Genomic DNA, 57,671 nt, shown 5'->3' on the forward strand with positions numbered 1-57,671 from the left:
AATTCGCTTGTCAATTATGATTTAAAAAAAATCAGTGTTTCTTGCGCTATAGATCCCGCCCAGAAGTTAATGTTCGTTCGATTGGCTCACTGAGCGGGATTTGATGAGTAGTTATACAGACCAGCTCTTAATAACCAGCTTCATCGATAACCCATGTCCGGTTAATTGAATTTTGCTGGGCAAATCAACGTTCCCTTTCGAGGTGTAGTTAAGATACTTCACGGTGTAACCGGATTGCTTTAAAGTTTTTAAGTGATTATAGCGATCGTATTCGGTGACTTGAACAGGCCCTGGTGCTGGTAAACCTCTAACCCAATAATATAAGTTACTCACGGGTAATTTAATTCCAGTTTCCTGTGCAAGTAACTTATCGGCGCTATTGGACGTAACGGTTTTTGGTCCATCCTTATAGGTAATAACGCCTCCATTTTTCTCAATGATCACCGTACCCCCACCAAGAGGTCCAAAGAGACGAATTTGATACTGACCTGCGCCTTGCTGTTTCCAATTAACAGAAGCTGTCCAGGATTTATTTTGATTCTTAGCCGCCATAGCGCCATTGATGACCCAGGAAGAAACAGTCGCTGTTTTTTCTTCACGCTCTTTTACGGGCATAGTTTCATTTACTGGCGCCTCAGCAGCGGGCCTCGGAGGAGCACAAGCAGTTAATAGACAAAAGCTCAGAAGAACTAATTTTTTTGCAGCATTCATTGCGGTGAACTCCTTGTTTTTTTGATGTTGAAAATAAGATAGTCGTTGTCTGATAAATAGCAACCATTTGTAAAATCCTGTCGAAATGTTTTCTGGGAGCACAGACCATAAGGACAATAGTTTTTTATGGAACAATACGATAGACTGCTTAGATATGCAATTGAAACTGTGACCTATGAACCAAAAAGCGATTTATCCAGGTACTTTTGATCCAGTAACAAATGGCCACGTTGATATTATTAAGCGTGCTGCGAGATTATTCCCAGAACTTATCATCGCGGTTGCAAGCAACAGCGCTAAGCGCCCTTTTTTTAGTCTTAGTGAACGTATTAAGTTCGTCGAAAAAGCGATTGGTAATCTACCAGGGGTCAAAGTGATGGGGTTTGATTCTTTATTAATTCACTTTGCAAAAGAACAAAACGTTGGTGTGATTTTAAGAGGGTTAAGAGCGGTATCGGATTTTGAGTATGAATTTCAGTTGGCTGGTATGAATCGTAAATTATCTAAAACGATTGAAACCATGTTTTTGACCCCATCTGAAAATTATATGTTTATTTCATCAACATTGGTTCGCGAAATAGCAGCCTTAGGAGGTGATGTATCCGAATTCGTCCCAGATGTTGTAGTGAAGGCACTGCAATTGAACCAAGAGCAAAAAAAGCCATAAGCTTTTTTTTACTTGCTGTTTTTGTCTATTGCCCCATTGGGGTCTTCGCTAAAGAACAAATAATAGAACCTCCTGGCTATGCTGTAGCGAGCGCACATCCTTTAGCAACCCAAGCCGGACTTGAAATTTTAAGCCAAGGTGGCAATGCGTTTGATGCTGCCGTAGCAGTTAGTGCGGCGTTAGCCGTGGTTGAGCCTTACCATTCTGGCTTAGGAGGCGGTGGGTTTTGGCTGTTACATGATGCGAAACATAATAAGAATATTTTCATCGACGGGCGAGAAGTTGCTCCGATGGCAGCAAAAGCGGATATGTTTTTAGACGCGAAGGGCAATCCCATTAAAGGACTTTCTTTAAATGGCGGCTTGTCAGCTGCGATTCCTGGTGAGCCCGCTGCCCTGGTTCAAATTGCAACGGAATATGGTCGATTGCCGCTTGCCAAATCACTTGCACCAGCCATTCGACTTGCTGAAGATGGATTTTTAGTGGATCATCAACTGCTCCATTTCTTTCACATGGGAGACAGGCTCGAGCAGTTGAAAAAATTTCCTGGTTCGGTTTCCGTATTTTTAAAGGAAAATAAGCAACCCTATGATGTTGGTGAGCGCTTATATCAACGAGATTTAGCAAAAACGCTCAGAATGATCGCAAAGGAGGGACGAAAGGGCTTTTATCAAGGTGAGGTCGCTGAGAAATTAGTTCGCGGGGTTAATCAAGCTGGGGGTATTTGGACATTAAAGGATCTAGAGCAATACGAGGTTAAAGTTAGAAAGCCCTACGAAGGGCAATTTCATAACATGCACGTGATAACCGCTCCTTTACCTTCGGCAGGAGGCGTGGGTTTAATTACGATGCTAAATATTTTATCCGCTTATCCCTTAGAACATTTATCTAAAGCACAATGGATACATTATGTAGTGGAAGCTATGCGGCTAACGTACTGGCAACGTGCTGAGCTATTAGCGGATCCGGATTTTGTTAAGATCCCCGTTAAGCAGTTGTTATCCGAGGCGAATGCTCATTATCTTCGTTCTTTTATTAAAGCTGATAAAGCCACGGAAAATGCGAGCTTGGATGCGAAAAAGCCTAAGCATGAGCATCATGACACCACGCACTTTTCCATTTTAGATGGCGAAGGAAATCGAGTGGCAGCCACATTAACGATTAATTTTATTTTCGGTTCCAGTGTGGTTGCAGAAGGCACAGGGGTACTCTTAAATGATGAGATGGATGATTTTGTCATCAAGCCGAATGTGAAAAATGTGTTTGGTTTAATTGGCGGTGACAAAAACCGGATTGAACCAGGCAAGCGTCCACTTTCGAGTATGGCCCCAACGTTTCTTGAGCTGCCCGATAGGCTTGCTATATTGGGAACACCTGGTGGAAGTCGAATTCCAACCATGGTTTTATTGGCATCGCTTGTATTTCACGAATCTTATGGAGCCATTCGGATGGTTTCCGAAATGCGATTTCATCATCAATATCACCCGGATTGGCTGATGTTTGAGCCGGATACCATCCCGCCTGAGATTCAAAAAACATTAAAACAAATGGGGTATGAGCTTCGGCAACTAGATCAATATTATGGTGATATGCAAGCCATTACTTGGGATTATGGGCTAAACCTCATTACTCCGGCTTCCGATCCAAGGCATATTGGTCAAGCTACAGTCGTTACTAAAGAGAAAAAACAAGGGTACGGATTAATGCATTAAAGAAACGCTATGGCAGATAATCTTTGCTAGCATGATCCTAAGTGGTATGCATGGAGATCTGCATTTATTGTTCCCCCACGAGCTGCTTCATCACCTGATGGGTTCGTTCAATAAGCTCTTCTTTATTCTCTAAAGTGTATTTCGAGGCGTCGATGGGTTCGCCGATATGTACTTCAGCTGTCTGATTAATATTAAATTGATGAGTCTTTGCAGGTAGAATTTGAAATGCACCGCGTATTCCAATGGGGATAATGGTCGCTTGTGCTTGAATAGCAGTAATAAAAGCCCCTTTTTTGAATTTTGATAATGTTCCATCGCGAGAACGAGTCCCTTCAGGAGCTATCCACATCACAATTCCACTTTCCATTAACTCACGAGCGTATTCTAAATCTTTAATAGCCTGGGCACGATTTTTTCTATCCACAAAGGGAAATTCTGCTGCTTTCATACCCCCCGCCATAACAGGCACTTTGGACATTTCCTTTTTTGCAAGCATGCGGATACTAGTATAAGGAAACGCTTTGATGCTGATCGGGATATCGTATAAGCTCGAGTGATTACACATAATGATTGTGGGCTCATTTTCTTTTGGCTTAACATCATGCGGATTAACAACCTTCACATTAACGCGTACCAGCTTTAATATGCGATCGACCCATCTGCGCATGGTTTTATCAACCCAATTGCGGTTAATCGTTCCCGTCATTTTTCGAAATATGGCTTTGATACAAGCATTAGCGGTATAAATAACAGAAAGAATAATGATCCATAAGGTACGTGGTTTGCTAGCTTTCATAGGCTCCCTACAGTAAAAATCGAGAAATAAAAAATGATACTTGATGTGGACTCAATTGCCCATAGCATTTTAATTCACTTGGGTTGGCATTGAGGACAAAAGGTTGAACGGCGCCCCGATATGATAACGGACTCAATTTTTGAGTGACAGATCTTACAAGAAAGTCCTTGGCGTCCATAGACGTTTAAATTAAGTGCAAAATAACCTGGTTTCCCATCGGAAGAATAAAAGTCTTTTAAAGTGGTTCCTCCAGCCTGAAGCGCTTGGCTTAATATGGACTTAATCGCATGAATTAAACGCTCTAGTCTATCCTTTGAAATAGTTCCCGCTGGCGTTAAGGGATGAATTCCACTCATAAACAAACTCTCGGTGGCATAAATATTTCCAATGCCAACGACTATTTGATTATCCATAATAAATGATTTAATGCTTTGTTTTTTGCATATGGCTCGATGGGCTAGGTAATCGATATTAAAGGATTCAGTTAGTGGCTCTTTACCTAATTTTGTTAAAAGAGGATGCGTAAGCGGATCGCAATTCGTATAAAGCCAAAGCCCAAAGCGACGAGGATCATGATAACGCAAACGCTGTTGATTCGATAGAATAACTTCTACATGATCATGTTTTTTTAAAGCGATGTTTTTATCAAGAATTCTAAGATGACCGGACATACCTAAGTGAATCAGAATAGCGCCTTCAGTCAAGGTTAGAATGAGGTATTTAGAACGACGAGTAATATCAAGAATCGTCTTCCCTTTACAAAGCGCGTTAAAATTATCCGGGATAGGTCTTCGTAAAGAAGACTGGTGAATCAGAACCTGTTCTATCGATTGATGAATGAGATGGGGATACAATCCCCATCTTGTGGTTTCTACTTCAGGTAATTCGGGCATGGTTTGCCATAGAGCTTAAGAAAAATTATGAACGGTCTTTGTCATCATGTTCGATTATACGACCATTCTTTTTTGAAGCAGCCTTATCTGGAAAAAAATAACTTTTAACAAAGTAGACTAGCCAAATAACCCCTCCAATGACTATGCCCCAAACCAAAACATAAGAAAACATGATGAGTAAGCCAATTGCCAGAGCAATTCCAATTCCTAAAATAATGAAAGGAATGAGCTGCTCAAGGATGTTTTGAAATTTTTTATCCATAGCTTGCCTTTGCAGAAGTCTTAATAAGTTTAGCCACATCAATACAAAAATAGATAGGTGTGGTCATCGATAGGATATCGTTTCAGGAATTATGCGCTACTATTAGCATACTTGCAAATCGATTTGCATAAAAACTGTGGTATAATGAAAAGTAACTCGCTATTTTATGGGCAAAAAATGTTTTTCCTAGACAGTTCCTTAAATGCTCGAGTCTATATTTACGAATCAAACAATCGGATTATGAGTAAAGTTCGTGAATGAACAGAGTAATGAATTTCTAAATAATTCGTTTTTGGAGTAGCTTATGCTTTATGGCTTGTTAAACTTATCTTTTTGGGGTTATGTTATTGCGGCCCTGGTTCTGACTCAAATAACGATCGCCTCAGTTACGTTGTATTTGCATCGTTATCAAACGCATCGAGCCTTAACGCTCCATCCTATTGTCAGTCATTTTTTCCGCTTCTGGCTTTGGTTAACCACCGGCATGGTTACAGCAGAGTGGGTGGCTATTCATCGCAAACACCACGCAACAACGGATATCGAAGGTGACCCTCATAGTCCTAAAGTGCTTGGTTTGAAAAAAGTCTTTTGGCAAGGGGCTGAGTTGTATCGCCAAGCGTCCAAAGATAAAGAAATGATAGCGAAATATTCTCACGGCACGCCGAATGATTGGATAGAACGAAACCTTTATTCACGCTATTCGGCTTTAGGCATTGCCGTCATGTTTTTCATTGATTTCCTGTTATTTGGAGTTCCCGGTGTTACCATCTGGGCGATTCAGATGATTTGGATCCCACTGTGGGCTGCAGGTGTAGTGAACGGAGTGGGTCACTTTTGGGGCTATCGTAATTTTGAATGTCCAGATGCAGCAACTAATGTATTCCCTTGGGGGTTTTGGATTGGGGGTGAAGAGCTCCACAATAACCACCATACCTTTGCCTCTTCAGCCAAGTTTTCAGTGAAGTGGTGGGAGTTTGATATAGGCTGGTTTTATATTCGCTGCTTATCTTTATTAGGATTAGCTAAAGTGAAAAAGCTTCCACCTAAATTAGCGCGTGAGGAAGGAAAGTTACATGTTGACTTAGATACTGTTAAAGCGGTGATTTCGAACCGTTTTCAAGTGATGTCGCAATATTATAAGCACGTCATTCGGCCTATCTTACGTCATGAGAAGCGACATGGCTTAGAAAGCCCTAACGATAAACGCTTATTTGTTCGCGCAGGTCGTTTATTGCGTCGTCAGGAAAAACTTTTATCCCCACGAGCGAACTCACGATTGCAGGCTTTACTGGGACGTTATGAGAAGCTACGCATGGTCTATAATTACCGTCAATCTCTGCAAAGTATTTGGACCAAAACCGCGTCTTCTCAAAAAGAATTAATTGAAGCATTACAACATTGGTGCAAGCAGGCCGAAGAATCTGGCTTGGATGTGCTGCATCAATTTGCTCAACAGTTAAAAGGCTATGTTCCCAAAAAAGCATTGGCTTAATTCACTCATCCTGATCCGAGCCGAATTAGGCTCGGATTTCAGCGACTCCAACTCAACAATCCAATGCTACCCTATCTGAATTAGTTGCAATTTTAGCATTTGACATTCCAAACATTTCATCCATTATAATTACTTCCAATAGTCAATATTGTTTTTGAATTAATTTATCGTTTCTGTGTATGTGGAAATTTATTAAATCGAGGGTAACCGTTCTTATATATACACATAGTTTATGATTAGGAGATGATTATGGAGCGAAGGATTGCGCTGGTGACAGGAGGAACAGGTGGTATTGGTACGGCTATAAGTCAAAGACTTGCTAAAGACTTTCAGGTGGTTGCCTGTTATTTCAAAAACGGAAATCATGATGAAGCCAAAGCTTGGCAATCCAAGCAAAAAGAAGCAGGATACGAGATTGATATTTTGTATGGCGATATTGGTCAATTTGATGATTGCGTAAAGCTTGTATCCTTAGTTAAAGAGCGTTATGGACGTATTGATGTTTTAGTTAATAATGCGGGTATTACCTGTGATACCACGCTCAAAAAAATGCAACCTGAACAATGGCATAAAGTTATTGATGGCAATTTGAACAGTGTTTACAACATGACTCGAAATGTTCTTCCCCTAATGATCGATGAAGGTTATGGCCGTATTATTTCTATTTCTTCTATCAATGGCCGTAAAGGGCAATTTGGTCAATGCAATTATGCCGCTACGAAAGCGGCTTTATTTGGTTTTACTAAAAGCCTAGCGCAAGAAGTTGCAAGCAAAGGCATTACGGTTAATACCATTTCACCAGGTTATATTGAAACTCCAATGTTGGCTTCGATGAAAGAAGAGGTCCTTAATACCATCAAATCGAATATTCCTATTGGTCGCTTAGGGAAACCAGAAGAGATTGCATCGGCCGTAGCGTTTTTAGCCTCCGATGAGTCAGGATTTATTACCGGGGCTAACTTGGACGTGAATGGTGGTCAATATATGTAACTTAAAACGAATTAGGCTGAGAGCTAAGATATGCTTTTTCCCACAACTCAGTGCATTAGAGCTGTGTTATTGGGTATTGCTACCCATATGATTAATTAATTATAGGATCAATTATGAATGACAAAGTGGTATTAATAACAGGGGGTATTGGTGATATTGGTACCGCTGTGGTTAAAGAATTATGTCCTATATACAAAGCCGTTATTGCATTGGATATTCTATCGCTTGATAAGGCTAAGGGATGGTTAGAAAAAATAAGGAATGAAGGATTTACCAATGCGCACTATCGTCAAATGGACGTCACGCATTTTAACGAATGTCAGCAAGTAATCGATAAGATTGTTGAGGAATTTGGTCATATTGATGTATTAATCAATAACGCAGGGATTACTCGCGATGCTGTGTTTTATAAGATGACGAAAGAGCAATGGGATGAAGTGCTTAGAGTCAATCTGGATGGAATGTTTAATGTCACTCGCGCGGCCGTTGGCTATTTCCGTGACCAAGAGTGGGGAAGAATTTTGAACGTTTCATCCGTTAATGCTCAAAAAGGCCAGTTTTCACAAGCTAATTATGCAGCGTCCAAAGCAGGAATTTATGGATTTACCAAAAGCCTTGCACAAGAATTGATGGCTAAAAACATAACCGTCAATAGTATTTCTCCTGGCTATGTTGATACCCATCTTATGGCTGATATAAGACCGGACATTTTAAAAGAGATTATTGAGCAAATTCCTGCCAAACGATTAGCTCGGCCTGAGGAAATTGCCTGGGCAATTAAGTTTATTATCGATGAACGAAGCAGTTATCTCACGGGTGCAAACCTAAGCATTAATGGTGGTTTACACATGTATTAATTTGGTTTGAATAAAACGATGACTCGACTGATTAAAAAATACAAAAATCGCAGATTGTACGATACGGAAAAAAGCCAGTACATTACGATAGAAGATCTGCAGCGATATGTCGTTGAAGGATTGGATTTTAAAGTAATTGACTCGGCCTCTGAAAAAGACATTACGAATGCAACCTTATTGCAGATTTTAGTTGAAACAGAAACGGGTACAACTCAGTTTTTATCTTCCGATATCTTGCGGCAATTGATCCTATTGGCTCATCATCCCATGAATGAATCGTTAAAAATGATGCTTCAGGAAATGATGCAGTTTATGCATGCACAAGTGGAGTCAAATCCGTATTTTTCTCAGTATCAAAAAGCGAGCGAAACGTATCAAAAGCAAATGCAGCAGTTTTTTTCACAGTGGCAAGATATGTTTAAAAAATAGATCATGGTGCGATGCACAAAAAAATTTGACAATACTATATATATCAAACTACAATTAAATTGTGCACTGCAACATAATGGAGAGTAACATGAATCAAGAATATTTTGAACGCGTTTCAAATCTTGCTAAAAAAGTACAAGAACCTTTGAAAGAAATGGCTGAGCTAAACATCAAAACCTTACAAAGCTTTTCTTATTTAAAGCCTGAGGAAATCACTAACGTTAAAAAGCCAGAGCAACTATTTGAAAAGCAAATTGAATTAGCAGTTGAAAATGGTCATAAAGCATTAGACTATATGAAGCAATCATTTCAAATCTATGAAAAAGCCATGCTGTCTTTTTTGGAAGAAGCTAAAAAAGCAGAAAAAGCTGTTAAAAAATAAGCGATTATCCTGTTCAAAACCCGCTTTAGCGGGTTTTTTTATGCTTTTTTACACGATTTCTTCCGCAGGTATTGCCACACTTGCTTTTTTAAATACGTATTTGCCTGGGGCATCTGTAATCGGCTTGAAAGTCAGGGCTTGAATATCCTGGACATTTACTAATCGCCCAGATTCTTTTTTTAACCATTGCAGCCACTCTGGCCACCAGGAGCCTGAATGATGCGCTGCATTAGCAAGCCATTCTTCAGCATTTTTTGCAGGATTAGGATTTGTGTAATAACCATATTTTTCACTACCCGGAGGGATAATAATCCCAGCGATGTGACCAGAGCCCCCCAAAAGAAATTTTTTTCTTCCTTTAATTGCTTGATAGCCCAAAAACGTTGTTTCCCATGGGGCAATATGATCTTTTTTAGTCGAAACAAAGAAAGTTGGGATATCAATTTGTGTAACATGGAGTGCTGTATTATTTAACTTAATTTTTCCAGGTTTAATCAATTTATTGTGTAAATACATCCAACGTAGATATTGCGAGTGCATTTTGGCAGGCATATTCGTCGCATCGGCATTCCAGAATAAAATATCAAATGGAACGGGTGTCTTACCTTGTAGATAATGTTTAATAAAGAATGACCAGATTAAATCCGATGCGCGCAACGAATTAAAGGCATTTGCCATAAACTGGCCCTCAAGATACCCTGTTTCTTTCATGCGCTTTTCCAGAGCACGAACTTGGTCTTCATCAATGAACACAGAAATGTCGCCAGGTTCACTGAAATCAATTAAAGAAGCCAAAAAAGTTGCTGAGCGTATTGGGTTTAAAGACTTCGCCTTATAGTAAGCCAATAAAGTAGCCAGCAACGTTCCTCCGATGCAAAAGCCTAATGCGTTGACTTGTTTTACGTTCATTTGTTTTTGAATTACGTCAATGGCAGTCATAGGGCCTTCATTCATATAGTCAAATAATCCCTTTTCTGCATGCCGCTTATCTGGGTTAACCCAAGAAATGATAAAGACGGTGATTCCCTGGTCTACTAACCATCGTACCAAAGAGTTGTGAGGACTTAAGTCTAAAATATAATATTTATTAATCCAGGGTGGAATCATTAAGAGAGGTACCGATTTAACTTTAGGCGTTGTGGGTGTATATTGAATTAATTCGATTAATTCATTTCTATAGATAACTTTACCCGGCGTTACGGCGACATTTCCACCCACTTTAAACGCATTCATGTCCGTCATTTTCATGATAAGGCGCGCTGATCCGGCTTCAATATCACTTAAAAAATTATTCAGCCCGCGCAAAAGATTCTTCCCATTGCTGCTCAAGGTCTCAGCCATCAACTGAGGATTAGTCGGAATAAAATTATCGGGAGATAAGGCATCCATCAATTGACGTGCAAAAAAACGAACGCGTCTTGCTAAATATTTATCACCAAAATCAATTTTTTCTAAGAGGGAATTAAAATGTTCGCTAGCTAATAGATATTGTTGGCTTAATATATTAAAAAAAGGATTTTGAACCCATTCCTCTCCCTGAAACCGTTTATCCTCGATGGGAAGCGCTTCTCCTTTTAACCATCGATTGAGTTGATCGGTGAGTAGCGTGGCGGCGTCTTGCCAATAAGCGATTTGCATCATCCAGAGTTTTTCTGGATTTTTTGAAAGAGCCATCAGCAGAGCATGATAATCTTGTAACATAGCCATGAATTTATCAATAAACTCAGGAACCTGCTCGGGTTGCTCTTTTAAGCTTCCAAGAAGTTGTAATCCCTTATTGGCAATAGACTGCATTAATTCATTCAGTTCATTATCTTGAAGCACACATCCTCCTTTGCGCTATGTATCTAAATTGCTAAGCTCTCGAGATAAGCGGGAATTGGTTTTTCAATGAGAATATTATTTTATTTTGTAATGTTTTAGACTAAATTAGCAAGTAAGTCACTCAATTTGAGTTGCCAATGACCAAAAAAAGGACAGGTATAAGCAAGTCGATGCTTGCAATCACAACCGTGGTTGTCATAGGTATGGCCGTTGCCTATTATTTCTGGGAAGTCTTTTTATTTGCTCATTATTTGGGCGGGTATGATGAGTATGGTCTTCCTATTCAGCGCTCTCACCCTGGGTTTTACTTTTTTATCCAAGCCTGGCCCTTATGGGTTTTTCCTATATTTATTGTTATTTTACTCGTGCTATTTCTAACTTCGATCTTTCAGCGAGAGAAAGAACAGAAGATCAACCATTTAAAAGCTGAAATGATTGAGCACGAAAAAGCACTTGAAGCGTTGGAGCTAGAGCTTGAATTAGTCCGTAAAGAAGTTAAGAAAACAAGAATTGAACGCAATCTAAAAAAAGAGTTAGAAGAGCTTGAGGAAGAGTTTGCGGTATTAATGGAAGACTATCAACAAAGCCAGCAGTTTATTGAAAAGCTTTTGCAAAAAATCAAACAGCAAGAATCATGATATTGAAACGTGTGAAAAAACCAAAATCTTCAATTCCAATGAGGATAAGAGCTTTGATACAATCTTTTTTTTCTTTTCTCGATGACAAAATCCATGCGACTTAAACAACTTAAACTAAGTGGTTTTAAATCGTTTGTTGATCCGACGGTTATTCCTTTTCCCAGCCAGCTGGTAGCCGTAGTTGGTCCCAATGGATGTGGAAAGTCAAATATTATTGACGCCGTTCGTTGGGTAATGGGTGAGAGCTCTGCGAAAAATCTTCGTGGAGAGTCGATGGTTGATGTAATTTTTAATGGCTCCTCGAATCGTAAGCCAGTAGGTCAAGCTTCGGTGGAATTGGTATTTGATAATAGTTTGGGCAAACTCAGTGGGCAGTATGTCTCTTTTCAGGAAGTTGCCGTTAAACGATTAGTAACACGTGATGGGGATTCAACGTATTTTCTGAATGGAACACGCTGTCGACGTCGTGATATCAATGACCTTTTTTTGGGAACCGGGGCTGGTGCGAGAGGTTATGCCATCATTGGCCAGGATATGATTTCCAAGATTATTGAAGCGCGTCCTGATGATCTCAAAACCTATTTAGAAGAGGCCGCTGGGGTTTCAAAATATAAAGAGCGTAAGCGAGAGACGTTACAACGAATTAGCAATACTCGCGAAAATCTTGATAGAGTCCAGGATATTCGGGAAGAGCTAGGAAAACAGTTGGCTCGTTTAGAGCGTCAAGCAAAAGCAGCTGAACGTTATACCCAGTTAAAAAATGAAGAGCGACGGTACAAATCTGAAATACTGACTTTAAAATGGACTGAGTTAAATCAAGCGTTAGCTTCTCAACGAAACAAAATAGCCGAGTCATCTCGTGTTGTAGAGCAGCATAAGGCGAAGCTTGCCACCTGCAAGAATGAATTGGTCCAACATCAGGACTTTCTTCATACGGGAAATCAGGAACTTCAAGCGATTCAACAACAGTACTATCAAGTCAGCAATGAAATCGCTCGCTTAGAGGAATCCATTCAGCAAAGGATCACCGAGAAAAATCGTATTGCTAAGGAGATGGGAGAAATCGAGCGTGATTTAGATGAGACTTTTAAACGATTGCAATCCGATAAATCGCAGTTAACCAAAAGCAGCAATGCCTATGAGTTATTACAGCAAAGTTTGTCTACCTTACACGCAGATTATACTAATCAAGTCTCTAAGTTAAAAAGTCTGCAATTCGAAGTGAGCCAAAATCAGGAAGCTTGGCAATCGTTTCTTACTCGCAAAAATCATGCATTACGTGAGATTGAACTCGCCTCCTTGCAGCTAAAGCATCTATCGGAACGTAAACAAGATACGTTGCTTCGACTCGAAGCCTTAAATCGAGAATTGTATGAACAGGACTTAGAGCCCTTAGAAGTTGAAGTGAATGAATTAATCCAAAAAGAACAGTCTATTACAGAAGACCTGCAAGAAGCACAACGGAAGCTAGAGAATACACAACACCAAGCGACCAGTTTACGAGCCAAAGTGGTAGAGCGTGAACAGCAACTTCGCAACGCTGAAATAAATGCGCAACAAATTGCTACGGAATACGCATCCTTATTAGCAGCACAACAATCGGCGTTTCAAGCGAAAAATGAATGGTGTAGTCTACCCGAATGGCAAGACAAGACTCGAGTTATTGATGAGATTTTGGTAGAAGAACCCTGGCAGTTTGCGCTTGAGGTGGTTCTTGGAGATAGCGTTCATGGGATCATGCTCGATGCACTGGAAGAAGCATCTTTAAATACCACACCAACTCATTCGGGGGTGTTTGTTGTTCGGGAAGAGAAATCCTCAATGCCTACCTCCTATCCTCGCTTAATTGATAAAATGAAAGGCCCTATACCCTGTTGGATTTATTCACTGCAGCAAATTTTTGCGGCAGAAAATCTGACAGAGGCTCGGCAATGGTTGACTTTCCTCTCTGAAGGACAATCGGTGATCACCATGGATGGGGTTTGGATGGGACGAGGATGGATAAAAACTGCTCCTCAACAAACCAAGGATGAAGCCAGCTTTCTTACTAGACAAAAAGTTCTGACACGGCTTTCAAAAAAGAAAACTGAAGCAAACGGTGAGGTCTTGCAAATTCAGCAAGAGACAATGAAGCTACAAGAAGTGCTTAATTGTATTTTCGATGAAGTAGAGTCACTCAAAGCGTTGGTCTTTGATACCCAAAATAATCTACATCAAATAAAAGCGGTTAAAGACCAGAAACTAAACACGTTAGTCCAACGTAAAAAACGATATTCTATCTTACAAGAAGAAATTGAAACGCTGACAACAACCCTTGAATCATTGACTGAGGAAGCAGTTCATGCAGAAGATAAAGCGAAGAATAGAGAACTTGAATCCTGTCATTTTGATGAAGAAGAAGAGAAATTACTGGAAGTAAGAAAACTTGCTGAATCCTCACTGGATGCCTATCAGCATCAATTAGAAGCCATACAACAATTGTTACGACAGACTCAATTGCAATCTGATCGCGAAGCGTTATCAGTTGAACAATGTAAATCTTCCATTCAGCGTGAAGAGAAGCTCATTGACTCTTTAAAACAAAAGCAGCAGGAATTGCTTTTGCGGTATAAAGAATTAAATATTCCAGAAGAAGAAGTTCGTAAACCGCTTCTTGAAAAAACAAATGTCTTTAATGAGCTGGAGGCATCCTTATCAAATCGACAAGAAACGATAGATACCTTACGACAGCAAATAGTGATAATCAATCAGGTTGCAAAAGAAGCAGAAAGTCTAACTATAGCTGCAGAAGAAGCTCTGCAACAGCAAAAGCTTGAGGAGCAGGCATTGCGTATTCGTGCTGAAGGATATGTCGATTCCTTAATCGATTTGGGATTAAAGCCTGAAACGGTTCGAGAGACAATTCCTAAAGACGCCTCGAGAACAGAGCATGAACGGGTTCTAAAAGAAATCGAAGAAAAGATTAAACGGTTGGGAGCTATCAATCTGGTGGCCATCGAAGAATACCAAACTGAGTTGAAACGAAAACAACATCTTGACCACCAGTATCAAGATTTATCAGAAGCGCTCAATACGTTAGAAAAAGCAATTGCAAAAATGGATGATGAAACCACCACCCGGTTAAAAGCAACCTTTGATCACGTCAATGAATCGTTTCAAATGCTTTTCCCAAGACTTTTTGGTGGGGGACGTGCTAAGTTAGAACTTACATGCGATAATCTACTCGAAGCTGGTGTGATGGTTACAGCTCAACCGCCGGGTAAACGAAACAGCACGATTCATATGCTTTCCGGAGGCGAGAAAGCCATGACTGCCGTTGCGCTTGTTTTTGCTATTTTTCACCTGAATCCAGCACCGTTTTGCATGTTGGATGAGGTAGATGCGCCGCTTGATGACGCCAATGTTCGACGCTTTTGTTCTTTAGTTAAAGAGATGTCGACGTGCGTGCAGTTTTTGTTTATTACGCATAATAAGGTCACAATGGAATTAGCAGATCAATTGATTGGCGTTACGATGCGTGAGCCAGGAGTGTCACGAATTGTTGCGGTTGATGTAGAAGAGGCGTTGAGTTATACCCAGAGGCATTGACGTCTGGTAATACACGGATTATAGGAGTTAAAAATGCAAGCAAACTGGAGTTTGATTGTGAATATCTTATTATTGTTAGGCGTATTTATGGCCATCGGTCAGATGATGCGTGCCAGGCATAAACACGCCCAAGAGAAAAAGCGTCAACCCGCTATCGGACCAGAATACGTTCACGAGCAAGATGATATTATTGCCGTTCGGAAAATTTCGAGCCAAGAAATCCAAGATAAACCCCGAACACCACAGCCCAAAATTACGTCCTCTAAAAAGCCGAATAAACCCGTTATTGAGCCTAATGCGGAGTCTTTGATGTTTTTTTTATTGGCAAAAGAAAATCGACAACTGGCTGGTTATGAGTTATTGCAGACGATTTTGGCGGCTGGGTTAAGATTTGGCGAAGGCCATTTATTTCATCGCCATCAACAGCCTAATGGGCAAGGTCCAGTGCTTTGTAGCCTAGCTGCTGCAACCGCAACGGGCGTGTTTGATTTACAAAACATTGGTGCTTTCAGCGTGCGCGGGCTTTGTCTTTTTATGCAAGCCAGTGGAAACGCAACGATTGACCAAGAGCGCTTTGAAATCATGTTAGACACGGCTAAACAATTAAGTGAAGACTTAAATACTTTATTATTAGATGATGAGCAACGTCCTTTAAATGATGAACGTTTGCAGCGTTATTATGCACGTCTTAATATACAGCAAGATGAGCATGAGCCTATAAGTAATGTGTTTTGATACAGGGGATAAATATGATGATGTTAGCTGAGGTTGCATCTGTACTAAATACCGCCTGCACGGAAAATTTTGAATTAAATGCGATTTGTATTGATAGCCGGCAAGTGAACCCTGGAAGCTTATTTATTGCTATCAAAGGGGAGCGTTTTGATGGCCATGATTTCATCAAAGAAGCCATCACCCAAGGTGCTGCAGCCGTGGTCTGTCAGCGGAAAGCGGAACTCGTAAACGTTCCACAGCTTGTTGTACAAGATACTTTGATGGCCCTAGCAGATATTGCTCGATACCATCGCTCAAAATTTACTTGTGGCGTTATTGCTTTAACCGGAAGTAATGGTAAAACGAGCGTTAAGGAAATGATAGCTGCCATTTTGCCGCAGCCTGCCTTTGCAACGAAAGGCAACTTGAACAACCATATCGGTGTTCCACTCAGTGTATTGCAGTTAAATTCCGACCATCGTTATGCGGTGTTTGAACTTGGAGCAAATCACCCAGGCGAAATTGCTCACACGGTATCCATTGTGAAACCTAAAGTGACCCTAATCAACAACATTGCACCTGCACATATCGAAGGATTTGGTTCAATCGATGGAGTAGCCTTGGCAAAAGGGGAAATTCACCAAGGCTTAGCGGCTGGCGGGACAGCAATCATTAACGATGATGATGAATATGCACACTTTTGGGACTCCTCATTAGTCGATAAAAATACCGTTCATTTCTCACTCCATAAGCCAGTTGATGTTTATGCCCAAGACATCACGTTTCAAAGTAATAAATGCGCTCAGTTTATCTTGGTGACGCCAAAAGGCGAGGCTTCAATACAACTACAAGTACCCGGACTTCATAATGTAAGTAATGCGTTAGCTGCTGCAGCATGTGCTTATGCTCTGGGGATTGGGTTATCTAACATTAAAGCAGGATTAAACCAGTTTCAGGGTGTTTCAGGTCGAATGACGCATCACAACGGAAAGCAGAGTGCTTTAATCATTGATGATACTTACAATGCTAATTTACAATCCACGCTTAAAGCGTTGGATGTGTTGTCTCAATATGAAGGTAAGAGGATCTTTGTATTTGGAGATATGGGAGAATTAGGCGATTGGTCTAAAAAACATCATCAGCTGGTTGGGCAAGCCGCGAAAGAATTAAAAATTGATGCGTTGTATACCTTTGGCCACCATAGCCAACACACAACAAAAGTATTTGGCGAAAACGCGAGGCATTTTACAAGCCATGAGGAGCTCACTGAGTGTCTGTTACCAACGCTAGATAGTGCCACAGTGATTCTTGTGAAAGGTTCTCGTTCGAGCGCGATGGAGCAGGTTGTAAATCGTTTAATTGCTGTATAAAAATGCGTGATTTGTAAGTAGGCCCTGCCAACGAAAGCATAATAATTAGAGGTTATATACATGTTATATTGGATAACGCAATTACTGCAGGGACAGTATCATGCGTTTAGAGTGTTTCAATACATTACCTTTCGGTCTATTTTGGCCGCACTGACGGCACTGCTGGTTGGCTTATTTTGTGGGCCCTGGACTATACGGTGGTTAAGAGGCTTGCAGATAGGACAAATGGTACGTGATGATGGTCCTCAAAGCCATTTATCAAAAGCGGGAACACCCACTATGGGTGGCGTCCTCATTCTTTTAGCCATTACTATTAGCACCTTGCTTTGGGGAGATCTTCGCCAAACTAATTTATGGATAGTGTTGTTGGTGACTTTGAGTTTCGGTGTGATTGGCTGGGTTGATGATTATCGCAAATTAGTTTTAAAAAATAGCAAAGGATTGCCGGGACGTTGGAAATATTTCTGGCAGTCATTGATTGCAGTTGTGGCGGTATTGTTTTTATATTTCAATGCCAGTGCACCTATCCATACCCAACTCACAATCCCTTTTTTTAAAAATCTATTAATTGAACTAGGGCCATTATTTCCCATATTGGCTTATTTTGTGATTGTAGGCAGTAGCAATGCCGTGAATTTGACCGATGGTTTAGATGGATTGGCGATTGTGCCAATTGTTATGGTTTCCGGTGCATTGGGCGTATTTTCTTATGTGGCCAGTAATGCCGTGTACGCCCATTATCTGGCTGTTCCGTTTGTCCCAAACACGGGAGAGTTGACCATTTTTTGCTCTTCTATTGTAGGCGCAGGACTTGGCTTTTTATGGTACAACACCTATCCTGCTCAAGTATTTATGGGTGATGTGGGATCGCTTTCCTTAGGTGCAGCGCTTGGGATTGTTGCCGTTATCATCCGGCAAGAACTAGTCTTGTTAATTATGGGTGGTCTATTTGTAATAGAAACACTTTCGGTTATTTTGCAGGTGACTTATTTTAAATATACGGGTGGTAAACGAATATTTCGTATGGCGCCATTGCATCATCATTTTGAGCTAAAAGGGTGGTCAGAACCAAAAGTTATTGTTCGGTTTTGGATTATGACTGTTATTTTTGTGTTGTGTGGATTAGCCACATTAAAGCTTCGGTAGGTGTTTATGCACTCAGCGCTTCATTTGGTGGTTGGGTTAGGTCAAACGGGTTTATCGATTGCCCGTTATCTGCAACGACGTCATGTTCCTTTCGCAGTTTTTGATACCCGTAAAAGTCCAGCGGGTGCTGCGGAGTTTAAAGTCGGCTTTCCTGGGGTTGATTTGTACTTAGAAGAACTCCCAGAATCGATGTATGAGCGTTTAAATGGGATTATTTGTAGCCCGGGGGTACCCTTAGATGCCCCTTTCTTGCAAAAAGCAAAAGCACAAGGCATTCCAATATTGGGTGATATAGATTGCCTTGCTCGTGAAATTAAAGAACCAGTAATTGCTATCACGGGAACCAATGGTAAATCAACTGTAACGACTTTAGTGGGCGAGATGACAAAAGCATCGGGCCTCACAGTAGCTGTAGCGGGCAACATTGGTTTGCCCGTATTGGATATTTTAGATGTCGGAGTCCATTATGACTTGTGGGTGCTCGAATTATCCAGTTTTCAACTGGACTTAACCCATTCCTTAGCGCCATTAGCCTCCACCATTTTAAACATCACACCGGATCATTTAGACAGGCATCATACCTTTCAGGCATATGTGGATTCAAAACAACGCATTTACAATCAGGCAGAGGTGGTCCTATTTAATCGCGATGATAAGAACACGTACCCTAAAGTGCAGGATAATCCAAATTTAAAAATAATTAGTTTTGGTAGTGATTCGCCTGATAGTGATTATAATTGGGGTCTTATTCGTGAAGCGGATAAAGTTTATCTTGCAAAAGGGCGAAAGCGACTAATAGCTGTGGATCAAATGCGGATCAGAGGTGTCCATAACTGGATGAACGCATTGGCTGCTTCAGCATTGGCTGATATAGCAGGGGTTCATGAGCAATCGATAGTGGATGTCTTAGAACGTTTTGCTGGATTGCCGCATCGTAGTCAATGGGTGCGAACTTTAAATGAGGTTGATTGGATTAATGATTCAAAAGCAACCAATGTTGGTGCAACGATATCTGCAATTTCTGGAATAGGAGGTTCCATGCAGGGTAAAATCGTCTTAATTGCGGGAGGCCAAGGAAAAGGCGCAGATTTTAATGATTTAACACAACCCATAGCAGAATTTGTACGAACGGTGGTGTTAATTGGTCAAGATGCTGATCTGATTGAAGATATTATTCCTGACCGAGTGGAAGTGGTACGCGCTGGCACGATGGATGATGCGGTTAAAAAAGCGAAATATCATGCCAAACCTGGAGATGTCGTTTTATTATCTCCTGCCTGTGCTAGTTTTGATATGTTTCGAGATTTTAATCATCGTGGCGATGATTTTATGGCTTTGGTTAATGCGTTGTGAGCATTATGCGTCCCCGCCATTTGAATCAACGCGGCCAACCAACCCATAAGCCTTTGGCGCTTTACGATAAGTGGCTAATTCTGGCTGTGGCTGCCCTCGTTATGATTGGATTGATGATGGTGGCTTCCAGTTCTGTCATGATTTCGACTAGAACGTTTCATCAACCCTTCCATTACCTTATTCGCCAAGTATGTTATCTGGCATTCGGTTTAGTTATGGTATTTATTATTCTTCGAACGGATAGTCGCGTTTGGGAAAAACTAAGCATACCTCTATTGCTGGGATGTTTTATCCTCTTAATTTTGGTTCTCATTCCTGGAATCGGTCGCATGGTAAATGGCAGCCGGCGGTGGTTGTCGTTAGGCCCCATTGGAGTTCAAGTATCTGAGCTCGCGAAAGTGACGATGATTTTTTATTTATCAGGCTATTTAGTGCGACAAAAATCGGAAGTTGAAGAGAGTATTATGGGATTTATCAAACCTATGATAATCTTGTCCGTTTTTTCGGTTTTGCTTTTATTAGAGCCCGATTTCGGTGCCTCGGTCGTTATTACTTGTACATCTATGGCCATGTTATTTCTTACAGGAGTTCGGTTACGATATTATGTCGGCCTAGTATTTCTAGTAGGGTTAGCACTGGCATTTCTTGCCATTTCATCACCCTATCGGATGACGCGCCTAACGGCGTTCCTGAATCCATGGGCAGATCAATTTAATACTGGATATCAATTAACTCAATCCTTGATCGCGTTTGGAAGAGGGGGTTGGTTTGGAGTAGGTTTAGGAGATAGTGTTCAAAAACTATTTTACTTGCCTGAAGCGCATACGGATTTTCTTTTTGCTGTCTTGGCAGAAGAATTAGGATTGGTTGGAATTCTGCTAGTTATTGCACTATACAGTATACTTGTAATTAGAGGTTTAATAATTGGATTTAACGCATACGTACAGGAACGATTATTTGCAGCTTATACGGCTTATGGCATTACGTTTTGGCTGGGATTGCAAGCCGCAATCAATATGGGGGTGAATTCAGGACTATTGCCTACGAAAGGATTAACGCTACCACTAATGAGTTATGGTGGGGCAAGCATGATCGTTTGCTTATGTGTGACGGCGATTTTAGTGCGTATTGATCATGAAAACCGTTGGCATGCGTTAGGTTTAGCCTAAATAATGAAAAACATTCAGGGCAAATTTTTTAAAAAGAGACGAGGGAACGGCTCTAAAGTGTTATAAAAATTTGTCGATATGATTACAACAAGCCCTAATACAAGGGGAGACGGCTTTGAACAGTAAAGATAGTTTTTTAACGCCCAGGATGGGACGAGTAGAACATATTCATTTTGTGGGTATCGGTGGCGCTGGGATGTGTGGGATTGCCGAAGTGCTGCATAATGAAGGGTATTGTATTTCAGGATCGGATCTTTCAGACAGCCGCTCCGTGCAGCGGTTGAAATCGCTCGGAATAACCGTTCATGTTGGACATCGCTTGGAAAATATTCACGGTGCTGACGTAGTCGTTCGTTCAACTGCGATTGAAGATTCAAATCCCGAGGTGATTGCTGCCCGTGAGCAAATGATCCCAGTTATTCCCCGCGCTATGATGCTTGCGGAATTAATGCGCTTTCGTCATGGAATTGCTATTGCTGGTACGCATGGCAAAACTACGACCACCAGTTTAGTCAGCAGTCTTTTAGCCGAAGGGGGATTAGATCCGAGCTTTGTTATCGGTGGAAAATTAAACAGTTGTGGCAGCAATGCACAGCTCGGCAAATCACCCTATTTTGTTGCCGAAGCCGATGAAAGTGATGCGTCGTTTCTTTTTCTAAAACCTATGATGGCGGTTGTTACCAATATTGATGCTGATCATATGGGAACCTATGGCAATGATTTTAATACGTTACGTAACACCTTTGTAGAATTTTTACACCACTTACCCTTTTATGGCTTGGCGGTTTTATGTATTGAAGATGAAGAAGTACGTCGAATTATGCCTACGATACAACGTCCCACCATCACCTATGGTTTGCGTGAAGGTGCTCATTATCGAGGCGTAAATTTTCGACAGCAAGGACTTTTAAGTGAGTTTGAAGTTCATCGACCAAAGCCTTATAAGCCCTTAAGTATTCAGTTTAAGTGGCCTGGGCGACATAATTTATTGAATGCGCTAGCGGCTATTGCTATTGCGACAGAACTTGGGGTTGATGATCACTCCATTATCAGGGGCTTGTTAAACTTCCAAGGTGTTGGCAGAAGGTTTCAGATGCTTGGCGAACGTCGCTTTGAGCACGGCAAAGCTATGATTATTGATGATTATGGTCATCACCCTAAAGAGATTACTTCGACCATTGAAGCATTTCGCTCCGTTTGGCCAGATCGAAGATTGGTTCATGTATTTCAACCGCATCGGTTTTCACGCACCCAATCGCTCTTCCCTCAATTTGTACAGTCATTGAGCTTGGCAGATGAGCTTTTATTGCTGGATATTTATTCCGCAGGAGAAAAAGCCATTCCTGGTGTGAGTAGTGAAGCATTGGCTAAGGAAATACGTAGCCAATTTCCCAAAGTGACTTTAGTGACTGAACATAATTTAGAGCAAAATTTAAATTCTTTAGTCCATGAAGGCGATGTTGTATTAATGCAGGGAGCCGGCAGCATTGGTCAGCTGGCTGTTAATCTAATGCAAACATTAAGAGAATCCGCGTGAATACCCCAGTATCTGCTGCCCTTGAGGCGACTAGGACTTATAAAGGCGAGTTGTGTTTGAATGAACCCTTGGCGGACTACACGACTTGGCGAGTAGGAGGGCCTGCAAAATCTCTCTACAAACCAGCGGGTCTTGCTGATTTATCTGAGTTTTTAAAATCATTGCCACCTTCAGAACCTATCCTTTGGTTAGGTTTAGGAAGTAATAGTTTAATCCGAGATAAGGGGTTTTCCGGCACAGTTATCCTAACCCAAAACTGCTTGAATGAGTTAACATTGCTCGATGACCAAACAATTCGGGTTGAAGCAGGTGTTTCCTGCGCTAAAATGGCTCGATTTTGTGCTCGCAATCAGCTTTCTGGCGGAGAATTTTGGGCAGGCATTCCTGGCACTATGGGTGGTGCATTGAGAATGAATGCAGGATGTTTTAATGGCGAAACCTGGAATCATGTGATCGAAGTTGAAACCATCAATCGCTTTGGTGAAATTAAAAAGCGGTTGGTCAATGAATTTGAGGTTTCTTATCGTCAGGTTTTGGGATTAGCCGAAGAAGAATGGTTTGTTTCAGCGACGTGTCGTCTCCAGGCAGGGGATAAAGACACTTCATTGCAATTAATTAAAGATTTATTGGCTCGTCGGGCGGAAACACAGCCAACTAATGAATATAATTGCGGCTCTGTTTTCCGTAATCCGCCAAATCATTATGCCGCTAAACTGATTGAAGCCACTGGCCTCAAAGGATATACCATAGGTGGAGCGCGAGTTTCGGAAAAACATGCCAACTTTATTATTAATACAGACGGTAAAGCTACGGCGCAAGACATCGAGCAGTTAATTAAAACCGTGCAAAACATTGTGAAAGAAAAAACAGCTTATGAGCTGATACGTGAAGTACATATCATCGGAGAATAATAAATGCCTAAGCCTATGACCGTGGTTTTACTCTATGGCGGTAAGTCTGGCGAACATGAAATATCCTTAATTTCAGCCGCCTCCATTCTAAATCATTTAGATGCTGAGCGTTACCAAATTATTCCCGTTGGTATGGATAAAAATGGACATCTTTTTATTAATGAATATGAAGACCTATTGAATTATAAAGAATCACTTCCTGTGCAAACCAGTCATTCACGCCCTCTAGAGAGTTTAATCGTGAATGGTGCGCTTGCTCTAAAAGCAGATGTTGTTTTTCCTATAGTGCATGGTCCTTTATATGAGGATGGCTGCTTGCAAGGCGTGCTGGAGCTGGCAGATGTGGCTTATGTTGGCTGTGATGTTTTGGCGTCAGCACTAGGCATGGATAAAGACATCTCCCGGCGGTTAACTCGTGCTGAAGGTATTAAATCTGCCCGCTTTCAAACGTTCTCCTCACGTTTGTCTAATAAAGAAGCTGAAGCGTTCTGCTATGAAGTGTCATCACGTTTTGGCTGGCCGTTATTTGTAAAGCCTTGTTCAATGGGATCTAGTGTCGGAATTCACAAAGTGCATAACATGGAGGAGCTTTTAGCAGCAGTAAAAGATGCAGGGCGATTTGATACAGAAGTGGTGGTAGAAGAATTCATTAAGGGTCGGGAAATTGAACTGGCTGTGTTAGAGCACCATAATCCTTCTTCTCCTCCTAACGTTTCACTTCCAGGCGAAATTTGTGTCAAGCATCGCGATGGATTTTATTCCTATACTGCGAAATATCTAGAAAGTAATATGACGGAGCTAAGCGTACCGGCTTTGCTCAGCGAATCTGTGATCAACCGTTTACAAACAGCGGCGCGTGAAATTTTCATGATACTGAAATGCAAAGGCATGGCTCGTGTTGATTTCTTCTATGATGAAGAAAACGATGAGATTTACTTTAACGAAATCAATAGCATTCCAGGATTTACCACCATCAGCATGTATCCCAAATTATGGGAAGCTTCTGGTTTAAGTTATAAAGATTTGCTAAACGAGTTAATTGAGCTTGCGCAAATAGAACATCAAATCCGAAGACAATTGGTTACCCACTACCAATAATCCGCTCAGGTTGTTACACTTTAGGTTTCAGGGTTAGGAATCAGGAATCAGGAATCAGGAATCAGGAATCAGGAATCAGGGGTCAGGGGTCAGGGGTCAGGGGTCAGGGCCTCGCCCGTGAAGAGGGAGTGTGCGAAGTTAGAACTTAAGTGCGTGAAGCTAGACAAATCTAAAATTTCTGAAAGCTGATCCCTGAGACTTGACACCTCTTAAACATATCGTGGAACAACGGGATGGAATCGAGTAAAGGGCGACTTCGCTATACAGGGCATCTAATACTTTTGATTATATGCGCCCTGTTACTTTCTTTGCGCCTGCTGTATTTGTTTCTTGCTGACTCATCACGTTTTCCCATTAATACCATTAAAATTTCAGCTACTTATCAGCATATAAGCCGAGCACAACTTGAAACTATTTTATCGAATTATAGCGGGGCGAGTTATTTTACCTTAAGTACGGGAGCCCTTTTCCAGCAATTGCGTGCACTAGATTGGACAGATCAAGTTGAAATTGATCGCATCTGGCCAGATACGCTTAAAATCACCTTAATTGAGAAAAAACCGGTAGCTATTTGGAACAATCAATTGATAACAGCTAAGGGCGAGTTTCTTGGAAATGACATTGCTTTGTACAGTTCGTCATTACCAAGGCTAAATGGTCCCGAGAATCAGCAATTAGACGTCTTACAAAATTATCAAAAATTGAGTAAGCTATTAGCAACCAATGGTTTGAGTGCTTCTTCACTGCGATTGCGTGAAAACCAGGCTTGGGATCTAACGTTAACGAATGGCATTAAATTGCGTTTGGGCAAGCGGGATTTGGAACAGCGATTAGAGCGTTTTTGCCGTGCCTATCCTGCGGTTTTTGCAGATAAACAAGAGCAACTGTCTAGTGTTGATTTACGTTATGCGCGCGGTATGGCGGTGCAATGGAACCAACAAACGGGAAGATAATGGCTAAAAAATCTGAAAAAAATATCATCACTGGTCTCGATATCGGTACCTCTAAAGTGGTCGCCTTAGTGGGTGAGATTACACCAGATGGTTCTATCGAGATTATTGGCATCGGCCGACATCCATCTCGAGGATTGAAACGTGGCGTTGTGGTTGATATTGAGGCAACGGTCAATTCAATCCAGCGAGCAGTTCAAGAAGCAGAACTCATGGCGGGATGCGAAGTTCGGTCGGTCTACACCGGAATAGCTGGAAGTCATATTCGCAGTTTGAATTCTCATGGAATTGTGGCCATTCGCGATAAAGAGGTGACGCAGGTCGATATTGAACGCGTGATTGATGCAGCAAAAGCGGTGGTCATCCCGGCGGATCAAAAAATTCTTCATATTTTGCCACAAGAATTTATCATCGATAATCAAGGAAGTATCCGAGAGCCGGTGGGTATGGCAGGGGTTCGTCTTGAAGCTCGTGTGCACATTGTAACCGGAGCGGTGAGTGCTGCACAAAATATAGCGAAGTGTGTGAGACGATGTGGTCTTGAAGTGAATGATATTATTTTGGAACAACTAGCCTCCAGCCATGCCGTATTGACTGATGATGAGAAAGAACTAGGTGTCTGCTTAATTGATATTGGCGGTGGAACAACCGATATTGCAGTCTTTTTAGAAGGGGCTATTCAACATACCGCAGTCATTCCTATCGCTGGCGATCAAGTCACAAACGATATCGCGGTCGCACTCCGAACACCTAGCAAGGCCGCCGAAGCGATTAAACTGAGCTATGGTAGTGCTCTACCAGAATTCGCGAATGCTAATCAAATGATTGAGGTCTTAAGTGTCAATGAGAGGCCAGGGCGAAAAATTTCGGCGAAAGTTCTTTCCGATGTTGTATCAGCTCGTTATGAAGAATTGTTTACTTTGGTTAGAAATGAATTGCGTCGCAGTGGTTTTGAAGATCTTATCGCTGCTGGGATGGTCTTAACTGGAGGAGCATCCAATGTGAAAGGTGCTATTGAATTAGCTGAAATCTGCTTTGAAATGCCCGTTCGCCATGGATGTGCTCACCAAATTGCTGGATTAAATGAAGCAGCAACGAATCCTTCCCTGGCTACTGGGGTTGGTTTGCTTTTACATGGGGTTCAACAGCAGTATGAAGGGGGATACAATGTTCCTGTATTAAAAGACAGTGCTACAGGAATATGGACAAGAATGAAAAGCTGGTTCCAGGGGAATTTTTAGAATAAAAAAACCGATGGCTGGTCAATTTGCACCGCAATGAGAAATTGCTATACGATAGACTAGCTGTTTGGGATATAAGTGGTAAGAATTATTTTAATCTGAATAGGATGAGTTTATCCTATCGAATATTGTAGATGTGGGATGTCAGAAAATACCTAAAGCTGATTGCAAAGAAGCGTTCAGCCTTTATTTTCAGGCCGCATAGGATCAACTTAACCACATGGGGTAAAGTAATGTTTGAATTAATGGATAGCCAACAAGACAATGCCGTTATCAAAGTTGTAGGTGTTGGGGGCGGCGGTGGAAATGCAGTAGAACACATGGTTGCTGAAAATATCGACGGAGTAGAATTTATCTGTGCGAACACGGACGCACAAGCATTAAAAAATTCGAATGCTAAAATACATATTCAGTTAGGTGGAGAGCTTACTAAAGGATTAGGTGCTGGAGCAAATCCTCAAATCGGTCGAGAGGCGGCCGAAGAAGATCGTGAGCGAATTAAAGAAGTATTGCAAGGCGCTGATATGGTTTTCATTACCGCCGGCATGGGCGGAGGCACCGGTACAGGAGCGGCTCCTGTATTTGCTGAAGTGGCGAAAGAACTAGGTATTTTAACGGTCGCTGTAGTCACCAAGCCCTTCTCTTTTGAAGGCAAGCAACGAGCCATGGCTGCTGAAGAGGGGATTCGTCGGCTTGCAGAGCATGTTGATTCCTTAATCACCATTCCAAACAATAAATTGCTGAGTGTGCTTGGTAAAAATATTAGCTTATTGAATGCGTTTAAAGCGGCTAATAATGTTTTACTCGGAGCAGTTAAGGGAATTGCTGATTTAATTACTCGCCCAGGATTAATTAACGTAGATTTTGCTGATGTGCGCACGGTTATGTCTGAAATGGGTATGGCGATGATGGGCACGGGTAACGCAAAGGGCGAGCAAAGAGCCCGTCAAGCGGCTGAAGCAGCGATTGCCTCTCCTCTTCTGGAAGATGTTAATTTCTCCGGTGCTCGAGGCATATTAGTAAATATTACTGCGGGACTCGATATGTCCATTGGTGAGTTTGAGGAAGTTGGCGATGTGGTTAAAGGCTTTATTTCCGATGACGCAACGGTGGTGGTAGGTACGGTGATTGATCCTGAAATGACCGAAGAGATGCGGGTTACCGTCATCGTCACGGGACTAGGAGATGCACGTCGTCAAAATCAACAGCAATCCGCTGCCGGTAAAGCGCGCTTGTTAGAAACTCGCCGAGGTGATGGTTCTTTGGATTACGAACAACTGGATCGCCCCGCTGTGATGCGTAAACAAGCAGCTGCGACAGCACCTGCACCATCTGCTAAAACAAATGCCGATACCATTCCTGATGTGGATTATCTTGATATTCCTGCTTTTTTACGTCGGCAAGAAGAGGTCTAATCTTATAAAAAAGGACATGGATCTCAGGGTAAACGCATCTAATAGCATGTATAAAATCAAAATGTTTATGTTCCTCACTTTAAGGGCGAAATCCAGCTCCAAACTTCACTCAAGATTGACTGGACGCCCTGCATAAAGCAGGGCAAGTAAGTAAAAAAGCATGTAAGGTTCCAAAATTAGATGTGTGTGCCCTGCTTGGGCCGTTTTTATTTTGAATCATAAAGCTACATGCGCTATACTGTTAAAAAAATTAGACTAATCAATAAATTGTTGATAGTATTTCGGGGTTTTGCGCCAGCAAATTTAGGTCAGCTTATAAGGTGAGCACTGAATGATAAAACAACGTACTCCGAAGAAAGTGATACAAGCGACAGGTGTCGGCTTGCATTCTGGTGATAAAGTGCTCTTAACCTTACGACCAGCACCCATTAATACCGGCATTGTTTTTCGTCGCACCGATCTTTCTCCGGCTGTTGAAATTTCTGCATCTTATGAAAATGTTTGCGATACGATGTTATGTACTTCGTTGCAACAAAATGGTGTCAAGGTTGCAACCGTCGAACATCTATTATCCGCTTTCGCGGGGCTTGGTATAGATAATGCATATGTAGATATCAATGCTCCTGAGATACCTATTATGGATGGGAGTGCCGCGCCTTTTGTGTTTCTCATACAGTCTGCTGGCATTCGTGAGCAAAGTGCCGCAAAGCGCTTTATCCGAATTTTAAAACCTATTCGCATTGAAGAACAAGGAAAATACGTCCAATTCCTTCCTTATAATGGCTATAAGGTTTCGTTTAAAATCGATTTTGATCATCCAGTTTTTAATAATAGACCTCAAACTGCCGAATTTAATTTTTCTACCACGTCTTATGTTAAAGAGGTTTGTCGTGCCCGTACCTTTGGCTTTCTATCTGATTATGAGAAATTAAGAGAAAATGATTTGGCACGAGGAGGCAGTTTAGATAATGCGATCGTCGTGGATGATTACCGCGTATTAAATGAAGATGGTTTGCGGTTTGATGATGAGTTTGTAAAGCATAAAGTGCTGGATGCCATTGGTGATTTATATCTTTTAGGTTCGGGTTTGATTGGGGCATTTGAGGGGTATAAATCAGGCCACGAGTTAAACAATAAACTTCTATGTGAGCTCATGGCTAGACAGGATGCTTGGGAGTATACCTATTTCGACGCGGAAAATTATCAACCTGCAATCCCTACAGGATTAATTCCAATGGAAGTGTAGACACGGTCGCTCTTAATATTCAAACTATCTGAAGGAAGATTGATTAGGCCGTAGGAATAAATTCTAAACAGGCCCTTGAGAATTCAATGTAATTTTTTCCCATTCGGTACTTTAGGTTCCGCCGTAATTAAGCAAATATCACCATTAGCATCAGAAAAGCCGACGAGTAAAAACTGAGAAATAAATCCAGCAATATTTTTTTCACCTAGATTCACACATCCGACGATTGAGCGACCAACGAGTGATTCTGGGGTATAATGTTTAGTTACTTGAGCAGAAGTTTGTAGAATGCCTATTTCTTTGCCAAAGTCTGCCCATATTTTATATGCGGGCTTCTTAGCTTTTGGGAATGCTTCGGCTTTAATGATTGTTCCTGAGCGTAGATCAACGGCTTCAAACGCCTCATAAGTTATCATTTTTTGTCTCCTTAAAACCACCTAATTTATACAATGCTTCTTTCAACTCGAGATGTTTTACCCGATGAGCTCGTTTAATAATATCTTGTCGAGCGTTTTCTGAAATAGAAAGGTTTCTTTTTTGTTTTTTTTCAACGGTACTGTCTAAAATGGCAATTTCTAATTTAATGGAAGTCAGCTGAAATAGTCCAGCCTCTCGCCTTAAAGTATCGCGAAGCTCAGGAAGGCTATAACGAAGCTCTGAGCCCCAGATTGGCTCCGTTAATATTAATTTAAGACATCCGTTCTTAAAGTTCCCAACATAGCAGTGGTCCTTCATTGAAGCGGGTAGGTATGTTTTGACCATCTGATTTATCGACTCGAGCTTCAAGGCATGATTACAAATTTCCTGTAGCTTAGAATTAAGGCAGCGATTAATAGAACGAATCATAAAACACCACTTGAGTAGAAAAAACGTCTAAATAAAGTTCGCCTTTTATTAAGGATCAGGGCAAGCTCATGAGTGAGTACAAATTCCTCTTAATGCCGCCGCACGATACTTCGTGTGCAGTATCCTTTGTTTTGAGGCTCCTAGCATGGATCCTGCGGTCAAGCCGCAGGACGTTGAAGTATATAACAGATATTATATTTACACGATGAAATAGTTACTTTTTGATCACTCATGCGTTTGCCCTGTATTAAGGATAAGTATAAAATAATAACTAATTTTCATGTGTATCAGTGTAATATACCCATGACCAATGAAAATACGATTTTTACTTCTACGTTTTGCGACTTGTTCGTAAAATCCAGAAGATCTAGCAACGTCGTTGGATCCCGCGGATAAACCTTGGAATGTAATAGTCAGGTTTGCGCATGCGCAAACACTAAACAGGGTTATTTTAACCCTTATTTTGATAGGTTGCGAATGCATAATTAAGGGTGTTAAATGGCGGAAAATCAAATCGTGTATCAAGCAAGACTTCACTGGGTTTTATTTTTATGGCCGTTGATATTATTAGGAGGGGCTGGATACGTTGCTTATGCCTATGAATTCATTCGACAACCAGCGTTATATGTAGGACTTATTGCCGTTGTTTGGTTTTTAGTCATGTGGGCTAATTATGAGTTTTCTCTACTGACTATTAAAAACAAACAAGTCATTTTAAAAACGGGAATTTTAGTGCGTAAAACCATTGACATTCCTATGAGTAAAATCGAAAGCATTGATATTAGCCAATCCATTTTTGGAAGCCTTTTGCATTATGGCTCTCTAGTCATCACAGGAACAGGTGGGACAAGACAAATGGTTAATTATATTAATAAGCCTTTAACTTGTCGCCGATATATTGAACAACAAATGCATGATTGAACGTCTAACCCAAGAAGAGGAAAGCGAGCTTCGTCTTTTATGCAAACACCATTTAAATCTATACATCGATACTATTACGCCTTTAAGTAAAAAGACCAGTAATCTTTTATATTTAGTCTATGCAGGAGAGAAAAAATATATTTTAAAGCATCTACAACCGTTGACGTGGCTAGGAAAACGAACTGAGCATGAAATTTCGTTCAACGAATCAATAGCTTCAATGGTAGGCAATGCTTTAAAAAATACTACACCCGCTTTAACATGGAAAAAGACGCAGCATCTGATTCCTGATATGGAAAAATGGTTGATTCTCATTCCCTTTGTTGAAGGAAGTATCCATACTGTCTGGTCTCTAAGCCAATCAGAACAGCTTGGCCAAACGTTAGCACTATTGCATGGATGTAATTTACCAAAACAAGAAGCAAAACCTTTTCCCTCTCTTAATTATGATGATTTTCAAATCCCTACGGCCTGGAAATTGAGTGTTGAGTATTGTAGTACGAATCGTTTTCATCGTTCTGATGAATGGGTAGTCAGTCATCGAGACTTACACACGGGTAACATCTTATGGAATCGTGAAATTACACCTTACCTGATTGATTGGGAAAGCGTCGGATTAATTCATCCGCTTGTTGAATTGATAGGGTTAGCGACAAATGCCGCAGGCATTCCTATGCGTCGTTTCAATCAAAATAATTTTTTAGCCGTCCTTAAAGGTTACAAAACACAAACAGGTTTTTTGCCCAAAGAGGATGATATTCTTTGGGGGCAGTGTTTTCACAGTTGGTTACTCTGGTATCAATTCAATATAACTTCTAGAAAAGAAGAGGAAGCAAAAGACACTCTGCTGGTATTAGAGTTTATTAGAGGGCATTTAAAACGTATGAAAGAGCTATATCGAGCCGAAGCTTAGAAGCTAGGCTTAGATCCAGGCTGCTCGACTCAGATAGTACAGAGAAAATATAACATCTCAATTGCAAGCGGGTATTAGTTGCTGACGGCAATCGTCTACAAAGCGTTGGCCTTTGCTTTGCGTAAAAAATAAGGGACTTCTTCCCGTCGCCAATGAGTATGTAGCGAACCCAATTAGGCCTGGAATAATTCCTGTAAATATTATTGCTATCGCAGCAAGACATGCCTTGGCATATTGCTTCCAGGATGCGTCGCGATGAGTTTTTAAGGATGTTTCATGGGTTGATAATGCGGCCATAAAGCCCTGAAGTCGGTCGCTTGGATTGACCTCATCTATTTCTAAATCGCATTTCATACGATAAACCGCATCAAATTTATTTTTGATTTTAGTATAGTTCTCTTGAGTTTCTTGGGAGAAATCTTGACTAATCTCCAATAAAGGCTGATTAAAATCTGGGGTTTCGCTTAACGAAGAATTAATTGCTTTTGCTTTATGCCATAGATGAAGAAGGTACTGTTCACTCAGGGGTAATAATTTATTGTGAATTAAATTCCCACATTGTATTTCATAACGGCCACAAAGAGTTTTTGTGCGTGTTTTCTCGTGAGCAAGTTGGCGTTGCAAGTCAGTTCGCTCAGTTTCAATAACGCGTTTTTCAGATAGTTCATGCTCATTTAAGCTGGTTAATGAAGCATGCTGAGTTTCTAAGGCGGTTTTTTCTTCTTCAAGTTCTTGAATTCGAGTGGTTAGATCCATGACTTCAGGGGAAGGGGCGCCTAATGCAATCGCAAGCGCTTTAATGCGGCGATAGAAAGCCTCACTTACACCTTCAGGAGTCCTGCGTAGATCATAGTTAATTTCTTTTAAAAATTTTCCAGCGAGCATGAGTAATCGAGTGCTGTACAAATCCAGGTGGTGGGGGTTAAGTGCTAATGCTTGAGCGCCCGTTAATTTATTAAGATCGCTGAGATTCATTTTTAAAGCGAACGCTTTATCATGTAATTCTTCTATCGTCTGAAGATATTGCTCAATAGAAAGACCTTTGGCGTCTTGATATTGGTTTAACAAGCTCGAAGAATCTACCAGTCGTTTCGTGAGATCTTCTTTCTCTTCGCTAGTACGGTCAGATGCATCAATGCGCGCAATTTCTTCCTTTAATAAAGTTTGAAAGGTTTCAAGCGATTTCTCATCCGATGAAACGAGGGCATTGCTAAACTCAGTAAATGCCGGATCACATTCAATGGCTTGTTGAAACTCAGCTAAAACAAGGGAAGAATCAGGGTATTTAATATATAAAGTAATTTGAGCATCGATCTTTTCGGCTTGTGCAAGAATGTTCCTGTAATGTGCTTCAATTGTATTCTTAACACCTGTTTGTAGGATCCCTTGGCAGCGCTTTAAAATGGCTAGGTTCTCTTCATTGATACCAAGCTCTTCAATACCCGTTTCAAGTGTCTTGAAGGGCGCCTTTAAGACCTCAAGTAACTGCATTCTGCTTTCAGGCGTTAAGTGGTTGCTAAGATATTTTTGACCTACAGAGTCAACCAAATTGGATAACGCTTCGAAAAATAACTCCGAGTTTTTTGGATCAGTAAGCAAACTTTTGAGAGGAGATGGGGATTCGGTAGGATTAATCATCTCTGCTATGACCTTCGTTAACGCGTCATTAATCGCCAACACAATGGTATGTGGTTCTGCTTCTTGAATATTTGGAATATGGATGACGTCTTTAACCACCAAGGTAGCATGTTCAGTATTTACAATATCTCCGTTCATGGCAGGTGTAATGGCAGCCATACTGCTATAATCAGAACTTCTAAGATGCACGTAGCGCTGACCATTCATAGAGGCTAATCCAAGCCATGGATAAGAAGAGGTCTGAAACCAGGCATAAGCGCCATTGTTTTCCTGGATTTTTTGATAAAGATTGAGTATGTAAAATGCTCGCTCATCCTCAGAAAGGCATAGAAACTCGCAAACTACACGATCTAATTCGCTGTGATGAAGATCTAAAGGCAAATGAGGCAAGCTAAACCCTTCCGTTGCAGAAGTATGATGAAAAAATTGCAACAACTTACATATGACAAGCTCTTGCACGTGATACGTATCGCGACTTGCTATCGTTGTGGGTACTTCTTGGTATTGTTGACTGTAAAGATTGCCAGAGGCAGTCCCATGATGACCTGGAAGGACAATCGGGTGGATGCCTGTTGGTATAATCGGAAAAAAGCAATTGGTTCGTTCATCACGACTTAAAATGAGCTGAATTTTGTCACAAGGAAGCTCTAAGTAAAATCTGGGGTCATGCCAACCGAAACCCGGCACACCATAACGAGTATCACCAGGTACGGGATCAATTAAAAAAGCATTGATTTTTACTTGCGATAAACGCGTTTGTAGCTTTTGTCGTAGTTCAACATTTGCTCCTGAAGCATCACGAGTGTCTTGAAAGAAGGTACGAAAAGCCGTTTTAGTAAGCTTACAGGGCGTTTCTAATAAAATATTATACAACGATTTTTCAGGGTGTTCTTTTAATGCGTTTTCAATGCGCTTTAGCTCATGGATTACCAATATCGCTTCGACGGCACCACGACTATGAGCCGAAATATCTAAGGTTGTTTTTCCGCTTGCTACAGCTCTTAAGGCTAAAAAAACTGCTTGGGCGACTCGTTGCCCCACTTCCGCACCAAACGTGGTTGGCCCATTAAGCACATCGACCGAGTCTGAAGAATAGGATAAAACAGAATCTTTTTCACCTTGTTCAGCGACTTCTTCCAAAGCAGTTACTGCGACTTGAGCCATGTAGGAGAGTGTTTCTCCTCGTACGTATTCCTTGACTCCGGCCGGTGAAGGTCTTGGTGTAAATTTAGTATCGGTTCCTAGTAAAAATAGATAATGATTGGGTTTCGTAGTAGGCTCAGCAGCTAAAAGAGCGTAAATGTGATTTAAACTATTTGACTTTTTCATACTCGCCCCAATGGTTAATCTGCCCAATCTATTGAATGGCATCACCAAAGATTACAAATTAATCAATTTTAACATAATTATGGCCACATAGTCAATTTGTGATCACTGATAATTAAGGAAAATCACTGGTTTTAGTGAAGGAGGTAAAAAAAGAGACTACGCTATTACAACGTATCTTTTTGATATACTAATTGCTCAAAGTGTTCTGAAGATAATGGCTTGTTTAAGAAAAATCCTTGGCCAAGGAGGCAGTTGTGAGCGATTAAATAGTCAATTTGCTCTTGAGTCTCAATTCCTTCGGCCATAACGCTCATTCCAAGCTCTTGTGACAGTTTGATAATGGTATCAATGACAATCACTTTATGTTCAGCATCATGAATTTCAGAGATAAAAAATTTATCGATTTTCATGGTTTTAATCGGTAAAGATTTAAGTTTTGTTAAAGAAGTGTATCCCATTCCAAAATCATCAATGGCAATATTAACGCCAATGCCACTGATTTTATCTAAACAACTCATCACCTCTGGATTCGGATTCATTAATAAGCGTTCGGTGATTTCAATTTCAAAATATTCAGGCGGAAGAGCATTTTCTTTAAGTATCTCTCGAAGCTTATCGAAAAAATTATGATTTTCGAATTGAATGGGCGAAACATTCACAGAAAATACCAAAGGTTTTTTGTACCGGCTTAGCCATTCCTGGGCTTGTTTAGAGGCTTTGTTCAAAACCCATTCGCCAATTGGGATCAACCAACCGGTTTGCTCTGCCACTGGAATAAATTCATTAGGTGGTATTTCTCCTAGGACTTCGTTATGCCAACGTAATAATACTTCAGTGCCAATAATTTCTTTTGTGATTAAATTATACATTGGCTGAAAATACAAATTGAATTCATTATTTTTTAAAGCCGTACGAAGATAAGATTCAATTTCTGCTTGGCGATTTTGTAAATAACTTAATTTTTCCTCGTAAAATCGATAGGTGTTTTTTCCGGACTTCTTCGAACTATACATCGCAATGTCTGCATGTTTGAGTAATTCTTCGGTTGTTTCTCCGTCCGAAGGATAAATTGCGATGCCAATACTTACCGTGCAGGTGAGTAACTTATCACCAACCACCAAAGGGGCATTGAGCTGCTCAACCATTCGCTCCGCTATTTTTCTAACACCAGTAGAAGATTCAATCCTACCGGTAATTAAGGTGTATTCGTCGCCTCCAATCCGAGATATAACATCCCCCTTTCTCGTTAACGTTTCTAAATGTTCCGAGAATTTCTTGATGTACTCATCACCAATAACATGTCCAAGCGTATCATTAATGGTTTTAAAATTATCAATATCAATTACAAATAGGGCAAAGGAAGTTCCTTCACGATTGTGGTTCGCGATAGAAATTTCAAGTAGAGATTCAAATTCACGACGATTATAGAGGTTAGTTAACGCATCATGCGAGGCCATATATTTTAACTTTTCTTGACTTAACTTTAATCGACCTTGAGCCTCTAAAACGGCGTTATAGGAATAAACATAATTAATAATTAAGCAAGAAAAGGGGATAAAATAAAACACAATCTTCAAAAAGTAAGCAATATTGTAAGCACTGTCATAAGGAGATGATGAAAGGACCATAATGTATAAGGCAATTACAATTTGGGTGATGGCCATGTAGAATATGCAGTTCGTTAAAATGTTGGGGTGTTCTTCATACACTTTTGGATAAATGAATATAATTAACCCTAAAAACAATCCTAAATAGATGAGCTCATAAGGTCTCGATAAAATAGAAAACTCAAACCACATGGTTGGAAGTTCAGCGCGGGAGGCTGCGTAATAAATTAAAGAAAAAGCGATAAGCAACAACAAAAAATTTAACAAAAATAGCGTTGAAACTCGAACCGTTTTCTCTTTAAATTCTAAAATCAATAAGAGTCCAGCAATAAAAATTAGCCCACTCGTTGTATTTGAAAAGGTCCAGATAAACGCATCTAGATTTTTTTGATCTAAAAAGTTAGGCTGCAACCCATCAATGATGAGGGTATGTAATGCTTGTACCGATCCAGAAAACAACACGACTAATCCGATGACCAGTGCCACTTTATCATTAGTTAAACGATATTGGGTAAAGGCAAGTAAGACCGTGATGGCTGCTAGAGAAAATGCCGACCATTCTAAAAGGGTTTGTCTAAAATAACCTCTAATTTGCGCTTCAATTTCAAGCGTACCTAGTCCTGTTGTAACGCTAAGATCACGTGTGAACGCACTAAAATCCGTTTCAAAGTAATTGAGTAAGACCACCGGCAAGCCGAGCATTAAGATCAGGATGAACACAAATAATGGTGGAATTCGCTTTAATGTTCTTTGATCAAAAATTAAAGGGCTAGCCATTTAAACGCCTTCAGGTATTTACAAATAGTTAATAAAATTATAGACAAGGTTTCAAAAGGTAATGAATGGATCGCAAAAAAAGATAGTATCTGCTAATCTGATTATCAAAAGAATTTATAGGTCATCATTTTCTTATGGCTAAGAAAGATTACTATCACATTATGGGACTTAAGTCCGATGCGTCTGAAAAAGAGATTAAAATGGCGTATCGCAGGCTTGCTCGAAAATATCATCCTGATATTAGCAAAGAACCACAGGCGGAAGAAAAATTTAAAGAACTCGGTGAAGCGTATGAGGTTTTAAAAGACCCAGAAAAACGTAAATTGTATGATCAATATGGAATGGATTGGGAGCAGGGGCCTAGAGCCGGTCAGACTTCACAGCAATATACTTGGCAGGGAGCCGGGCCTCAGCAAGGGTTTTCATTTGATGAGGATTTTTTTGAGTCTATTTTTGGTGGGCATCAACGAAGAGAGCGCCAGCAACCAGCCTATAAGGGAGCTGATTATCATAGCGAGATTCATATCTCTCTTGAAGAAGCCTATAAAGGGACCGTTAAAGAGCTCAAAATTCCCGCAGCTGTTCCTGGCCAAAAGTCTCAAACTCTTCGTGTTAAAATTCCCTCAGGTGTTAAATCAGGCCAACAAATTCGCCTTTCTGGAAAAGGAGGCCCAGGGTTTGGAGGGGGAGAAAAAGGCGATTTATATTTGAAAGTGCATCTCGAAAAGCATCCCTATTTCGATGTAAAAGAAAAAGATGTGTATCTTACCTTACCCATCACACCCTGGGAGGCCGCGTTAGGTGCCACAATACCTGTACCAACCCTCGGAGGTAAAGTGGACTTAAAAATACCTTCTGATTCACAGGCTGGGCAAAAGCTTCGGTTAAAACAACGAGGCATGCCAGGAACTCCTCCAGGTGATCAGTATGTGATTTTAAAAATCATGATCCCAGAACCTAAAACGGAGTTAGCTCGTGAATTGTACCAAAAAATGGCTGAAGAAATGCCGTTTAATCCACGCGAAAAAATGAGGGTTTAGCAATGGCAGAAAAGAAAATCATTGCGGGCATACTAATGGATGAAAATTCGTCTATAACCTTTGTCGAGGTATGCGAGCAGTATGAGATTGCTGAAGAAGAACTACTTGAACTGGTCGAACACGGAATTGTTGAAATCCCTTCAAACAATATAAAACGATCAACCTTTGATTATTATGCATTGGCTCGGATTCAATCGGCTTTAAGAATAAAATATGATCTAGGCATCAATACTCCTGGGGTAGCTCTTGCTTTGGAGTTGTTAGATCAAATTACTGAATTGCAGGATGAATTGGATATACTGAAACGGCATGTCAATCATCTTTAATTCTATACTAGCTTATGGTATGCAGGCTGAGGTTCAATCGTTGAATTGTCACGTTGACTCGTTTTAAATAAGCCGTAAGCGCATACACCCGCTCCAAGTCCTGCTAAAGCAAAGGCCGCAGCCGCAGGTGGAGCAGCAATGCTTCCAATTACCACAAGACCAACCCACGCCAAGGCAGCAACAGCAAACGCCGCCACACACAAAGCGGATGCTAAAAAAGCACCGGCTTTCAGTAAAAAACTGTAATTTGGAGCTGGATCAGGTCGTGCCTGAGCGTTAAAGGTAATCCTATGCTGCAGGTGGATGTTAGGATTAATTTTATGTTTTAAATCTTCTAATGCGTCTAGAGTGGTTTGACGTTGACCTTCTCCAAACTTCAATGCAATGTCTTGAAATGGCTTCGATAAAACACTACCGTCTATTTGCGTGACATCACTTGTTCGCTCCCAATGACCTTTATCAAGACTTCCATGATGATGTATGTATATTTGAGTTATTGGGTTATCTGCATTGATGTTTTGTGGGGATTGGGCTTCTTTTTGATAGATTATTGTAAATCCCAGGTGTTTGGTAACAAAACAACCAAGTTCATCAGGGCCAAGGTTTCGATAACGTCCATCTTCATTAATGGTTGTAAATCCCATGCGATCGGAAGGATTTGGATAAAAGGTTTTTAAAACATTTTCTGGGGGTATTTTAGACTCCATAAAACGGCGTAATACAGGTCCTAAAATCAATTGAGTTTCAAACGGATTATATTCTGCCAATATCTCGTCTAAGACTTCCCAGGAAAACTCTTTTTTATTAAAGCCATAGAAATCTGCAAAGCAATCTTTAAGTAAGTGGTAGGCATCATTATGCTGGTTATTGTAATTTTTATTTTTGGCATACTGACTAATTTCATTTTTTAGTTCTGGTGTGATTAAATGCAACCCACAATTAAATAGGTATCCAAAAATTCGCGGCTGTCTCATTATTATCCCCAACCTATCAGAAATTATAAGTCACGTGAGTTCGAGAGAAATCATTTATGACTTTTATGGCTAAGCGAAGCTTTTTGTACGGGCTCCTTTCAACATAAGCCAGCTTGATACCAGAAAAAATTTGAATTTTGATATCGAACTGACTTTAAGTAGTTTAACGTAAAAAGATTAAGGGAACCTTACGGGCGTTGTCCATAGTTTTGTGGACTTTGTTGAATTAAACATCCTCATTCAGCTTACCGTTTCACGAACTTTCCAGACTCGATAGGGATTATCGCTGGCTTGTGATTTTTTTATCCATAACATTAAGGGCAGATTGCCTTGTGAATTAGGAATTTGTGCGCTTTCCAATAGAACGCCAAAGGGATATTTTTTGCGAACGGTTTGTAAGGACGACCAGACGGTGTGGATATCTTTATTGTAATCATTAAGGATTAACTCATCGCCTCTAAAAATAATTGCAACGCCTGTTAATTCATGTTTTAAAGTCGACTCTAGACCTCGCCAACGAGCCTCTTTACTGCGTTTTACCTCAGATTGTAGTGGGTTATTTTGATAAGCTACTCTTAAATGGGGATTTTTTGCTAGCTGGATAAAATGATGTTTTGGTTTTTGCTTAAGAAAATGATCGCACAGTGCATCCACTAAATAACGATATCGTCCAGAAATTCGAGGACTCGTACCAGGCATTCCGTTAATAAAAATGGCAAACGCAAGGGTATGCGCATTGGCAGTGTAAAGATAGCCAGATAAGCTAACGACACCGGTCATGTAGCCTGTTTTGGCGCGAATGAAACCTTGTTGTCCTGGTTTTCGGAATCTTCGTTGTAGTGTTCCATCGTGTCCCGCAATAGGTAGAGCGGCAATGTATTCATAGGTTAAGGGAAAGCGATCATGCAAATAACGTAATAATCCCACGGTTTGTTGTGGTGTTAATTGGTCGTAGCGGGATAAACCCGATCCATCCGTTAATACGGCGTTTTCAAGATTAATTCCTGTTTGCTTTTGCAAAAAGGTTTTAACCGTTTCTTGTGCCAGTTTCCAATTCAGTGGGGTTCCATTTAATTTAGCAGCCGCATGTAAAAATAGGCTATCTGCATATAAGTTATCTGAGGGTTTTAACGTATCTGCCATTAATTGGGCAATTGGTTTTGAGCGATGGCTGCTTAAAAGAAGTAAATTTCCTGGGCTATTTCCTAATATAACCTCTCCATCGAGCTTAATATGAATATCCAGTAGTTTTTGACGAATTAGCGTTTGGGCATATCGCAATGGATTACGAATAGGGATGCGTTGTTGTACAGCCCATTGACCAACACCCACACACCCTCGAACAGTTAAGCGATTTTCTCGGTCCATACTGAAATCGACGCCACATGAACGCGCATTGGGTTTGGTTTTAACTTGATTATTAATAAGCCAATTTCCGCTAGGATTATTGGTTTCAACCAGTGCAGGCAAACCAGGTTTGTGTGCAGGATTGACGGTAACAGTTAAGCGATTTTCATCGAGGATCAATGGGGCAATTGGTGCGCCATAGCTATGTTTTAAATCTTCTACCATCCATCCGGGTGCTTGAGGTGTGATGTACCGGTTTTGGCTTAATAAAATAATATTGCCTTGTATTTGTTTAATACCTAAAGACTTTAAGCTCGCTAACAACGACGATAAATCATCTTGATTAAAGGATGGATCACCAGGAAGGTGAAGATATAGAGAACCTTTCAGCACACCGTTTTCAATCATCAAGGCATTCGTGCTTAATTGGCTTTTATAACGATAATCTGGTCCTAAAGCCATTAAAGCGGCGGCATCTGAAAATAATTTCATATTGCTTGCTGGAATAAAAGAGCGCATGGGATTTCGTTGATAAATAGTATCACCCGTATTTAAATCAACGACAGAAACGCCAATATTAATTGCTGGATCAACTTGATCAATGAGTCTGTCGGCGGCTTTTTGTAAGCTTGCGGCTGAGGCGATGGAAGTGAGAACAATAAAAAGTACACTAGACAAAATCCGTTTCATTTGGGACCTTAGACTAAGTTTTGAATGCTAATCATAGCTCATCCCTAATTTTTCCAGAAGTCCTTCGAGGGTGTCATTATCATAAAATTTTATTTTGAGCCATCCACCTTGCTCTGGTGAAGCTGAAAGTTCAACTGGAGCGCCAAATTGTTCAGAAAGGTGATTGGTTAGATGTTGAATATCATTGGAGGAAGGAGCGGCGAGTGTTGGATTGGGGTTGGTTTTTATAGTACGCACTTCTTTTTCAATTTGTCGGACAGACCATCCTTGTTGGATAATTTTTTCTGCCAATTCTATTTGTACTTCTGGAGGCAAACCGACCAACATACGAGCATGCCCCTGAGAGAGTGTGTTTTGTCGGATAAGCACCTGGACTTCTTTGCATAAGCTTAAAAGTCGTAAACAGTTGGCAATATGGCTTCTCGACTTTCCAACCAGAATGGCTACTTCATCTTGCAAGAAATGAAATTCATTGATTAAACGTTGGTAACCTGAGGCTTCTTCTAAACCATTTAAATCTTGGCGTTGAATGTTCTCAATAAGGGTCGTTGCGGCTGCTTGTTCGTCTGTATAATCTCCTATAAGACAAGGGATCTCAGCCAAGCCGACAAGCTGTGCTGCTCGCCAGCGTCTCTCGCCTGCGATGATTTCATACGTATTAGGCGTTTCTTGTCGTACAATGACTGGCTCAATAAGTCCTTGCGTTTTTATCGAGTCTGCAAGTTCTTTAAGCGCTTCTGGATCGAACGATTCGCGTGGCTGGTATTTTCCGCGATGAAGTTGCTCGATGGGTAAAAGCTTAAATTGGACCGTCATGCTTTAACCTGAGCGTTGGGCTTATCATATTGCCACCAACCCACATGAAAGATCATATGCGCCATTATGGCCATTAATAATCCGTAATGCCAAAAGATAAAACCAAAAACAATGGATTGCCACACATTTAACAGCACTAAGGCATAGAGAAACGTTCGGCTGGCCTTACAACCTGCAGCAAGATAAGTAGGCAACTGTCCAAGTGCAAATAAAACTCCACTGACAATAATCGCTGTCCAAATGATCGCATCGCTGTAATGGCCAGTGAATAAAAAGCCAAAAAATGCTGTGACATTCATTAAGCCCCAACGAGCAATGATTTCATCCGAAACACCGCTGTAAAGCATACACCCATCTAAGCCTAAAACACGACGTAAGGATCGCATGATGTGTTGTTCAGGCTTAGCGATAAAACGGGTAAATACACCATAATATAAGCCTAAAAAAATGATTAATCCCACTATCGTGATGCCAAATACCGGTAGTAAACTATCTTGAATATTAAAGACGATTGTATCTCCTTTTAAAAGTGGAGATAAAATAGGGGCGTCTAAAGGGGATGATTTTGATAATAAGCTGCCTGCTAAACTCATGATAAAGACCATAAGTAGGGTTTGACCTACAGCAAAGCGGCTGATCCGCTTTTTTAACTCAGCTGAGTTATCCTTAAGCAAAAAGTGAATTAATCGCGGGATGGCTATAACAATTCCAGGAATGCAAAGAGCAATTAAAAAGAAGATGAGCGGCCAATTAATTGTCATATTTAGTCATTCCGAATCGATTGAAACACACCGTATTTTAACCTAAATTGCTCAGCGCATCACAAGAATTTCGGTTAAATTTAACCTGATATTCAGAAAATTCCCTAGGTTCTAGCTTTATAAAGCGCACAATAAAAAAAGCCGTCCATGTTGTTATCTCCAGGTAAAATCTGCCATCCATAACCAACGGATCGTCCCCAAGGTTTGGATTCTTGATTAATGTGGCAATTTCTATGTGACTCGGCAAATGCCTTCATCTGTTGTTCATTTTCTTCTGGCATAACAGAGCACGTGGCATAGAGAAGAAGCCCTCCTGGAGCTAACAACGGCCATAAGGTCGTTAACATGTCTTTCTGAAGGGTGACAATAAAAGACACTTCTTCGGGAGTACGTAATAATTTAATATCTGGATGACGACGAATTACTCCTGTTGCAGAACAGGGTGCATCAAATAAAATGCGATCGAAAAGCTTACCATCCCACCAAGTGTCAGGTTTTAGAACATCCCCTGTTTTGATCGTGGCTTTAAGCTTTAAGCGCTCAAGATTTTCCTCGACTCGTTTGAGCCGCTTAGGTTCAATATCTAATGCGATACAAGCGGCAAGACGAGGTTCTGTTTCAAGAATATGACACGTTTTACCTCCTGGGGCAGAACAGGCATCCAGGACACGCAACCCAGGTTTTAAGTCGAGCTCTTGTGCTGCTAATTGAGCAGCTTGGTCTTGTACGGATACATCTCCTTCGCTAAATCCTGGCAAGTCGTGAACCTGGATGGGATTTTTCAGTTCTATGCCATAAGAAGAATAGTCTAAGGGGGTTGCTTTAAGCTTTAAATCGTTTAAACGAGCCAGATAATGCTCACGGCTTACTTGCTTTTGATTCACTCTGAGGGTCATTGGTGGATGGGTATCGTTTGCAGCAAGTATTGTTTCCCAATCTTTTGGCCAATGACGCTGCATTGTTTCGATAAACCATTGAGGATGGTTGTATTTAAAGACTGGATTAGAATCATACTCTGTAATAAGCTTAGTTTGCTGCTGACCAAAACGGCGCAAAACTGCATTTAACAATCCTTTTGCCCAGGATTTTTTAATTAAATCCATCAAGGCGACCGTCTCTTTAACCACCGCATAATCTGGGATCCTTAAAAAATGAAGCTGGTAAATACCCATTAAAAGCGCTATCCATACCTCTAAGGATTTCGGGCGTTTAGCCATTAATCCGTCAGCAAGGCATTCTAGTCGCAGATAATGACGGCACACCCCAAAGCAAAGTTCTTTTGTTAAAGGGGTCAGATTAGGATGTTGTAGCGAGGTTGAGAGAGAAACTTTATCTTGCAGCAACTTCGATAAAATACGTAACGCTTGTAGTCGTTCGTTTTTTTTCATTTTAAAATCAGGCCTGCTTGTAAATCACGGCGACCAGCATTAAGCCAATCCGACACATTCATTGCTTTTCCTCCTGGAAATTGGATACGCTTTACCAACAGCACATTGTCGCTGGTTGCTACAGTCATGCCTTCTTTATTCAGTTTTAGAATCGTCCCTGGAGGTTGCTGACTTTTTTCTGGAATAATCTGTGCTTGATGAATGCGTAGTATGGTATCTTCTATATGCGTATACGCCACGGGCCATGGATTGAACGCACGGATTTTACGATCAATAATGGCTGCCGATTCGTCCCAATAAATGCGTGCATCTTCTTTTTTAATTTTAGGTGCATAAGTGGCAGAGTTATGATCTTGTATTGTTGCGTTCATTGTCCCTTCAGCGAGTTGGTCCAATGTATTTAATAAGGGCTCAATGGCAAGCTTTGCAAGCTTATCATGTAAGGTTGCCGCAGTTTCGATTTCTGAAATCGTGCATGGGGTGGTGGTGAGCATGTCGCCAGTATCCATGCCTTTATCCATTTGCATAATGGTCACACCACTTTCAAGATCACCATGCAAAATGGCGTGCTGAATTGGAGAAGCTCCGCGCCATTTAGGCAATAACGACGCATGGACATTGATGCATCCTAAACGAGGAATAGCGAGCACAGAGCAAGGCAGTAATAAACCATACGCAATAACAACCATGACATCCGGGGCAAGAGCAGCCAGTGTTTCAATTTCTTCTTGGCGTTTGAAATTAAGGGGTTGATAAACAGGAATGTTCTGGTTTATAGCCCATTCTTTGACAGGAGAAGCTTGAAGTTTTCGGCCACGACCAGCCGGACGGTCAGGTTGGGTATAAACGGCAATTAAATGATGATGAGAGTTCCAAAGAGCACTCAGACTGGGTAACGCAAATTCGGGCGTACCGGCAAATACTATCTTTAATGGCTTCATGAACGGGACTTCTGTCGTTTGAATTTCTCAAGTTTTTTTCTAGCAAGCGCACGTTTTAAGGGGGATAATAAATCGATATAAAGCTTACCATTTAAATGATCAATTTCATGCTGCAGGCACTCTGCCAAAAGACCTTGTGCTTCAAGTTCAAACGGTTTGCCAAAACGGTCCAATGCTTTAACGGTGACTTTTTCGGCCCGGACTACCGTGTCATACGTTCCAGGAACGGATAAACAACCTTCTTGATACTCAAGTTCACCTTCGGTGCTGATAATTTCTGGGTTAATAATGACAAGTTGCTGTGATTTGTCTCCAATGACATCAATAACCGATAACCTAAGATTAATGCCAATCTGAGGCGCTGCAAGCCCAACCCCATTGGCATCATACATGGTCTCAAACATATCATCGATTAAGGTTTGCAATTCCTCATCAAATGTTTCAACATCAGCGGATACCTCCCTTAATCGAGGATCAGGAAGGTAGATTATCTTACGAATGGCCATATCAAATCTGTTTCAAATATAGTTAAGCGTGGTATTATCCATAATACTAGGGTAGGTCGTCAATTCATCTAACAAGGACTGGTTCATGCGATACTTGATGTTTTTGGTGTGCTTTTTAACGTCCATGACCTTGCATGCTGTTACCGTTCTGGCTGAAGCGCCTTCTCGCTATGTTGTTCAACCAGGAGATACCTTATGGGATATTGCCAGCCGATATCTTGCCCATCCCTGGGAGTGGAAAACATTATGGCATGCCAACCCAACCATTAAAAATCCGAATCGCCTCTATCCTGGCGCTGTTTTGGAACTGAGTTATTATCAACAAAATCCTTACCTTAAAGTCTTGTCTAATGGCACAATCAAACTCTCTCCCTACATGCGTCCAATGCCACTTGAAGAAGCGATTCCTCCCATCCCTTTGAGCGAGATTCGCTCTTTTTTAGATGGTTCTTTGGTGTTAGATAAAGATAGTTTATCCAACGCACCGTATATCGTGGCATTTACCAAAGAACATCTATTAGGTGGACAAGGAGATGAGGTGTATGTGAAAGACCTTTGCCCTTCACCTCCACCTCCCGGTGCAACGTTCACTTATGGAATTTATCGTCCTTGTGGTAGCTATCAAGACCCAGAAACCAATGAGTTTCTTGGGTATAAAGCGATTTTGGTTGGTTATGGGGAATTGGTTCAAGGAGGGGACCCTGCCGTGGTGATGTTAACGGACATTATGCAAGGGGTCGAAAAAATGGACCGGGTCATGCCCAACAATTACCCAGGATTTGACATTTCGTTTGAGCCTAAAGCACCAAATGTTCCAGTGAAAGGACAAATTATTGATCTTCCAGGTGATTATACCCAAGGTGCTGTGGGATTAGTTGTGGTGTTAAATCGTGGCAAAAATTCAGGGTTACAAGCAGGGGATGTTTTAGGTGTGTATAGTCCGGGTCGTGTGGTCCCAAACCCCAAATGCCCGCCAAACTGTGTTGAGTTACCTCCCGAACGTCTTGGAGAGGTAATGGTATTTCGGACGTTTTCATGCACTAGTTTTGCTTTAGTGGTTCGCTCTACCAGAGCGGTCCGGCCAATGGATGTTGTGACAAACCCATGAATAAACCGTATTTTTTAGCTTTAAATCGGATTGCACAAATTGGACCGCGCACGGTCTCAAAGTTATTAACTCGGTGGCCTAACTTAGAAGAATTGTTTCAATGCACGACGAATCAGTTAGTGGATGCAGGACTTAGCACTAGTCTTGCCGCAGCCATTTCCTCCTTTGACTTAAATCAAGTTGAAATCGATCTACGTTGGGAAGAAGAACCATTAAATCATTTAATAACCTGGGAAGATGAACATTACCCATCGTTATTGCTTGAGATTTATGATCCACCTCCCGTACTGTATGCTCGCGGAGATTTGACCGCTTTCAATCAAGCTAAGGTGGCCATGGTAGGAAGTCGTAAGCCTACGATAATTGGCGCAGAAACTGCACATCGTTTTGCTTATGAATTGGCAAGACAGCATATCGCCGTTGTCAGTGGTTTAGCCCTAGGTATAGACGCTGAGGCTCATCAAGGGGCTTTAAAAGCTAACGGTTGTACCATCGCTGCGATGGCAACGGGCATGGATAGGATTTATCCAAATCGTCATCAAGCTTTAGCCGAACGCATCATTAAAAATGGACTACTTTTAACGGAATTTCCCTTAGGAACTTCGCCTATCCCTGGACATTTCCCCCGTAGAAATCGTATAATAAGTGGTTTGTCATTGGCCACCTTGGTTGTTGAGGCAGCAATAAAAAGTGGATCATTGATAACGGCGCGCATGGCGTTAGAGCAAAATCGCGATGTGTTTGCGATACCAGGCTCAATACATAATCCGCAAGCTAGAGGATGTCATCATCTTTTACAGCAAGGTGCAAAGTTAGTAACTTCAACGGAGGATATTTTGATGGAATTAAATTTGTCGATGACACAATCCGTTGACTCGCAACCTTTAATTGGCCTTGCCATACAGAATGAAAACCTAGTAAAGTGCATTGGGTTTGAAGTGACGACCGTTGATCAAATCAGTGCTCGCAGCGGATACAACGTGGAACAAGTGGCCTGCGAATTGGCTGATTTAGAAATCAAGGGGATTGTAAAAGCTGTCCCTGGCGGCTACATGAGGTGTATGATATGAAAGATAGCTTGTTTGAAATGTTATTGAGCTTATTTGAAAAAACCTTATCGGAGCTTAAAGAAAGCACTTCTGCTAAAGCGGCGTCTGATACTAGTCTGCAACCAAGTAGCCTCGAAACGAAGTCCGAACTTTCTGCTGAAACAATCCGAGCAGAAATCCTTCAATCACCCAAGCATACCTCTTTGAGGGTGTTTACTTACCATGAGCAAATGAAGTTCACCAAAGCCAGTTATCAGTTTTTAATGCGCATGCTGGTTTGGGATGTGATTCATCCGGATACGATGGAATTAATCATAAACCAGTTGATATTTTCGGACTCACGGATTGTGACCCTGGAGGAAGCGAAATGGACGGTTCGAAATGTGCTGGCTGAAATACTCAATCCAGATCAACTTGCATTTCTTGATCTTGTGCTCTATCAAAAAGAAGATGAGTATACCGTTCATTGATTTTTAACAACCAGAACACAGGACAGACAGGTTTAATATTGCATGACTAAAAATCTTGTGATCGTAGAATCACCCGCCAAAGCCAAAACTATCCAAAAATATTTGGGAAAAGATTATGATGTGCTCGCCTCTTATGGTCATGTACGAGATCTTCCCGCACGCAAAGGTTCAGTTGATCCGGACCATAATTTTTCGATGACTTACACGCCTATTGAAAAAAATACACGTCATATTGAACTCATTGCGAAAGCGTTAAAGAAAGCCGATGCACTCTTACTTGCCACTGACCCTGATCGCGAAGGTGAAGCCATTTCATGGCATGTTTATGAACTGATGAACAATCGCAATTTATTAAAAGATAAGGTGGTACACCGAATATTTTTTAATGAAATTACTAAATCGGCGATTCAAGAAGCGATTGAACACCCACGTCATATTTCAATGGATTTAGTGAATGCCCAACAGGCAAGACGTGCGTTAGACTACTTGGTGGGGTTTAATTTATCACCTTTACTCTGGAAAAAAGTGCGACGAGGCCTATCGGCTGGAAGAGTGCAAAGTCCTGCATTGCGATTGATCGTTGAACGTGAAGAAGAAATTGAACGTTTTGAGGCAAAAGAATATTGGCGCATCTTAGCCAAATGCTTACACGATTCAACGAGTTTTGAAGCACGCCTTACTCATTTTAAAGATGAAAAAATTCAACAATTTACAATTACTGAAGAAAACTTCGCGCAAAAGGTTAAAACAGAGCTACTTAAAGAAGCCAACGGATTTCTTCTGGTTAAACATATTGAGAAAAAGCAGCGTAAACGAAACCCTTACGCTCCGTTTATTACCTCAACAATGCAGCAAGAAGCAGCTAGAAAATTAGGCTTTACCGCTCGTAAAACTATGATGGTTGCCCAGCAACTGTATGAAGGGATCGACATTGGTACAGGAACGGTTGGTTTAATTAGTTACATGCGTACTGATTCTGTTAATCTAGCCTCTGAAGCAATAGAAGAGATACGAACTTATATTACGCAACAATATGGTGGTTCTTACTGTCCAAAAAGTCCTCGGGTCTTCAAAACCAAATCAAAAAATGCTCAGGAAGCACACGAAGCGATACGACCTACTTCCATTAAACGAACGCCAACTATGGTAAAAGAGGCTTTAACATCCGATCAATTTAAGCTGTATCAGTTAATTTGGAAACGTACCATAGCGTGCCAAATGGCCGAAGCAATACTCGATACCGTCAGCGTAGATATGACTTGTGGCGAGGGCAATATGTTTCGCGCCAGTGGGTCAACTGTTGTTTTTCCTGGGTTTTTAAGCGTTTATGATGAAGGAAGGGATGATGTAAAAGAGGAGTCTAAGGAAGAAGACTCTGGAGCTACCGTTTTGCCTCCATTGGACGTTGGCGACAAAGTGTCGTTACAGGATATTTTAGCTAATCAACATTTTACCGAGCCACCGCCACGATATTCTGAAGCCTCGTTGGTTAAGGCTTTAGAAGAATTTGAGATTGGACGCCCTTCAACCTACGCATCCATTATCCATACGTTGCAGCAACGTGAATATGTGGTAGTCGAGAAAAAACGTTTTTACCCAACAGACGTGGGCCGTATTGTAAGTCATTTTTTAACCAATTATTTTAATCGTTATGTCGATTACACCTTTACTGCGCATTTAGAAGACACATTAGATGCGATTGCAAGAGGGGAAAAAGATTGGATCCCAGTATTACGAGAATTTTGGCAACCTTTTATTGACCAAGTACATTCCATTGATGAGCAAGTACAACGAAAAGATGTTACAACAGAAGTAATCGACGAGAAATGCCCTAAATGCGGTAGCGCTCTTGCGATAAGGCTTGGAAAACGCGGTCGATTTATTGGCTGTACGGCTTATCCTGAATGTGACTATACCCAAGATTTAAGCCAAGCCTCGACAAAAACTGAACCAGAGGTGATTGAAAACCGAAAATGTCCTGAATGTGGGGGCGATCTTCACATTAAAGCGGGCAAGTTTGGTCGTTTTATTGGATGCAGTAATTATCCGAATTGTCGTCATATCGAACCTTTAGAAAAACCATCAGATACGGGTGTAGAATGTCCTAAATGCCATGAAGCGACTATTCTCCAACGTAAATCTCGCAAAGGAAAAATATTTTATTCATGTGGGAATTACCCTAAATGCGATTATGCTTTATGGAATGAGCCGATCAATAAACCTTGCCCGCAATGTGGGTGGCCTATTCTAACGATAAAAGAAACCAAACGTTCAGGTCGGCAAATCCTTTGCCCTCATGAAGGATGTGACTATCGAGCATCCAATGAGGATGGTGATCAATAAGCGCGTTTTTTCGGTTTAAGGGTCTCATTTAAGAGGCCACTACTTCCTCTATAGAGAGCCTATTGACAGAATGAAATCCTATAGATAAAAATGAATGGCCGGTAATCTCTGAATGAATCTTCTATTGGGTTGATTTAAAGATAATACCGCGGCTTCAAGGCTCGGAATTTTTATTATCCAAACATATAAGTCTGGGTACTTGAGTTTAATACAATTTAGATTAAAAATGCATTTGCTGTTAAGTAAGGAGTAGCAAAAACATGTCTGATAAGGTTCGTGGAAAGGTAAAATGGTTCAATGAAAGTAAAGGGTTTGGTTTTATTGAAAGCGAAGGGCAAGATTACTTTGTTCACTTCAGCGCTATTTTATCGGATGGGTTTAAAACCTTACGTGAAGGGGACACCGTTTTATTCAAAGTAGTCAAAGGCCAAAAGGGTCCGCAAGCAGAACAAGTCGAAGTGGTTGCCTAAGGAATAAAAAAACCTATATCTAAGTATTGTAATTAAGAATCGTTTTCATTTAGGGCCGGTTAAATCTGGCCTTCATTCATAAAAAAAACATTTCTTGCCCTAAAGTTGATTTATTCGTCTATAGTTATTACTAAAGTATGTTTAAAACTGGTCGATTAAAGAGATAACTGCGCAAACAAACGGTAAGAAATGGGCATAAAACAACAACTTGTACTTCGCTCTACGGTACTAAAAGGACATGTCAATAAATACACCATCCTGGGGTTATCCATAGCGATCGGAAGTATTATATTTGCAACATGCTTAGTTTCATATCAGTTAACCGGGACGATTTCTCTTTCAGGAATCATTGAGGCTCAAGCTACTAATCCTGCAATTTGGGCCTTAGATTTAACTCCCTTTATGTTTGCTTATTGGGGACAATCTTTTTGCTATCAGTTAGCTAGTACCGCCGAAACCATCATTGAAGATCAAACTCGTGAATACGTTCACAAAAGTGATGATTTAGCGTCGAAACTACAATATGAAAGCAATCATGATCATTTAACGAATCTTCCGAATAATCGTTTATTACAAAAGCGACTTTCTCAAGGAATTCAGCAAATTAAAAAAGGGGAAGAACTGGCTCTAATCTTATTGACGATTAATCAATTTAGAGACATCAATTACAGTATTGGTAGTTATAGCGCCAATAGTTTATTGGTGCAGTTTGCAGAAAAACTTAAATCCTTATTACTCGAACCCTATATGCTTCAGGCCTATATGGGCATGAATATGGTTGCCCGGTTGCAAAGTGCGGAATTTGCCATTTTAATTCCCAGGTTAAGAAAGGATCATAATCTCGAGCATATTATTCAAAATATTATTGCTGAAACATCGACGAGCTTTATTATTGATGGGAATCCAATTGATGTTAAAACAACGGCTGGAATTGCCATCTATCCACATCATGGTGAAACGGATGAAGATTTAATTCAACATGCGAGCTTAGCTTTACTGTATGCGGAAAAAGAGCAAAAAAATTATGCGCTTTATGAGCAGGGGCTAGACAAAAATTTTAAAACAAGAAAAGTGATTTTAAAAGGCATCAAATCAGCAATTGATTCAGAAGAATTTGAAGTGTTGTATAAGCCTGTTGTGGCATTAAAAACCGGAAACATTATTGGTTCAGAATCAGTCATTAAATTTAATAATGATAAATATGGCTTGATGACCCCTGAAGAAATCGTTTCTATCGTTGATGGATCTGGCGCGGTGCAGGGGTTAACTTTTTTTACGTTGAAAAAAGTGATTAGCCAGCTTGAGAATTGGCACAAATCCGGGAAAAAATTATTTACCAGGGTTTATTTGTATGAAGCAATTGATCCAGATTTACCGAATATATTACAACAACTTTTGTCTGAAAAAAATGTTCCTGCAGAGTATTTGCGTCTAGAACTCACTGAACAAGCCTGCTTAAGCGATCAAACGCATACCATTCCTGTGTTAAAGCAGCTTAGTGAGCTTGGTATTAAAATTTCGATCAGTGATTTTGGTAGTGGTTACACCTCCTTTATTTATTTAACGAATTTTCCAATCACTGAAATTAAAATTGACAAATCATTTACCGCAGCGATGTTGGCGGATGATCGCAAACACAGCATTGTTCAAGCGATTGTAAAACTGGCCGGAGCAATGGATTTAAAAGTTATTGCAGATGGAGTGGATAATGAAGCGATTAAAGTAGAGCTTCAGAAACTTGGATGCACTTATGGACTTGGTGATTATTTTTCTGAGCCCCTAGAACCAGATGATTTTTATAAACTGTTTGAAAAATCAGAAATCAAACAACCCCGTGTTTCATAAGCGCACTTCTTCTTGTTGAATTAATCACCTAATAAACATAAAATTGCCCGGTCTTTTTCAATCTTATTTAAGAATATCCCTTCAATACCCCGAGATGGCCTTATGATTTATAGAAAAATGTTAAAATCTAAAATTCATCGTGCAACCATAACCGAGGCTTGCCTAGACTATGAAGGCAGTATTACGCTTTCTCCAGAATTGCTTGTTGCCGCAAATATTTTACCCAATGAAGCCGTTAATATATGGAACGTTACGGCTGGAACACGATTTGAAACCTACGCCATTGAAGGCCCAGCTAATTCTTCGGACGTTTGTGTCAATGGTGCAGCAGCTCATCTTGTGACGCCTGGCGATATTATAATTATTGCTTCGTTTATCCAACTGGCGGATGAAGCATGTTACTCCTTTAAACCGACGGTTGTTTTTGTTGATGAGAAAAACCAAATTAAGGAAGTCAGACCCGAAATGGTTAGTTTGAATTCAACTCCGTTTTAAAGCTCGTTATACTATATAACATCAGGTATCGAACGAAATGCAGGGAGTAGCATGGAGCACATTGGATTAGAAATCACACTTTTAATTATTTTGATGGTCCTTGCCGTTAACCTGGTATTTCAAGCCTTTAAGCTTCCTGTTATTCTTGGCTATTTAATCGCAGGTATTGGAATTGGTCCTCATGGACTAGGCTTAATCACCGATACACACGCCATTCAACAGATTGCTGAGTTTGGTGTAGTGTTGTTAATGTTCACGATTGGCCTTGAATTTTCTCTCACTCGCTTAATCCAATTACGTTATCCGGTCTTTGTATTAGGCGGCATGCAAGTAATCACCTCAATCGCTATTACCGTACTTATTGGTCTTTGTTTTAAAATGAAATTGGTTGAATCCTTAGTGATTGGGTTCGTCGTTTCGATGTCCTCTACGGCATTGGTTGTGAAACAACTCAGTCATCAAGCTGAGACGCAAACAAAATATGGTATAAATACAATTGGGGTTTTGTTATTTCAAGACTTGGCGTTTATTCCTATTCTCGTAATTATTTCAAGTTTAAGTGGAATAGATCAAACGCCCCTTTGGGAAACATTAACTTGGTCATTTTTGCGAGGATTATTGGCGATTGTTCTGATTCTTGCCATCGGTCGTTGGCTTTTGCAGCCCTTATTTCACCGCATTAAAAAGATTAATACAACAGAACTCTTTACCTTAACTGTCTTATTGGTGGCTCTTGGTTCAGCATGGATTACTGAAAAGTTAGGCATGACGTATGCTTTAGGTGCTTTTTTGAGTGGAATTATGCTAGGTGAAACGGAATTTCGTACTCAGATTCAAGAAGAAGTAAGGCCATTTCGCGATCTATTGTTGGGATTATTTTTTGTCTCGGTAGGGATGCTTGCGAATGTCGCAACCTGGGGGGAAACGTGGTTTTGGATAGCAATTACGTTATTTGCCGTCATGGTCGGGAAATCCCTTTTAATTATCCTTTTAAGCCAAGCTTCAGGCTATGATCGTGAAACATCACTGCGCTCAGGTATTATTCTTGCTGAAGGGGGGGAGTTTGGGTTTGCTATCTTAGCCATTGCGTTGGATAACCAAATATTACCTTTATCTTATGGTCAAGTCGTTCTTGGAGCACTGCTCATCTCTTTTGGATTTGCCCCTATTCTCATTAAATACAACGCCACCATTGCGCGCAAAATATTGAAGCGTTAAAAAACGGATTATTTTATTGTACTGGGAAGTTAAAATAACTTTGTGGATATGGCTCGTTTTTCAACGTGAAATGCCACCATTCTTTTCCATAAGGTTTAAATCCTTGGCTGATCATCACTTGACGTAATAAAAGACGATTTTTTTTCTGCAATGGAGTTAAATGTTTATAAAAGACATGAGCACTGCGATCAAAATAATCAAAAGAGGTTCCCATATCAAGATCAGAGGTTGTATCCAATGATTTTTCTAATTTAATGATTGTTAAATCAACGGTACTGCCACGGCTATGCCCTGAATATTCAGCGATATATCCTTTTTGAAACAAATGGTTTTTATCTTCATGAGGATAATACGCTTGCTTTGTGTGGGTATCATTTGGATTTTTGCTCCAACGTAAAAATGCATTCACTGCACGTTGAGGTCGATAACAGTCAAATACTTTTAATCCATAACCTTGTGCTTTTAAACGTGCTTGAGCCTCTTTTAATTTTAAAGCAGCGGGTCGGGTAAGAATACATCGAGAAGCAGCATATCCTGGTACAGGTCGACCGGTGAAGTTATTCGATGTTGCATATCGCATGTCTTGGATTATATCGGGTGCAACGTCGCTCAAATAAACAAAATTGGCAGGCAAAGCCAGCGCTGTGGAGTTCACAAAGACAAAAAAACAAATTAACCAAATGTTAAACATGATATCCCTATTTACAAGTCCTAACGGTAGTGGTTACATCAATTGAAACATCACCACAAGTAAACGGCTCTAATAAACGATTCGGTTTCTCAGTGACTAAAACGTCTCTGTCACGCACAACCCCGGGATGAAACCAGACGCAAGCCGTCAGTTGAATGAAGCACAGGCTTATCCATATCCATTTCATAAATTAACTCTCCAATTAAGCGCTGCTATAGAGTAAAGAGATCTCGCACTCGCTCTTTAAGAAGTATATACTGGAGCGAGTGTTAAGCCTAGAGAGAAAGCGAAAGAGTGTCTTAGGGAAGTTGGATTAAAGGATGACATGATGTTAGATCGGGCGAGTGTTGTCGATGAGCAATTCATAAAACGGGTTTCGCAAGGTGATTTCCCAGTATCACAAAGCTCAACCACGTGTTCTTCAGCAGGTCTTGATAAAAAAACCGCAATTGACTTATTTGATTCTCAAATCAAGTCCAGACAATTGGACTTAATTGCGCGCACGCTTAAAGAAAAAGGATTATCGTTTTATACTATTGGAAGCAGTGGTCATGAGGGGAATGCCGCATTTGGGCTTGTATTTCGTTTTAACGATATGGCGTTTCTGCATTATCGAAGTGGTGCTTTTTATATCCAACGTGCCAAACAAGTGGAAACGGAAGATGGGGTTCGTGATGTATTATTATCATTAGTTGCTGCAGCAGCCGATCCCATTTCAGGTGGTCGCCATAAAGTTTTTGGTAGCGTACCGCTTTATATTCCCCCGCAAACCTCAACAATTGCCTCACATTTACCGAAGTCTTTGGGCGCTGCTTTATCTATTACTCGCGCGAAAGAATTAAGCATTTCGAGTAAGCTTGCCGCTGACTCAGTTATTTTGTGCTCGTTTGGAGATGCCTCCATTAATCATGCGACGGCTCAAGCAGCCATCAATGCCTGCTCATGGTTGGCGAGTCAACCCTATCCCTTACCGATTGTTTTTATTTGTGAAGACAATGGCATTGGCATATCGGTTCCAACACCATCCAACTGGATTGATTCAGCCATAAAATGCCGTCCCAATATACATTATCTGAGTTGCGATGGATTAAACTTCGCAGATTGTTATATGAAAGCGAAAGAAGCGGAAAAAATCGCTCGTACCCGTAAGCAACCTGTCTTTTTGCATATGCGTTGTGTTCGCTTACTTGGTCACGCAGGTTCTGACATTGAGTCACAATATCGCACCTTTCAAGAAATCGAACAAATTGAAGCACAAGATCCATTATTACATTCAGCCGGATTGCTTTATCGAGAGGGTATACTGGGAATAAAAGGCATAATTGAGCTTTACCAGAATAACCACGCCTTAGTTCATGCTAAAGCCATGGAGGTGATTCATTCGCCACAATTAAGCTCAGCAAAAGAAGTCATGACGTCCATTATACCGAATCAAACCGAAAAGAAAGCATTTTCTTTACCCAATGACAATCAAAGAGAAGTCGTGTTTGGGGAGAGCTTCAAGCAGCTCCAAATGAAGCGTAACTTATCGCAATTAATCAATTTCACCCTTACTGATTTATTAATGCAGTATCCTAACTTAGTGGTTTTTGGTGAAGACGTCGGAAAAAAAGGAGGGGTGTATCGGGTTACAGCCGATTTAGAAGCCCGTTTTGGGCGAAGAAGAGTATTTGACACAATTCTTGATGAAACCACTATTTTAGGAACAGCGATTGGCATGGCTCATAACGGATTTTTACCCGTTCCTGAAATTCAATTTCTAGCTTATTTA

Annotated in this window: 52 protein-coding genes (1 of these 52 cut by a window edge); 34 read left to right on the forward strand and 18 right to left on the reverse strand. The window is 40.8% G+C overall.

All coding sequences use genetic code 11. The annotated features are described in order from the left end of the window. Nucleotides 1–111: 111 nt before the first annotated feature. On the reverse strand, nt 112–711 hold the full coding sequence (gene lolB, locus E1O41_RS05545; RefSeq protein ID WP_131776331.1) for a lipoprotein insertase outer membrane protein LolB: 600 nt from the start codon (nt 709–711) through the stop codon (nt 112–114). A gap of 175 nt (nt 712–886) precedes the next feature. On the opposite strand from lolB, the gene coaD reads away from it, so the two are divergent. Together coaD and ggt are read left to right on the forward strand one after the other, a co-directional pair. Further along, entirely contained in the window at nt 887–1,378 is a 492-nt protein-coding gene (gene coaD / locus E1O41_RS05550) for a pantetheine-phosphate adenylyltransferase (RefSeq protein WP_131776332.1), read from the forward strand. Further along, a complete protein-coding gene (gene ggt, locus E1O41_RS05555) occupies nt 1,375–3,090 on the forward strand; it encodes a gamma-glutamyltransferase (protein ID WP_131776333.1) in 1,716 nt (571 codons plus the stop codon). Before coaD ends, ggt begins: the two co-directional genes overlap by 4 nt. Before the next feature lie 64 nt (nt 3,091–3,154). Here ggt and E1O41_RS05560 read toward each other — a convergent pair whose 3' ends face one another. From E1O41_RS05560 to E1O41_RS05570, 3 genes are all read right to left on the reverse strand, one after another. After that, on the reverse strand, nt 3,155–3,886 hold the full coding sequence (locus E1O41_RS05560; protein ID WP_131776334.1) for a lysophospholipid acyltransferase family protein: 732 nt from the start codon (nt 3,884–3,886) through the stop codon (nt 3,155–3,157). Between the two features lie 74 nt (nt 3,887–3,960). After that, nucleotides 3,961–4,779 (reverse strand): bifunctional DNA-formamidopyrimidine glycosylase/DNA-(apurinic or apyrimidinic site) lyase, encoded by an 819-nt coding sequence (gene mutM / locus E1O41_RS05565; RefSeq protein WP_131776335.1) that lies wholly within the window; start codon nt 4,777–4,779, stop codon nt 3,961–3,963. A 25-nt stretch (nt 4,780–4,804) separates the two neighbouring features. Further along, entirely contained in the window at nt 4,805–5,041 is a 237-nt protein-coding gene (locus E1O41_RS05570; RefSeq protein ID WP_131776336.1) for a hypothetical protein, read from the reverse strand. Between the two features lie 304 nt (nt 5,042–5,345). Here E1O41_RS05570 and E1O41_RS05575 point away from each other — a divergent pair, with 304 nt between their 5' ends. From E1O41_RS05575 to E1O41_RS05595, 5 genes are all read left to right on the forward strand, one after another. After that, nucleotides 5,346–6,533, forward strand: coding sequence for a DesA family fatty acid desaturase (locus E1O41_RS05575; RefSeq protein WP_131776337.1), 1,188 nt, complete (start codon nt 5,346–5,348; stop codon nt 6,531–6,533). 249 nt (nt 6,534–6,782) lie between these two features. Next, nucleotides 6,783–7,523 (forward strand): acetoacetyl-CoA reductase, encoded by a 741-nt coding sequence (gene phbB, locus E1O41_RS05580; protein ID WP_165481119.1) that lies wholly within the window; start codon nt 6,783–6,785, stop codon nt 7,521–7,523. Between the two features lie 110 nt (nt 7,524–7,633). Further along, nucleotides 7,634–8,380 (forward strand): acetoacetyl-CoA reductase, encoded by a 747-nt coding sequence (gene phbB / locus E1O41_RS05585; RefSeq protein ID WP_131776339.1) that lies wholly within the window; start codon nt 7,634–7,636, stop codon nt 8,378–8,380. A gap of 18 nt (nt 8,381–8,398) precedes the next feature. Continuing rightward, nucleotides 8,399–8,809 carry a polyhydroxyalkanoate synthesis regulator DNA-binding domain-containing protein gene (locus E1O41_RS05590; protein ID WP_131776340.1) on the forward strand — a complete coding sequence of 137 codons (411 nt, stop codon included), beginning with the start codon at nt 8,399–8,401 and terminating at the stop codon, nt 8,807–8,809. A gap of 88 nt (nt 8,810–8,897) precedes the next feature. After that, a complete protein-coding gene (locus E1O41_RS05595; RefSeq protein ID WP_131776341.1) occupies nt 8,898–9,191 on the forward strand; it encodes a phasin family protein in 294 nt (97 codons plus the stop codon). A gap of 48 nt (nt 9,192–9,239) precedes the next feature. Here the strand turns inward: E1O41_RS05595 and E1O41_RS05600 are convergent, their stop codons facing one another. Beyond that, nucleotides 9,240–11,015: a PHA/PHB synthase family protein gene (locus tag E1O41_RS05600; RefSeq protein ID WP_131776342.1), complete on the reverse strand. Its 1,776-nt coding sequence runs from the start codon at nt 11,013–11,015 to the stop codon at nt 9,240–9,242. Nucleotides 11,016–11,152: 137 nt separating this feature from the next. Here E1O41_RS05600 and E1O41_RS05605 point away from each other — a divergent pair, with 137 nt between their 5' ends. The 14 genes from E1O41_RS05605 to lpxC all read left to right on the forward strand — a co-directional run bounded on the left by E1O41_RS05605 (nt 11,153) and on the right by lpxC (nt 29,391). Further along, nucleotides 11,153–11,653 carry a hypothetical protein gene (locus E1O41_RS05605; RefSeq protein ID WP_131776343.1) on the forward strand — a complete coding sequence of 167 codons (501 nt, stop codon included), beginning with the start codon at nt 11,153–11,155 and terminating at the stop codon, nt 11,651–11,653. Between the two features lie 93 nt (nt 11,654–11,746). Then, on the forward strand, nt 11,747–15,241 hold the full coding sequence (gene smc, locus E1O41_RS05610) for a chromosome segregation protein SMC (protein ID WP_165481121.1): 3,495 nt from the start codon (nt 11,747–11,749) through the stop codon (nt 15,239–15,241). Nucleotides 15,242–15,274: 33 nt separating this feature from the next. Then, entirely contained in the window at nt 15,275–15,976 is a 702-nt protein-coding gene (locus tag E1O41_RS05615) for a cell division protein ZipA C-terminal FtsZ-binding domain-containing protein (RefSeq protein WP_131776345.1), read from the forward strand. A gap of 17 nt (nt 15,977–15,993) precedes the next feature. After that, a complete protein-coding gene (locus tag E1O41_RS05620; RefSeq protein ID WP_131776452.1) occupies nt 15,994–17,325 on the forward strand; it encodes a UDP-N-acetylmuramoyl-tripeptide--D-alanyl-D-alanine ligase in 1,332 nt (443 codons plus the stop codon). 60 nt (nt 17,326–17,385) lie between these two features. After that, nucleotides 17,386–18,471, forward strand: a complete 1,086-nt coding sequence (gene mraY / locus E1O41_RS05625) for a phospho-N-acetylmuramoyl-pentapeptide-transferase (RefSeq protein ID WP_131776346.1) — start codon at nt 17,386–17,388, stop codon at nt 18,469–18,471. 6 nt (nt 18,472–18,477) lie between these two features. Continuing rightward, nucleotides 18,478–19,824, forward strand: coding sequence for a UDP-N-acetylmuramoyl-L-alanine--D-glutamate ligase (gene murD, locus E1O41_RS05630; RefSeq protein WP_131776347.1), 1,347 nt, complete (start codon nt 18,478–18,480; stop codon nt 19,822–19,824). A 5-nt stretch (nt 19,825–19,829) separates the two neighbouring features. Next, nucleotides 19,830–20,993, forward strand: a complete 1,164-nt coding sequence (gene ftsW, locus E1O41_RS05635; RefSeq protein ID WP_131776453.1) for a putative lipid II flippase FtsW — start codon at nt 19,830–19,832, stop codon at nt 20,991–20,993. A 148-nt stretch (nt 20,994–21,141) separates the two neighbouring features. Beyond that, a complete protein-coding gene (gene murC, locus E1O41_RS05640) occupies nt 21,142–22,530 on the forward strand; it encodes a UDP-N-acetylmuramate--L-alanine ligase (RefSeq protein ID WP_373288416.1) in 1,389 nt (462 codons plus the stop codon). After that, entirely contained in the window at nt 22,527–23,441 is a 915-nt protein-coding gene (gene murB, locus E1O41_RS05645; RefSeq protein WP_131776349.1) for a UDP-N-acetylmuramate dehydrogenase, read from the forward strand. The genes murC and murB overlap by 4 nt, the downstream gene beginning before the upstream one ends. Before the next feature lie 3 nt (nt 23,442–23,444). Beyond that, entirely contained in the window at nt 23,445–24,539 is a 1,095-nt protein-coding gene (locus E1O41_RS05650; protein ID WP_131776350.1) for a D-alanine--D-alanine ligase family protein, read from the forward strand. Between the two features lie 233 nt (nt 24,540–24,772). Continuing rightward, on the forward strand, nt 24,773–25,492 hold the full coding sequence (locus E1O41_RS05655) for a cell division protein FtsQ/DivIB (RefSeq protein ID WP_131776351.1): 720 nt from the start codon (nt 24,773–24,775) through the stop codon (nt 25,490–25,492). Next, on the forward strand, nt 25,492–26,730 hold the full coding sequence (ftsA, locus tag E1O41_RS05660; protein WP_165481122.1) for a cell division protein FtsA: 1,239 nt from the start codon (nt 25,492–25,494) through the stop codon (nt 26,728–26,730). Before E1O41_RS05655 ends, ftsA begins: the two co-directional genes overlap by 1 nt. A gap of 233 nt (nt 26,731–26,963) precedes the next feature. Continuing rightward, on the forward strand, nt 26,964–28,145 hold the full coding sequence (gene ftsZ / locus E1O41_RS05665; RefSeq protein WP_131776353.1) for a cell division protein FtsZ: 1,182 nt from the start codon (nt 26,964–26,966) through the stop codon (nt 28,143–28,145). Nucleotides 28,146–28,476: 331 nt separating this feature from the next. Continuing rightward, a complete protein-coding gene (lpxC, locus tag E1O41_RS05670; protein ID WP_131776354.1) occupies nt 28,477–29,391 on the forward strand; it encodes a UDP-3-O-acyl-N-acetylglucosamine deacetylase in 915 nt (304 codons plus the stop codon). Nucleotides 29,392–29,474: 83 nt separating this feature from the next. Here lpxC and E1O41_RS05675 read toward each other — a convergent pair whose 3' ends face one another. Beyond that, nucleotides 29,475–29,807 carry a tRNA-binding protein gene (locus E1O41_RS05675; RefSeq protein WP_131776355.1) on the reverse strand — a complete coding sequence of 111 codons (333 nt, stop codon included), beginning with the start codon at nt 29,805–29,807 and terminating at the stop codon, nt 29,475–29,477. After that, a complete protein-coding gene (locus E1O41_RS05680) occupies nt 29,794–30,237 on the reverse strand; it encodes a DciA family protein (protein WP_131776356.1) in 444 nt (147 codons plus the stop codon). Before E1O41_RS05680 ends, E1O41_RS05675 begins: the two co-directional genes overlap by 14 nt. A 498-nt stretch (nt 30,238–30,735) precedes the next feature. On the opposite strand from E1O41_RS05680, the gene E1O41_RS05685 reads away from it, so the two are divergent. Both E1O41_RS05685 and E1O41_RS05690 read left to right on the forward strand, forming a co-directional pair. After that, nucleotides 30,736–31,158, forward strand: a complete 423-nt coding sequence (locus tag E1O41_RS05685; protein ID WP_131776357.1) for a PH domain-containing protein — start codon at nt 30,736–30,738, stop codon at nt 31,156–31,158. Further along, on the forward strand, nt 31,151–32,071 hold the full coding sequence (locus E1O41_RS05690) for a phosphotransferase (protein ID WP_131776358.1): 921 nt from the start codon (nt 31,151–31,153) through the stop codon (nt 32,069–32,071). The genes E1O41_RS05685 and E1O41_RS05690 overlap by 8 nt, the downstream gene beginning before the upstream one ends. A 57-nt stretch (nt 32,072–32,128) precedes the next feature. Here E1O41_RS05690 and E1O41_RS05695 read toward each other — a convergent pair whose 3' ends face one another. Together E1O41_RS05695 and E1O41_RS05700 are read right to left on the reverse strand one after the other, a co-directional pair. After that, nucleotides 32,129–35,038, reverse strand: a complete 2,910-nt coding sequence (locus tag E1O41_RS05695) for a hypothetical protein (RefSeq protein ID WP_131776359.1) — start codon at nt 35,036–35,038, stop codon at nt 32,129–32,131. Between the two features lie 164 nt (nt 35,039–35,202). After that, nucleotides 35,203–37,422 carry a bifunctional diguanylate cyclase/phosphodiesterase gene (locus E1O41_RS05700; RefSeq protein ID WP_131776360.1) on the reverse strand — a complete coding sequence of 740 codons (2,220 nt, stop codon included), beginning with the start codon at nt 37,420–37,422 and terminating at the stop codon, nt 35,203–35,205. A 134-nt stretch (nt 37,423–37,556) separates the two neighbouring features. On the opposite strand from E1O41_RS05700, the gene E1O41_RS05705 reads away from it, so the two are divergent. Then, nucleotides 37,557–38,462 (forward strand): DnaJ C-terminal domain-containing protein, encoded by a 906-nt coding sequence (locus E1O41_RS05705; RefSeq protein ID WP_131776361.1) that lies wholly within the window; start codon nt 37,557–37,559, stop codon nt 38,460–38,462. 2 nt (nt 38,463–38,464) lie between these two features. Beyond that, a complete protein-coding gene (locus tag E1O41_RS05710; RefSeq protein ID WP_131776362.1) occupies nt 38,465–38,788 on the forward strand; it encodes a chaperone modulator CbpM in 324 nt (107 codons plus the stop codon). 2 nt (nt 38,789–38,790) lie between these two features. Here E1O41_RS05710 and E1O41_RS05715 read toward each other — a convergent pair whose 3' ends face one another. The 7 genes from E1O41_RS05715 to def form a co-directional block, all read right to left on the reverse strand. Further along, on the reverse strand, nt 38,791–39,762 hold the full coding sequence (locus E1O41_RS05715; protein WP_131776363.1) for a hypothetical protein: 972 nt from the start codon (nt 39,760–39,762) through the stop codon (nt 38,791–38,793). Between the two features lie 240 nt (nt 39,763–40,002). After that, nucleotides 40,003–41,799: a D-alanyl-D-alanine carboxypeptidase/D-alanyl-D-alanine endopeptidase gene (gene dacB / locus E1O41_RS05720; protein ID WP_131776364.1), complete on the reverse strand. Its 1,797-nt coding sequence runs from the start codon at nt 41,797–41,799 to the stop codon at nt 40,003–40,005. A 27-nt stretch (nt 41,800–41,826) separates the two neighbouring features. Then, the gene (locus tag E1O41_RS05725; RefSeq protein WP_131776365.1) at nt 41,827–42,615 is read right to left on the reverse strand and encodes a ParB/RepB/Spo0J family partition protein; all 789 of its coding nucleotides are present in this window, start codon (nt 42,613–42,615) and stop codon (nt 41,827–41,829) included. Further along, entirely contained in the window at nt 42,612–43,376 is a 765-nt protein-coding gene (locus E1O41_RS05730) for a CPBP family glutamic-type intramembrane protease (protein WP_131776366.1), read from the reverse strand. Before E1O41_RS05730 ends, E1O41_RS05725 begins: the two co-directional genes overlap by 4 nt. A gap of 104 nt (nt 43,377–43,480) precedes the next feature. Then, nucleotides 43,481–44,764: a 16S rRNA (cytosine(967)-C(5))-methyltransferase RsmB gene (rsmB, locus tag E1O41_RS05735; RefSeq protein ID WP_131776367.1), complete on the reverse strand. Its 1,284-nt coding sequence runs from the start codon at nt 44,762–44,764 to the stop codon at nt 43,481–43,483. Then, nucleotides 44,761–45,705: a methionyl-tRNA formyltransferase gene (gene fmt / locus E1O41_RS05740; protein ID WP_131776368.1), complete on the reverse strand. Its 945-nt coding sequence runs from the start codon at nt 45,703–45,705 to the stop codon at nt 44,761–44,763. Before fmt ends, rsmB begins: the two co-directional genes overlap by 4 nt. Then, on the reverse strand, nt 45,702–46,211 hold the full coding sequence (gene def / locus E1O41_RS05745) for a peptide deformylase (RefSeq protein WP_131776369.1): 510 nt from the start codon (nt 46,209–46,211) through the stop codon (nt 45,702–45,704). The genes fmt and def overlap by 4 nt, the downstream gene beginning before the upstream one ends. Nucleotides 46,212–46,296: 85 nt before the next feature. Between def and E1O41_RS05750 the strand changes: the two genes are divergently transcribed. The 8 genes from E1O41_RS05750 (at nt 46,297) to E1O41_RS05785 (ending at nt 55,209) form a co-directional block, all read left to right on the forward strand. Further along, nucleotides 46,297–47,319 carry a LysM peptidoglycan-binding domain-containing protein gene (locus tag E1O41_RS05750; RefSeq protein ID WP_131776370.1) on the forward strand — a complete coding sequence of 341 codons (1,023 nt, stop codon included), beginning with the start codon at nt 46,297–46,299 and terminating at the stop codon, nt 47,317–47,319. Next, nucleotides 47,316–48,389, forward strand: coding sequence for a DNA-processing protein DprA (gene dprA / locus E1O41_RS05755; RefSeq protein WP_131776371.1), 1,074 nt, complete (start codon nt 47,316–47,318; stop codon nt 48,387–48,389). The genes E1O41_RS05750 and dprA overlap by 4 nt, the downstream gene beginning before the upstream one ends. Next, nucleotides 48,386–48,838, forward strand: coding sequence for a DUF494 family protein (locus tag E1O41_RS05760; protein WP_131776372.1), 453 nt, complete (start codon nt 48,386–48,388; stop codon nt 48,836–48,838). The genes dprA and E1O41_RS05760 overlap by 4 nt, the downstream gene beginning before the upstream one ends. Nucleotides 48,839–48,880: 42 nt before the next feature. Further along, nucleotides 48,881–51,181: a type I DNA topoisomerase gene (topA, locus tag E1O41_RS05765; RefSeq protein ID WP_131776373.1), complete on the forward strand. Its 2,301-nt coding sequence runs from the start codon at nt 48,881–48,883 to the stop codon at nt 51,179–51,181. A 260-nt stretch (nt 51,182–51,441) separates the two neighbouring features. Further along, a complete protein-coding gene (locus E1O41_RS05770) occupies nt 51,442–51,651 on the forward strand; it encodes a cold-shock protein (protein WP_131776374.1) in 210 nt (69 codons plus the stop codon). Nucleotides 51,652–51,840: 189 nt separating this feature from the next. Next, on the forward strand, nt 51,841–53,496 hold the full coding sequence (locus tag E1O41_RS05775; protein ID WP_131776375.1) for a putative bifunctional diguanylate cyclase/phosphodiesterase: 1,656 nt from the start codon (nt 51,841–51,843) through the stop codon (nt 53,494–53,496). A 102-nt stretch (nt 53,497–53,598) separates the two neighbouring features. Beyond that, nucleotides 53,599–53,991, forward strand: coding sequence for an aspartate 1-decarboxylase (gene panD / locus E1O41_RS05780; protein WP_131776376.1), 393 nt, complete (start codon nt 53,599–53,601; stop codon nt 53,989–53,991). A 51-nt stretch (nt 53,992–54,042) separates the two neighbouring features. Continuing rightward, nucleotides 54,043–55,209 carry a cation:proton antiporter domain-containing protein gene (locus E1O41_RS05785; RefSeq protein ID WP_131776377.1) on the forward strand — a complete coding sequence of 389 codons (1,167 nt, stop codon included), beginning with the start codon at nt 54,043–54,045 and terminating at the stop codon, nt 55,207–55,209. A 13-nt stretch (nt 55,210–55,222) separates the two neighbouring features. On the opposite strand, the gene E1O41_RS05790 is transcribed toward E1O41_RS05785, so the two are convergent. Both E1O41_RS05790 and E1O41_RS05795 read right to left on the reverse strand, forming a co-directional pair. Continuing rightward, nucleotides 55,223–55,900, reverse strand: coding sequence for a M15 family metallopeptidase (locus tag E1O41_RS05790; protein ID WP_131776378.1), 678 nt, complete (start codon nt 55,898–55,900; stop codon nt 55,223–55,225). Between the two features lie 7 nt (nt 55,901–55,907). Beyond that, entirely contained in the window at nt 55,908–56,087 is a 180-nt protein-coding gene (locus E1O41_RS05795; protein WP_131776379.1) for a hypothetical protein, read from the reverse strand. Nucleotides 56,088–56,228: 141 nt separating this feature from the next. On the opposite strand from E1O41_RS05795, the gene E1O41_RS05800 reads away from it, so the two are divergent. Beyond that, nucleotides 56,229–57,671: the 5' portion of a thiamine pyrophosphate-dependent enzyme gene (locus tag E1O41_RS05800; RefSeq protein WP_131776454.1), read on the forward strand. The gene runs 810 nt beyond the window's last position; 1,443 of the gene's 2,253 nt are visible here — the first part of the coding sequence; it begins with the start codon at nt 56,229–56,231; the stop codon falls past the right edge of the window.

It is taken from the genome of Legionella impletisoli, from assembly GCF_900639875.1.
Lineage (GTDB): Bacteria > Pseudomonadota > Gammaproteobacteria > Legionellales > Legionellaceae > Legionella_A > Legionella_A impletisoli.

Excerpts from the sequence above, each read along its gene's own strand:
- E1O41_RS05655 (WP_131776351.1), top strand. The coding sequence starts at position 24,773 with ATGGAATCGAGTAAAGGGCGACTTCGCTATACAGGGCATCTAATACTT.
- phbB (WP_165481119.1), top strand. The coding sequence starts at position 6,783 with ATGGAGCGAAGGATTGCGCTGGTGACAGGAGGAACAGGTGGTATTGGT.
- ftsW (WP_131776453.1), top strand. The coding sequence starts at position 19,830 with ATGCGTCCCCGCCATTTGAATCAACGCGGCCAACCAACCCATAAGCCT.
- E1O41_RS05615 (WP_131776345.1), top strand. The coding sequence starts at position 15,275 with ATGCAAGCAAACTGGAGTTTGATTGTGAATATCTTATTATTGTTAGGC.
- fmt (WP_131776368.1), bottom strand. The coding sequence starts at position 45,705 with ATGAAGCCATTAAAGATAGTATTTGCCGGTACGCCCGAATTTGCGTTA.
- E1O41_RS05795 (WP_131776379.1), bottom strand. The coding sequence starts at position 56,087 with ATGAAATGGATATGGATAAGCCTGTGCTTCATTCAACTGACGGCTTGC.
- rsmB (WP_131776367.1), bottom strand. The coding sequence starts at position 44,764 with ATGAAAAAAAACGAACGACTACAAGCGTTACGTATTTTATCGAAGTTG.
- E1O41_RS05570 (WP_131776336.1), bottom strand. The coding sequence starts at position 5,041 with ATGGATAAAAAATTTCAAAACATCCTTGAGCAGCTCATTCCTTTCATT.
- mraY (WP_131776346.1), top strand. The coding sequence starts at position 17,386 with ATGTTATATTGGATAACGCAATTACTGCAGGGACAGTATCATGCGTTT.
- E1O41_RS05705 (WP_131776361.1), top strand. The coding sequence starts at position 37,557 with ATGGCTAAGAAAGATTACTATCACATTATGGGACTTAAGTCCGATGCG.
- E1O41_RS05790 (WP_131776378.1), bottom strand. The coding sequence starts at position 55,900 with ATGTTTAACATTTGGTTAATTTGTTTTTTTGTCTTTGTGAACTCCACA.
- mutM (WP_131776335.1), bottom strand. The coding sequence starts at position 4,779 with ATGCCCGAATTACCTGAAGTAGAAACCACAAGATGGGGATTGTATCCC.
- E1O41_RS05775 (WP_131776375.1), top strand. The coding sequence starts at position 51,841 with ATGGGCATAAAACAACAACTTGTACTTCGCTCTACGGTACTAAAAGGA.
- murD (WP_131776347.1), top strand. The coding sequence starts at position 18,478 with ATGCACTCAGCGCTTCATTTGGTGGTTGGGTTAGGTCAAACGGGTTTA.
- lolB (WP_131776331.1), bottom strand. The coding sequence starts at position 711 with ATGAATGCTGCAAAAAAATTAGTTCTTCTGAGCTTTTGTCTATTAACT.
- ftsZ (WP_131776353.1), top strand. The coding sequence starts at position 26,964 with ATGTTTGAATTAATGGATAGCCAACAAGACAATGCCGTTATCAAAGTT.
- murC (WP_373288416.1), top strand. The coding sequence starts at position 21,142 with ATGGGACGAGTAGAACATATTCATTTTGTGGGTATCGGTGGCGCTGGG.
- coaD (WP_131776332.1), top strand. The coding sequence starts at position 887 with ATGAACCAAAAAGCGATTTATCCAGGTACTTTTGATCCAGTAACAAAT.
- E1O41_RS05620 (WP_131776452.1), top strand. The coding sequence starts at position 15,994 with ATGATGTTAGCTGAGGTTGCATCTGTACTAAATACCGCCTGCACGGAA.
- E1O41_RS05675 (WP_131776355.1), bottom strand. The coding sequence starts at position 29,807 with ATGATAACTTATGAGGCGTTTGAAGCCGTTGATCTACGCTCAGGAACA.
- E1O41_RS05605 (WP_131776343.1), top strand. The coding sequence starts at position 11,153 with ATGACCAAAAAAAGGACAGGTATAAGCAAGTCGATGCTTGCAATCACA.
- E1O41_RS05730 (WP_131776366.1), bottom strand. The coding sequence starts at position 43,376 with ATGACAATTAATTGGCCGCTCATCTTCTTTTTAATTGCTCTTTGCATT.
- dprA (WP_131776371.1), top strand. The coding sequence starts at position 47,316 with ATGAATAAACCGTATTTTTTAGCTTTAAATCGGATTGCACAAATTGGA.
- panD (WP_131776376.1), top strand. The coding sequence starts at position 53,599 with ATGATTTATAGAAAAATGTTAAAATCTAAAATTCATCGTGCAACCATA.
- ftsA (WP_165481122.1), top strand. The coding sequence starts at position 25,492 with ATGGCTAAAAAATCTGAAAAAAATATCATCACTGGTCTCGATATCGGT.
- E1O41_RS05590 (WP_131776340.1), top strand. The coding sequence starts at position 8,399 with ATGACTCGACTGATTAAAAAATACAAAAATCGCAGATTGTACGATACG.
- E1O41_RS05680 (WP_131776356.1), bottom strand. The coding sequence starts at position 30,237 with ATGATTCGTTCTATTAATCGCTGCCTTAATTCTAAGCTACAGGAAATT.
- E1O41_RS05695 (WP_131776359.1), bottom strand. The coding sequence starts at position 35,038 with ATGAAAAAGTCAAATAGTTTAAATCACATTTACGCTCTTTTAGCTGCT.
- lpxC (WP_131776354.1), top strand. The coding sequence starts at position 28,477 with ATGATAAAACAACGTACTCCGAAGAAAGTGATACAAGCGACAGGTGTC.
- dacB (WP_131776364.1), bottom strand. The coding sequence starts at position 41,799 with ATGAAACGGATTTTGTCTAGTGTACTTTTTATTGTTCTCACTTCCATC.
- E1O41_RS05770 (WP_131776374.1), top strand. The coding sequence starts at position 51,442 with ATGTCTGATAAGGTTCGTGGAAAGGTAAAATGGTTCAATGAAAGTAAA.
- E1O41_RS05710 (WP_131776362.1), top strand. The coding sequence starts at position 38,465 with ATGGCAGAAAAGAAAATCATTGCGGGCATACTAATGGATGAAAATTCG.
- E1O41_RS05760 (WP_131776372.1), top strand. The coding sequence starts at position 48,386 with ATGAAAGATAGCTTGTTTGAAATGTTATTGAGCTTATTTGAAAAAACC.
- E1O41_RS05750 (WP_131776370.1), top strand. The coding sequence starts at position 46,297 with ATGCGATACTTGATGTTTTTGGTGTGCTTTTTAACGTCCATGACCTTG.
- E1O41_RS05725 (WP_131776365.1), bottom strand. The coding sequence starts at position 42,615 with ATGACGGTCCAATTTAAGCTTTTACCCATCGAGCAACTTCATCGCGGA.
- E1O41_RS05785 (WP_131776377.1), top strand. The coding sequence starts at position 54,043 with ATGGAGCACATTGGATTAGAAATCACACTTTTAATTATTTTGATGGTC.
- E1O41_RS05595 (WP_131776341.1), top strand. The coding sequence starts at position 8,898 with ATGAATCAAGAATATTTTGAACGCGTTTCAAATCTTGCTAAAAAAGTA.
- E1O41_RS05715 (WP_131776363.1), bottom strand. The coding sequence starts at position 39,762 with ATGAGACAGCCGCGAATTTTTGGATACCTATTTAATTGTGGGTTGCAT.
- E1O41_RS05575 (WP_131776337.1), top strand. The coding sequence starts at position 5,346 with ATGCTTTATGGCTTGTTAAACTTATCTTTTTGGGGTTATGTTATTGCG.
- E1O41_RS05685 (WP_131776357.1), top strand. The coding sequence starts at position 30,736 with ATGGCGGAAAATCAAATCGTGTATCAAGCAAGACTTCACTGGGTTTTA.
- E1O41_RS05560 (WP_131776334.1), bottom strand. The coding sequence starts at position 3,886 with ATGAAAGCTAGCAAACCACGTACCTTATGGATCATTATTCTTTCTGTT.
- E1O41_RS05700 (WP_131776360.1), bottom strand. The coding sequence starts at position 37,422 with ATGGCTAGCCCTTTAATTTTTGATCAAAGAACATTAAAGCGAATTCCA.
- E1O41_RS05690 (WP_131776358.1), top strand. The coding sequence starts at position 31,151 with ATGATTGAACGTCTAACCCAAGAAGAGGAAAGCGAGCTTCGTCTTTTA.
- E1O41_RS05650 (WP_131776350.1), top strand. The coding sequence starts at position 23,445 with ATGCCTAAGCCTATGACCGTGGTTTTACTCTATGGCGGTAAGTCTGGC.
- smc (WP_165481121.1), top strand. The coding sequence starts at position 11,747 with ATGCGACTTAAACAACTTAAACTAAGTGGTTTTAAATCGTTTGTTGAT.
- def (WP_131776369.1), bottom strand. The coding sequence starts at position 46,211 with ATGGCCATTCGTAAGATAATCTACCTTCCTGATCCTCGATTAAGGGAG.
- topA (WP_131776373.1), top strand. The coding sequence starts at position 48,881 with ATGACTAAAAATCTTGTGATCGTAGAATCACCCGCCAAAGCCAAAACT.